The organism is Neisseria maigaei, from assembly GCF_958267405.1.
In the GTDB taxonomy this organism is placed as follows: Bacteria; Pseudomonadota; Gammaproteobacteria; order Burkholderiales; family Neisseriaceae; genus Neisseria; species Neisseria bergeri.
Map to the genome: position 1 here is coordinate 1 of NZ_CATQFT010000045.1, position 57,671 is coordinate 57,671.

Annotated in this window: 49 protein-coding genes and 2 pseudogenes; 33 read left to right on the forward strand and 18 right to left on the reverse strand. The window is 51.2% G+C overall.

Features of this window, described 5'->3' with window-relative positions:
- Positions 1–161: 161 nt before the first annotated feature.
- Entirely contained in the window at positions 162–374 is a 213-nt protein-coding gene (locus Q3O06_RS08425) for a heavy-metal-associated domain-containing protein (protein ID WP_002232550.1), read from the reverse strand.
- Between the two features lie 146 nt (positions 375–520).
- Between Q3O06_RS08425 and Q3O06_RS08430 the strand changes: the two genes are divergently transcribed.
- The 5 genes from Q3O06_RS08430 (at position 521) to Q3O06_RS08450 (ending at position 6,429) form a co-directional block, all read left to right on the forward strand.
- A complete protein-coding gene (locus Q3O06_RS08430) occupies positions 521–1,678 on the forward strand; it encodes a sugar transporter (protein WP_301818412.1) in 1,158 nt (385 codons plus the stop codon).
- A 128-nt stretch (positions 1,679–1,806) separates the two neighbouring features.
- Complete coding sequence (locus Q3O06_RS08435) at positions 1,807–3,243, forward strand: MBOAT family O-acyltransferase (RefSeq protein ID WP_301818413.1); 1,437 nt, start codon at positions 1,807–1,809, stop codon at positions 3,241–3,243.
- A gap of 10 nt (positions 3,244–3,253) precedes the next feature.
- Positions 3,254–4,222 carry a peptidoglycan O-acetyltransferase PatB gene (gene patB, locus Q3O06_RS08440; protein WP_301818414.1) on the forward strand — a complete coding sequence of 323 codons (969 nt, stop codon included), beginning with the start codon at positions 3,254–3,256 and terminating at the stop codon, positions 4,220–4,222.
- Positions 4,219–5,412 carry an SGNH/GDSL hydrolase family protein gene (locus tag Q3O06_RS08445; RefSeq protein WP_301818415.1) on the forward strand — a complete coding sequence of 398 codons (1,194 nt, stop codon included), beginning with the start codon at positions 4,219–4,221 and terminating at the stop codon, positions 5,410–5,412. The genes patB and Q3O06_RS08445 overlap by 4 nt, the downstream gene beginning before the upstream one ends.
- Before the next feature lie 78 nt (positions 5,413–5,490).
- Positions 5,491–6,429, forward strand: a complete 939-nt coding sequence (locus Q3O06_RS08450) for a nuclease-related domain-containing protein (RefSeq protein ID WP_107818936.1) — start codon at positions 5,491–5,493, stop codon at positions 6,427–6,429.
- Between the two features lie 4 nt (positions 6,430–6,433).
- Here Q3O06_RS08450 and Q3O06_RS08455 read toward each other — a convergent pair whose 3' ends face one another.
- Positions 6,434–6,562, reverse strand: a complete 129-nt coding sequence (locus tag Q3O06_RS08455; RefSeq protein ID WP_301818416.1) for a hypothetical protein — start codon at positions 6,560–6,562, stop codon at positions 6,434–6,436.
- A gap of 50 nt (positions 6,563–6,612) precedes the next feature.
- Between Q3O06_RS08455 and Q3O06_RS08460 the strand changes: the two genes are divergently transcribed.
- Positions 6,613–8,166, forward strand: coding sequence for a fatty acid--CoA ligase (locus Q3O06_RS08460; RefSeq protein WP_301818417.1), 1,554 nt, complete (start codon positions 6,613–6,615; stop codon positions 8,164–8,166).
- Between the two features lie 90 nt (positions 8,167–8,256).
- Here the strand turns inward: Q3O06_RS08460 and Q3O06_RS08465 are convergent, their stop codons facing one another.
- Positions 8,257–10,284, reverse strand: a complete 2,028-nt coding sequence (locus Q3O06_RS08465) for a BCCT family transporter (protein ID WP_301818418.1) — start codon at positions 10,282–10,284, stop codon at positions 8,257–8,259.
- A 297-nt stretch (positions 10,285–10,581) separates the two neighbouring features.
- Between Q3O06_RS08465 and Q3O06_RS08470 the strand changes: the two genes are divergently transcribed.
- Positions 10,582–12,579, forward strand: coding sequence for a site-specific recombinase (locus Q3O06_RS08470; protein WP_502572642.1), 1,998 nt, complete (start codon positions 10,582–10,584; stop codon positions 12,577–12,579).
- Positions 12,580–12,804: 225 nt separating this feature from the next.
- Here Q3O06_RS08470 and mltB read toward each other — a convergent pair whose 3' ends face one another.
- Together mltB and Q3O06_RS08485 are read right to left on the reverse strand one after the other, a co-directional pair.
- A complete protein-coding gene (gene mltB / locus Q3O06_RS08480; protein ID WP_301818420.1) occupies positions 12,805–13,896 on the reverse strand; it encodes a lytic murein transglycosylase B in 1,092 nt (363 codons plus the stop codon).
- 205 nt (positions 13,897–14,101) lie between these two features.
- On the reverse strand, positions 14,102–15,529 hold the full coding sequence (locus Q3O06_RS08485; protein ID WP_301818421.1) for an acyl-CoA dehydrogenase family protein: 1,428 nt from the start codon (positions 15,527–15,529) through the stop codon (positions 14,102–14,104).
- Positions 15,530–15,815: 286 nt separating this feature from the next.
- On the opposite strand from Q3O06_RS08485, the gene yhhA reads away from it, so the two are divergent.
- The 10 genes from yhhA to ftsB all read left to right on the forward strand — a co-directional run bounded on the left by yhhA (position 15,816) and on the right by ftsB (position 25,567).
- The gene (gene yhhA, locus Q3O06_RS08490; RefSeq protein ID WP_167435377.1) at positions 15,816–15,965 is read left to right on the forward strand and encodes a YhhA family cyclophane-containing RiPP; all 150 of its coding nucleotides are present in this window, start codon (positions 15,816–15,818) and stop codon (positions 15,963–15,965) included.
- A 9-nt stretch (positions 15,966–15,974) separates the two neighbouring features.
- The gene (gene yhhB / locus Q3O06_RS08495) at positions 15,975–17,084 is read left to right on the forward strand and encodes a cyclophane-forming radical SAM/SPASM peptide maturase YhhB (protein WP_301818422.1); all 1,110 of its coding nucleotides are present in this window, start codon (positions 15,975–15,977) and stop codon (positions 17,082–17,084) included.
- Complete coding sequence (yhhC, locus tag Q3O06_RS08500) at positions 17,081–17,668, forward strand: cyclophane-containing peptide 2OG-Fe(II) oxygenase YhhC (protein WP_301818423.1); 588 nt, start codon at positions 17,081–17,083, stop codon at positions 17,666–17,668. Before yhhB ends, yhhC begins: the two co-directional genes overlap by 4 nt.
- A gap of 471 nt (positions 17,669–18,139) precedes the next feature.
- Positions 18,140–21,550, forward strand: coding sequence for a transcription-repair coupling factor (mfd, locus tag Q3O06_RS08505; RefSeq protein WP_301818424.1), 3,411 nt, complete (start codon positions 18,140–18,142; stop codon positions 21,548–21,550).
- Positions 21,551–21,622: 72 nt separating this feature from the next.
- Positions 21,623–22,078, forward strand: a complete 456-nt coding sequence (locus Q3O06_RS08510; protein ID WP_301818425.1) for a DUF2004 domain-containing protein — start codon at positions 21,623–21,625, stop codon at positions 22,076–22,078.
- 161 nt (positions 22,079–22,239) lie between these two features.
- Positions 22,240–22,623, forward strand: coding sequence for an aspartate 1-decarboxylase (panD, locus tag Q3O06_RS08515; protein WP_301818426.1), 384 nt, complete (start codon positions 22,240–22,242; stop codon positions 22,621–22,623).
- A 20-nt stretch (positions 22,624–22,643) separates the two neighbouring features.
- A complete protein-coding gene (gene kdsA / locus Q3O06_RS08520; protein ID WP_301818427.1) occupies positions 22,644–23,486 on the forward strand; it encodes a 3-deoxy-8-phosphooctulonate synthase in 843 nt (280 codons plus the stop codon).
- A gap of 14 nt (positions 23,487–23,500) precedes the next feature.
- Positions 23,501–23,941 (forward strand): DUF4149 domain-containing protein, encoded by a 441-nt coding sequence (locus Q3O06_RS08525; RefSeq protein WP_301818428.1) that lies wholly within the window; start codon positions 23,501–23,503, stop codon positions 23,939–23,941.
- 46 nt (positions 23,942–23,987) lie between these two features.
- A complete protein-coding gene (eno, locus tag Q3O06_RS08530; RefSeq protein ID WP_301818429.1) occupies positions 23,988–25,274 on the forward strand; it encodes a phosphopyruvate hydratase in 1,287 nt (428 codons plus the stop codon).
- A gap of 14 nt (positions 25,275–25,288) precedes the next feature.
- The gene (ftsB, locus tag Q3O06_RS08535; RefSeq protein ID WP_107818950.1) at positions 25,289–25,567 is read left to right on the forward strand and encodes a cell division protein FtsB; all 279 of its coding nucleotides are present in this window, start codon (positions 25,289–25,291) and stop codon (positions 25,565–25,567) included.
- A gap of 40 nt (positions 25,568–25,607) precedes the next feature.
- On the opposite strand, the gene yfaE is transcribed toward ftsB, so the two are convergent.
- The 5 genes and pseudogenes from yfaE to nrdA all read right to left on the reverse strand — a co-directional run bounded on the left by yfaE (position 25,608) and on the right by nrdA (position 30,472).
- Positions 25,608–25,898 carry a class I ribonucleotide reductase maintenance protein YfaE gene (gene yfaE / locus Q3O06_RS08540; RefSeq protein WP_301818430.1) on the reverse strand — a complete coding sequence of 97 codons (291 nt, stop codon included), beginning with the start codon at positions 25,896–25,898 and terminating at the stop codon, positions 25,608–25,610.
- Positions 25,899–25,914: 16 nt separating this feature from the next.
- Positions 25,915–26,022: pseudogene (locus Q3O06_RS08545) on the reverse strand (IS5/IS1182 family transposase); the annotation flags it as partial.
- 103 nt (positions 26,023–26,125) lie between these two features.
- A complete protein-coding gene (gene nrdB, locus Q3O06_RS08550; RefSeq protein ID WP_118818960.1) occupies positions 26,126–27,259 on the reverse strand; it encodes a class Ia ribonucleoside-diphosphate reductase subunit beta in 1,134 nt (377 codons plus the stop codon).
- Between the two features lie 132 nt (positions 27,260–27,391).
- Positions 27,392–27,877, reverse strand: coding sequence for a hypothetical protein (locus Q3O06_RS08555; protein WP_301818431.1), 486 nt, complete (start codon positions 27,875–27,877; stop codon positions 27,392–27,394).
- A 315-nt stretch (positions 27,878–28,192) separates the two neighbouring features.
- On the reverse strand, positions 28,193–30,472 hold the full coding sequence (nrdA, locus tag Q3O06_RS08560) for a class 1a ribonucleoside-diphosphate reductase subunit alpha (RefSeq protein WP_301818432.1): 2,280 nt from the start codon (positions 30,470–30,472) through the stop codon (positions 28,193–28,195).
- 528 nt (positions 30,473–31,000) lie between these two features.
- Here nrdA and Q3O06_RS08565 point away from each other — a divergent pair.
- Entirely contained in the window at positions 31,001–31,312 is a 312-nt protein-coding gene (locus Q3O06_RS08565; protein WP_301818465.1) for a stress response protein, read from the forward strand.
- 311 nt (positions 31,313–31,623) lie between these two features.
- Here Q3O06_RS08565 and Q3O06_RS08570 read toward each other — a convergent pair whose 3' ends face one another.
- The 3 genes from Q3O06_RS08570 to Q3O06_RS08580 form a co-directional block, all read right to left on the reverse strand.
- Positions 31,624–32,391 carry a 1-acyl-sn-glycerol-3-phosphate acyltransferase gene (locus tag Q3O06_RS08570; protein ID WP_301818433.1) on the reverse strand — a complete coding sequence of 256 codons (768 nt, stop codon included), beginning with the start codon at positions 32,389–32,391 and terminating at the stop codon, positions 31,624–31,626.
- Positions 32,392–32,478: 87 nt separating this feature from the next.
- Entirely contained in the window at positions 32,479–33,306 is an 828-nt protein-coding gene (gene mutM, locus Q3O06_RS08575; RefSeq protein ID WP_301818434.1) for a DNA-formamidopyrimidine glycosylase, read from the reverse strand.
- A gap of 51 nt (positions 33,307–33,357) precedes the next feature.
- Positions 33,358–34,023, reverse strand: a complete 666-nt coding sequence (locus Q3O06_RS08580; RefSeq protein ID WP_301818435.1) for a class I SAM-dependent methyltransferase — start codon at positions 34,021–34,023, stop codon at positions 33,358–33,360.
- 177 nt (positions 34,024–34,200) lie between these two features.
- Here Q3O06_RS08580 and Q3O06_RS08585 point away from each other — a divergent pair, with 177 nt between their 5' ends.
- From Q3O06_RS08585 to Q3O06_RS08610, 6 genes are all read left to right on the forward strand, one after another.
- Entirely contained in the window at positions 34,201–36,174 is a 1,974-nt protein-coding gene (locus Q3O06_RS08585) for a lytic transglycosylase (protein WP_301818436.1), read from the forward strand.
- A gap of 67 nt (positions 36,175–36,241) precedes the next feature.
- Positions 36,242–36,934, forward strand: a complete 693-nt coding sequence (locus tag Q3O06_RS08590) for a 16S rRNA pseudouridine(516) synthase (protein WP_118792344.1) — start codon at positions 36,242–36,244, stop codon at positions 36,932–36,934.
- A 468-nt stretch (positions 36,935–37,402) separates the two neighbouring features.
- Entirely contained in the window at positions 37,403–38,773 is a 1,371-nt protein-coding gene (locus tag Q3O06_RS08595) for a sodium-dependent transporter (protein WP_301818437.1), read from the forward strand.
- A 244-nt stretch (positions 38,774–39,017) separates the two neighbouring features.
- Complete coding sequence (cmk, locus tag Q3O06_RS08600) at positions 39,018–39,674, forward strand: (d)CMP kinase (RefSeq protein ID WP_301818438.1); 657 nt, start codon at positions 39,018–39,020, stop codon at positions 39,672–39,674.
- A gap of 154 nt (positions 39,675–39,828) precedes the next feature.
- Complete coding sequence (gene rpsA, locus Q3O06_RS08605; RefSeq protein WP_301818439.1) at positions 39,829–41,514, forward strand: 30S ribosomal protein S1; 1,686 nt, start codon at positions 39,829–39,831, stop codon at positions 41,512–41,514.
- Positions 41,515–41,524: 10 nt separating this feature from the next.
- Positions 41,525–41,839 carry an integration host factor subunit beta gene (locus Q3O06_RS08610; RefSeq protein WP_107818963.1) on the forward strand — a complete coding sequence of 105 codons (315 nt, stop codon included), beginning with the start codon at positions 41,525–41,527 and terminating at the stop codon, positions 41,837–41,839.
- Positions 41,840–42,031: 192 nt separating this feature from the next.
- Here the strand turns inward: Q3O06_RS08610 and Q3O06_RS08615 are convergent, their stop codons facing one another.
- Positions 42,032–42,439, reverse strand: coding sequence for a MerR family transcriptional regulator (locus Q3O06_RS08615; protein WP_118799468.1), 408 nt, complete (start codon positions 42,437–42,439; stop codon positions 42,032–42,034).
- Positions 42,440–42,559: 120 nt separating this feature from the next.
- Between Q3O06_RS08615 and Q3O06_RS08620 the strand changes: the two genes are divergently transcribed.
- From Q3O06_RS08620 to ispG, 7 genes are all read left to right on the forward strand, one after another.
- Positions 42,560–43,696 carry an S-(hydroxymethyl)glutathione dehydrogenase/class III alcohol dehydrogenase gene (locus Q3O06_RS08620; RefSeq protein ID WP_441338292.1) on the forward strand — a complete coding sequence of 379 codons (1,137 nt, stop codon included), beginning with the start codon at positions 42,560–42,562 and terminating at the stop codon, positions 43,694–43,696.
- Between the two features lie 8 nt (positions 43,697–43,704).
- Positions 43,705–44,532: an S-formylglutathione hydrolase gene (fghA, locus tag Q3O06_RS08625; protein ID WP_301818440.1), complete on the forward strand. Its 828-nt coding sequence runs from the start codon at positions 43,705–43,707 to the stop codon at positions 44,530–44,532.
- 528 nt (positions 44,533–45,060) lie between these two features.
- The gene (gene zapE, locus Q3O06_RS08630; RefSeq protein ID WP_301818441.1) at positions 45,061–46,212 is read left to right on the forward strand and encodes a cell division protein ZapE; all 1,152 of its coding nucleotides are present in this window, start codon (positions 45,061–45,063) and stop codon (positions 46,210–46,212) included.
- A gap of 57 nt (positions 46,213–46,269) precedes the next feature.
- Positions 46,270–46,695 carry a nucleoside-diphosphate kinase gene (ndk, locus tag Q3O06_RS08635; RefSeq protein ID WP_014573969.1) on the forward strand — a complete coding sequence of 142 codons (426 nt, stop codon included), beginning with the start codon at positions 46,270–46,272 and terminating at the stop codon, positions 46,693–46,695.
- Between the two features lie 143 nt (positions 46,696–46,838).
- On the forward strand, positions 46,839–47,933 hold the full coding sequence (gene rlmN, locus Q3O06_RS08640; RefSeq protein WP_301668898.1) for a dual-specificity RNA methyltransferase RlmN: 1,095 nt from the start codon (positions 46,839–46,841) through the stop codon (positions 47,931–47,933).
- A gap of 2 nt (positions 47,934–47,935) precedes the next feature.
- Positions 47,936–48,697, forward strand: a complete 762-nt coding sequence (gene pilW, locus Q3O06_RS08645; protein WP_301818442.1) for a type IV pilus biogenesis/stability protein PilW — start codon at positions 47,936–47,938, stop codon at positions 48,695–48,697.
- A gap of 15 nt (positions 48,698–48,712) precedes the next feature.
- Positions 48,713–49,978 (forward strand): flavodoxin-dependent (E)-4-hydroxy-3-methylbut-2-enyl-diphosphate synthase, encoded by a 1,266-nt coding sequence (gene ispG / locus Q3O06_RS08650; protein ID WP_301818443.1) that lies wholly within the window; start codon positions 48,713–48,715, stop codon positions 49,976–49,978.
- 52 nt (positions 49,979–50,030) lie between these two features.
- Here ispG and clpP read toward each other — a convergent pair whose 3' ends face one another.
- From clpP to Q3O06_RS08665, 3 genes are all read right to left on the reverse strand, one after another.
- Positions 50,031–50,651, reverse strand: a complete 621-nt coding sequence (gene clpP / locus Q3O06_RS08655; RefSeq protein WP_301818444.1) for an ATP-dependent Clp endopeptidase proteolytic subunit ClpP — start codon at positions 50,649–50,651, stop codon at positions 50,031–50,033.
- Between the two features lie 87 nt (positions 50,652–50,738).
- Positions 50,739–52,049, reverse strand: a complete 1,311-nt coding sequence (tig, locus tag Q3O06_RS08660) for a trigger factor (protein WP_301818467.1) — start codon at positions 52,047–52,049, stop codon at positions 50,739–50,741.
- A gap of 205 nt (positions 52,050–52,254) precedes the next feature.
- On the reverse strand, positions 52,255–54,693 hold the full coding sequence (locus Q3O06_RS08665; protein WP_301818445.1) for a DNA translocase FtsK: 2,439 nt from the start codon (positions 54,691–54,693) through the stop codon (positions 52,255–52,257).
- A 222-nt stretch (positions 54,694–54,915) separates the two neighbouring features.
- Between Q3O06_RS08665 and Q3O06_RS08670 the strand changes: the two genes are divergently transcribed.
- A complete protein-coding gene (locus Q3O06_RS08670) occupies positions 54,916–56,127 on the forward strand; it encodes a uracil-xanthine permease family protein (RefSeq protein WP_301818446.1) in 1,212 nt (403 codons plus the stop codon).
- Positions 56,128–56,178: 51 nt separating this feature from the next.
- On the opposite strand, the gene Q3O06_RS08675 is transcribed toward Q3O06_RS08670, so the two are convergent.
- Positions 56,179–56,661, reverse strand: coding sequence for a DUF4189 domain-containing protein (locus tag Q3O06_RS08675; RefSeq protein WP_118997908.1), 483 nt, complete (start codon positions 56,659–56,661; stop codon positions 56,179–56,181).
- A 211-nt stretch (positions 56,662–56,872) separates the two neighbouring features.
- Here Q3O06_RS08675 and Q3O06_RS08680 point away from each other — a divergent pair.
- Positions 56,873–57,469: pseudogene (locus Q3O06_RS08680) on the forward strand (pirin family protein); the annotation flags it as partial.
- Between the last annotated feature and the right edge of the window lie 202 nt (positions 57,470–57,671).

Below are 57,671 nucleotides of genomic sequence, written 5' to 3' on the forward strand. Positions count from 1 at the left end.
TGATTATTGATTTTTGGCGAAACCATTTGATCATATGACAAGATGTGTATCTACCTTAACTTAATGATTTTGATAAAAATCATTAGGGGATTCATCAGTGCGGAGCGTGCTTCAGACGGCATCGGGGAAACGCAAAGGCTTCAGACGGCATTTTTGCCGCTTTATTTCAACGCGGCATCATAGCCGCCGTCTTCTACGGCTTCAATCAACGCCCCTGCATCGGTTTGCGCGGGGTCGTAGCCGACGGTCGCACTTTTGTTTTCAAGGCTGACTTCGACGCTAGCCACGCCTTTGACGCTTTCCAGTATCCGGGTAACGCTTTTGACGCAGCCGCCGCAGCTCATGCCACCGATGTCGAGGATAAGGGTTTCCATCATTTTTCCTTTCGTTGGTACTGCAATCTAACGGGCGTTATTGTAAGTCGGAGCGTGAACTTGGGCAAACGCGGAAACGGTGCGGCGGTTTGAAAAAATACGGACGCTTGCGCATAATGGCGGCAATTCCCATCAGGACAACAACAATGAACGCTTCACAAAAACCCTGGTTGAGCATCATTGCCTTGGCAATCGGCGCATTTATTTTCAACACGACCGAATACATCCCCATCGCGCTTTTGAGCGACATCGGACGAAGCTTCGGCATGGCGGCGACCGAAACGGGTGTGATGATTACGGTTTATGCGTGGATTGTCGCACTGACTTCGCTGCCGCTCATGCTGCTGACGCGCCATATGGAACGGCGCGGCCTGCTGCTGGTTCTGTTTGCGCTGTTTACCGTCAGCCATATCCTGTCGTTTGCCTCGTGGCGGTTTGAAATCCTGCTTGCCAGCCGCGTGGGGATTGCGCTGACGCACGCGGTGTTCTGGTCCATTACGGCTTCGCTGGCGGTACGCATCGCCCCTGTCGGAAAAGGGAATCAGGCATTGGGACTGCTCAGCACGGGGACGGTGATGGCGATGGTGGCGGGGATTCCGCTCGGGCGTATGGTCGGACAATATTTGGGCTGGCAGGCGAGTTTTCTGCTGATCGGCCTGTGTGCGGCGGCGGTTATGTCGGTCCTTGCCAAAAGCCTGCCGCCCCTGCCGAGTGTGAATACAGGTTCTTTAAGCAGCCTGCCCCTGCTTTTGAAACGGAAAAAACTGATGTTGCTGTATGCGATGACGGTACTGGTCATCACGGCGCACTTTACCGCATACAGCTACATCGAGCCCTTCGTCATCCAAATCGGCGGTTTCTCCGCGCGGCAGGTTACGGTGGTTCTGAGCCTGTACGGCCTGGCGGGTTTTGCCGCTTCGTACCTCTTCGGCAAATGGTTTGCCAAACATCCGCGCGCATTTTTGGCGGGCGCGGTATCGCTTATCGCCCTCTCTTCGGGGCTTTTGCTGCCTTTGGCGCATTTTCCTGCCGCCATTTACGCGCTGGTGTTCGTATGGGGGACGGCGATTGTGGTCGTCAGTCTGGGGATGGTTTCCAAAGTTTTGGATTTCGCCTCCGATGCCGCAGACCTTGCCAACTCGATTTACTCGGGGCTTTACAACGTCGGTATCGGCGGCGGCGCGCTGCTGGGGCATTGGGCTACGCAATACTCGGGCATTTCCTGCATCGGCATCGCCGGTATGTTTACGGCGGCGGCAGGTTTATGGGTATGCCTGAACCTGAACCGCCATATCCGAACCTGACTGCGCGATGCCGTCTGAAGCCCCTCCCGCCCTTCAGACGGCATTTTGATTGAAGAAATATCCGCCCCTGCTTAAAATAACGAGCTTTGCCGTGTTTTAACGCCTATTTTTTGTTCCAAGGATGGTTTATGCCGCTGCTGTCTGTCGAATTCGCACTGTTTTTTCTCGCCTTCCTGCCGCTTTACTGGGGCTTGGCGAAATACCCGTCCGTCCAAAACCTGCTGCTTCTGGCTGCCGGTATGGGCTGGCTCTACCATATCGGCCCCGTATTTGCGGCAATCATCGTCCTTTATTCCTCCTGCGTGTACCTTTTGGGCGAACTGCTCCGTTCCGATCGCGAAAGTACGCGCCGTTTCTGGCTGGGGTGCGGCATTGCCGCCTCGCTGACCGTCTTGGGCTTTTTCAAATATTTCGATTTTTTCCGCCCGCTGATTGCACAATATGCCGGACAAGGCGGCGCAATCGACATCCTGATGCCGCTGGGGCTTTCGTATTACACCTTCCAGTCGATCGCCTATCTGGTTTACTGCTTCCGTGCGCCGCACGCCGCGCGTTTCGGGTGGCACGAGCTGCTGCTGCACCTGAGTTTCTTTCCCACCGTTACCTCCGGCCCGATTATCCGCGCCGCCGCATTCAAAAGCGCGGACGGCGAACAGGCGGGCGCACTGGCGCAAATCCGCACCCGCCAACCGCGCTCACCCGTCCGCCCCGCACTCGCCGTTTCCCTGATTCTGCTGGGTATTGCCAAAAAATGGTGGCTGGCGGGGATGCTGGCGGAAAACTGGGTGTCGCCCGTATTTGAAAACCCCGCCCAATTCGACGGCTGGGGCGTATTGGCGGGCGTGTACGGCTATACCTTCCAACTCTTTTTAGACTTTTCCGGATATTCCGACTTGGTTATCGGCATGGCAATGCTGCTGGGCTTTAGGCTGCCCAAAAACTTCTCCGCACCGCTTCGTGCTTTAAACATCCGCGCATTTTGGGACAAATGGCACATCAGCCTTTCCACCTGGATACGCGACTACATCTACATCCCCTTGGGCGGCAGCAAAAAAGGCTTTTTACGGACACAGCTCAACCTGATGGCGGCAATGGTGCTCTCGGGCATCTGGCACGGCTACGGCTGGAACTTCCTCATTTGGGGCGCGCTGCACGGCACGGCACTGGTGCTGCTCAACACGGGCGACCGCTATTTCGGACGCGACGCACTATGCCGTCTGAAATACCTTGCGCCGCTCTCGTGGCTCATTACCTTCCATTTTGTCTGCCTGACCTTCGTCGTCTTCAATACCGCAAACCCCGACGATGCCGGCGCGGTTTTCAGTGCCCTCTTTGCTAATGCCAACGGCTGGAATGCGCCGCAACAGGCAAACATGCTGCTGCTTGCCTCGTTTGCATCCGTCATGCTGCTCTACCCTTACCTGCAACGCGCTTTCGACGGTGTGGTCAAAGGTTTGGAAAAAATCCCGATGTGGCTGTGGTTTATCCCCGTTTCCGCCGTCCTGCTGCTGATTATCGTATTCGCCCCTTCGGGGATACCCGGCTTTATTTATGCCAATTTTTAAGGGTTTGGACATGAAACACTTTCTTTCCCTTTTCGCCTCCATACTGATGTCTGCCCTGATTGCCGCGTGGTTTGCCCAAAACCCCATCAACGCCTACTGGCAGCAGACCTACCACCGCAACAGCCCGCTCGAACCGCTTGCCGCCTACGGATGGTGGCAAACCGGTGCGGCGTTGCAAGAAAACGCCTACGCCTTTTCAGACGGCATCAAAGCCTTCCTGTCCGGCGAAACGCCGTCGACGGCTCAAGGCGGCGGTTCGACAGATATGCCGTCTGAAGCCGCCGCATCCGAAGCCGTCCCTCAAACCGGTGAAACAGAATGGAAACAAGACACCGAAGCCGCCGCCGTCCGCAGCGGCGACAAAGTCTTTTTTGCCGGCGATTCGCTGATGCAGGGTGTTGCACCCTTCGTGCAAAAAAGCCTGAAACAGCAATACGGCATCGAATCCGTCAACCTCAGCAAACAAAGCACAGGGCTGTCCTACCCCTCATTCTTCGACTGGCCGAAAACGATTGAAGAAACCCTGCAAAAACATCCCGAAATCAGCGTGCTCGCCGTCTTCCTCGGTCCGAACGACCCGTGGGATTTTCCCGTCGGCAAACGCTACCTCAAATTCGCTTCCGACGAATGGGCGCAAGAATACCTGAAACGCGTCGACCGCATCCTTGAAGCCGCACACACGCACCACGTCCAAGTCGTCTGGCTCGGCATCCCCTACATGAAAAAAGCCAAGCTAGACGGGCAGATGCGCTACCTCGACAAACTGCTTTCGGAACATTTGGAAGGCAAAATCATCCTGATTCCCACCGCGCACACCCTGAGCGGCGGAGAAGACCGCTACACCGACTCCGTCAACATCGACGGCAAATCCGTCCGCTACCGCAGTAAAGACGGCATACACTTTACCGCCGAAGGACAAAAACTGCTGGCGGAAAAAATAATGGAAAAACTCACTTTTACACCAGGCCGACAACCATGAACCTCAGACACTTCATCACATTTTCCGCCCTGTTCGCCGCAACCCAGGCAAACGCCCTGCCCGTTGCCTCCGTCAGCCTCGACACCGTTACCGTTTCCCCGTCCGCGCCCTACACCGGCGAAGACGGCCTCTTGACCGATTACAGCAACGCCGCCGCCTCGCCTTGGATGAAAAAACTCCAATCCGTCGCACAAGGCAGCGGCGAAACCTTCCGCATCCTGCAAATCGGCGACTCGCATACCGCCGGCGACTTCTTTACTGACACCCTGCGCAAACGCCTGCAAAAAACATGGGGCGACGGCGGCATAGGCTGGGTTTACCCCGCCAACGTCAAAGGGCAGCGTATGGCGGCCGTCCGTTACAGCGGCAACTGGCAAAGCCTCAACAGCCGAAGTGCCGCAGCAGACTTCCCCCTCGGCGGCATCCTCGCCCAAACCGGCAGCGGCGGCAGTATGACCCTGACCGCATCGGACGGCACGGCAGGCAGGCAGCGCGTTTCCCTGTTTGCCAAGCCCCTGCTCGCCGAACAAACCCTGACCGTCAACGGCAACGCCGTCCCCGCCAACGGCGGCGGCTGGCAGGTACTGGACACCCGCGCGGCACTGCCCCTGACCATACACACCGAAATGCCGTGGGACATCGGCTTCATCAATATCGAAAACCCAGCCGGCGGCGTTACCGTTTCTGCGATGGGCATCAACGGCGCACAATTGACCCAATGGTCGAAATGGCGTACCGGCCGGATGGGCGACCTTGCCCAAACCGGCGCCGACCTGGTCATCCTCGCCTATGGTACCAACGAAGCCTTCGGCGACAACATCGACATTGCCGATACCGAACAAAAATGGCTGGATACCGTCCGCCAAATCCGCGACAGCCTGCCCGCCGCCGGCATCCTCATCATCGGCGCACCCGAATCCCTGAAAAACACGCTCGGCGTATGCGGCACACGCCCCGTCCGCCTGACCGAAGTCCAACAGATGCAGCGGCGCGTCGCCCGTCAGGGGCAGACGATGTTTTGGTCTTGGCAAAACGCGATGGGCGGCGTTTGCAGTATGAAAAACTGGCTCAACCAAGGATGGGCCGCCAAAGACGGCGTACACTTCTCCGCCAAAGGCTACCGGCGCGCGGCGGAAATGCTCGCCGACAGCCTCGAAGAACTCGTCCGCTCCGCACACGCAAAACCGTAAACCCAAGACTTTCAGACGACATGAAAAATACAGATGCCTTCTGAAAATACTGTAAATAGAAAACATCAAGGAAACAATATGATTATTAAAGATTCTGATAATCGGGAAAATGATTTGTCGGAATTAAACCGGCTGCTTGAGTTGCCACAGCTGTCCCAAGAGCAGAAAAATCAGATTCAGAGAGAAATCCGCAACATCCAGTCTGGATTAAAAGGTGAAAAAGAAGCTGCTTATCAAATCAACTTCCTCTATGGAAACAACAAAAATTGGGCAGTCATTCATGATTTACGCTTAGAGTTGGAAGGACATTCCGCGCAGATTGATCACTTATTAATCAACCGTTTCTTAGAAATCTATGTTTGCGAAAGCAAACGGTTTGGCGAAGGTATTGCCATTAATGAATATGGGGAATTTTCGGCATTTTACCAAGGTAAACCCTATGGCATCGCTTCACCTATCGAACAAAACAACCGTCACCAGTTGTTTTTGTCCAGACTGTTCAGAAGCGACGAAATCGAACTGCCCGTCAGAATGGGGTTGAAAATGAAGCCCTCCCTGCACAGTCTTATTTTGGTTGCAAATTCTGCCATTATCCATCGGCCCAAGAACAGTCAAAATCCGAAAGAGTTGGAAAGAATTATTAAGAATGAGCAGTTGAAAAAACGGATTGACAAAGATATTGATGAAATCAGCCCATCTGCCTTTCTGCATCAAATGGCTTCCATGTCAAAAATTGTATCCGCAGACACGGTTATGGACTTAGCTCAAAAACTGGTCAAACTTCATAAACCGTTACAAATTGATTGGAAGGCGCGCTTTGGTATTGCGGAGCCAGAAAACACCCCTGAAACAAACCCTAAAGATAAAACACAGCCCATACCCGCTCGACGTTTGTTCTGCTGCTCATGCCATAAAACCGTTTCCGAGAATGTGGCTAAGTTTTGCTGGCAGAATAAAGTAAAATTCAACGGCAAAGTCTATTGTTTCACTTGCCAGAAAACTGTCGGACAAAAATAGTGTTTCAGACGGCATTCGCCTCAGGCATCGGAAGGACGGGGGCGAACCTCCGGCATACGGCGCAAAGGCGGCGTTTGATATGCCGTCTGAAGGCAAAGATGATAAACTGCCGCTTTCCGTTTTCAGACGGCATATTGTTTTCAAATGAGGGCGTTCGCCGTCCGCAACCATAAAGGAAGTTTCATGAACCGGACTTATGCCAATTTCTACGAAATGCTGACCGCCGCCTGCCGCAAAAACGGCAACGGCACGGCAGTGTTCGACGGCAAGGAAAAAACCGCCTACCGCGCGCTCAAGCAGGAAGCCGAAGCCGTTGCGGCGTATCTGCAAAATATCGGCGTGAAGTTCGGCGACACAGTCGCGCTGGCGGTTTCCAATTCCACAGAATTTATTACCGCCTATTTCGCCGTCTCCGCCATCGGCGCGGTCGCCGTGCCGATGAACACATTTTTGAAAAACAGCGAATACGCGTATATCCTGAACGACTGCAAGGCGCGCTTCCTGTTCGCCTCGGCCGGCCTGTCCAAAGAATTGGCGGGCTTGAAGGTGCAAACGCCCGTCGAAAAAATCATTTGGACGGGCCAAAGCCGGCCGGCCGGCGAAACGGCGGAAGGCGATGCCTTTTTTGAAGACGTGCGCCGCTTCCCCGAGAAACCCGACTTGGGCCGACAACCCCGGATAAATGATTTGGCACATATCATCTATACCTCCGGCACGACGGGGCATCCCAAAGGCGCGCTAATCAGCTACGCCAACCTGTTCGCCAACCTGAACGGCATCGAACGCATCTTTAAAATTTCCAAACGCGACCGCTTTATCGTTTTCCTGCCGATGTTCCACAGCTTCACGCTGACGGCTATGGTGCTGCTGCCGATTTATATGGCGTGTTCGATTATTTTGGTCAAATCCGTTTTCCCGTTTTCCAACGTTTTGAAACAGGCACTGCTCAAACGCGCGACCGTGTTTTTGGGCGTGCCCGCGATTTACACCGCGATGAGCAAGGCGAAAATCCCTTGGTATTTCAGATGGTTCAACCGCATCCGCCTGTTTATCAGCGGCGGCGCGCCTTTGGCGGAACAAACCATCCTCGATTTCAAAGCCAAGTTCCCCCGCGCCAAATTGCTGGAAGGCTACGGACTGAGCGAAGCCTCGCCCGTCGTCGCCGTCAATACGCCCGAGAGGCAAAAAGCCCGCAGCGTCGGCATCCCCCTTCCCGGTTTGGAAGTCAAAGCCGTCGATGAAGAATTGGTCGAAGTGCCGCGCGGCGAAGTGGGCGAACTGATCGTCAGAGGCGGTTCGGTGATGCGGGGCTACCTCAATATGCCTGCCGCCACCGATGAAACCATCGTCAACGGCTGGTTGAAAACGGGCGATTTCGTTACCATAGACGAAGACGGCTTCATCTTTATCGTCGACCGCAAAAAAGATTTGATTATTTCCAAAGGTCAAAATGTCTATCCGCGCGAGATCGAAGAGGAAATCTACAAACTCGATGCCGTCGAAGCCGCCGCCGTCATCGGCGTGAAAGACCGTTATGCCGACGAGGAAATCGTCGCCTTCGTCCAATTGAAGGAAGGTATGAATCTGGGCGAGGACGAAATCCGCCGCCACCTGCGTACCGTGCTGGCAAATTTCAAAATCCCCAAACAGATCCACTTTAAAGACGCGCTGCCGCGCAACGCTACGGGCAAAGTATTGAAACGGGTGCTGAAGGAGCAGTTTGAAGGAAACAAATGAACGCCGTGCCGTCTGAAGCCCCGTCCGGCAAAAAAATGCGGTGAATCAGATTCACCGCATTTTTTTTGGCAAACGCCGGAGAAAAGGCATTTACTCTGCCAATTCCACCTGCTCGTGCGCCATCAGTTCCTGACCGACATCATCCAACAACATCAAATAACGTTCGTAATTTTTCAAAATGTCGGCAATCAGCTCGTCCTTGTTCATATACTGCACATCGTACCCGACGCGCCCGTCGAAAAAATAAGCATAGGGTTTGTAAGTTGTCTGGTGCCGGATATGCGGCAGGTTGCCGTCGTTAATCAACTGGTCGGATACATCCTGCCCGACAGACTTAATCCCGTACATAAAATCGCGCATCGTCTCTTTCCGAATGACGAACTCGATTGCGGGCTCGTCCTGATGAAACATCTTATCGACCCGGACGCTCAAGCCGTATTCTTCCGAAAGCTCCCGTTGCAACTCGTGCATAGCGGGCGATGCGGTATGTTTGAGGAATTTTAAAATATCCTGCTCCTGCGTCTGGCTCATTATCCGCACCAGCCGTTCTTTCCACTTGCCGCCCGTCCAAAATACACTGGTAGGGTTAACCCGGGTCTCAAAATATTTCTTATCCGCACTCAAGCCTTTCCACAGGCTGAAACACATTATCAGCATCAGCAGGGCAAACGGCAGGGAAACAATCAGGGTCATAGACTGCAGGTTGCCTAACCCGCCCGAGCGCATCAGCAAAACGGCAACGGCAGACATCAGCACGCCCCACATAACCGCCTGCCACCGTGGCGCGCTCAAGCCTTTGTCCCGAGAGGTAATATTGTTCAGGACATAAATCCCGGAATCGGCAGAAGTTACAAAAAACAGGGAAATGACCAGCAGGCTGACGATGCTCGTCAATTCAGGCAGGGGGAGGTAATTAAAGAATTTAAAAAGCAGCGTTTCCGGAGAGGAGGTCATCTTTTCGAGCATTCCCCCCGCAACCCCGTCATTCAGCCAAATCGCCGTATTGCCGAAGACGGTAAACCACAAAACGCCGAACAGGCCGGGGATGAGCAAAACCCCGAAGACAAACTCGCGGATGGTGCGCCCCTTTGAAATACGCGCGATAAACAAACCCACAAACGGCGCCCAAGAACACCACCACGCCCAATAAAGCACCGTCCAAGACTCAAACCACGGCTTGTGTTCCCGTTCGTACGCATAAGTTTTAAAACTGAGGCGCACCAGATTTCCGAGGTAGTTCCCTATGTTGTCGCCGAATGCCGACAACAGGTAAACGGTGGGTCCCGCCGCCAAAACAAAAAACAGCAGCAAAAACGCAAGGCCCAGGTTCAACTCGCTCAACACCTTCACGCCCTTCCCCACGCCGGATATTGCCGAAACGACGGCGAGGGACATGACGGCGGCGATAATCAAAACCTGCACGCTGAAGCTGTTTTCGGCAATCCAGCCCATTTCCTGCAATCCGGCGCCCAGTTGCGAAGCCCCGAACCCCAATGTGGTGATGATGCCGAAAAAAGTAGCAAGCAACGCCATAATATCAATGGCATCGCCGAACCTTCCGGAAATTTTTTCTTTCAACAGGGGGTAAAAACAAGAACGCAGGGCAAGCGGCAGCTTGTAGCGGAAACCGAAATAAGCCAAAGCCAATGCAATCGTACCGTACACCGACCAAGCGTGAACGCCCCAATGGAACACCGTGTACAGCAATGCCTGCTGCTGCCTGTGTTCCGGCGTACCGGCCGTAATGTCCGAAAAATAATGCATCAACGGCTCTGCCACGCCGAAAAACATCAGACCCACGCCCATCCCGGCCGCAAACAGCATCGCCAGCCACGACAGGAAGCCGAATTCCGGCACATCTTCATCCCGTCCGAGCCTGATGTTTCCCAAACTGCTGACCGAGAGTATCAGCAGGAAACCTAGAAAAATGGAAAACGTTAAAACATAAAACCAGCTGAACTCGGTAAAAATGACTTCTTTTGCCCGGTCGAGCCACATCTGCACCTGATCCGGCACGGTTAAAACCAATACCACCAAAACACACACGAAAAACAAAGTCGTCAAAATAACCATCGGATTAAATGACGTTCGGCTTTCTATAAATTCAGACAGGGACAAACCTTCTCACTCCTTTGTTAAAAACAGACAAACCCGGTCATCGGGCAAAGCGGTCAAAACCTGCCGGCAAAATACCGGCTTCCGGATGACGAAATGCACAAACCGGCCGAAATTGTTATAATCGAAAAAATTAAAAATCAATACAGATTATTCTATCAGATTGATTTATCGATATTTATTATATCATTAATATAGTTTGATTTCAAACCGGCGGAAAATGCGCCGCCTTCCGCAGGCGCGCCCTCCCCGCCATCGGGGCGTTTAACGCCGGATTGCCGATGCGGTACAATGGCTGATATGAAGAAAATTACCCCTCAAAACCTGCGCCCCCTGCTTTCGGAAAGCTTGGGACATACCGATTTTGTCAACGTCCTCAACGCATTGATTAAATTTTTGCGCCGTGGCGGCAAAAAATGCGCGGGGGAGCGTTTCGACCTGATTATCGACACATTCAAACAAGACAGGGAATTGCTGTCCCGCTTCAGCCGGTGTTTTTACATCTGGCTCGCGCAAATACACATTTATCCGGCACTCATCAAACTCGGCATCTTCTCGCGCCACAGCTTTGCCCGGGAAATGGGCATACGTATATACGAACGCTTCAGCCCGTCATATAAAGATTTTGCCAACTTGGGCGAAGTCTTCCTTTATCTTTTTCATTCCGAAAACGACGACAAATGGCTGCAAACGCTCAATATCCGCCAATGGCTGGTTTTATACGAACTCATCCGGAGCCACGCCGAGCCGTCCAAATTGCAGACGGCGGGCATCCGCCTTGCCGATGCGCGTTTGCGCGCCATCGAAATGCTGTCTGTCTGGACGGCATCCGAAGCCATCGAACCCGACCTCATCCGCATCGCCCCGCGCCTGCTGGAAGCCGATTCTTCCTTCGTCGCCCTCCAACGCGAAACCGCCAAACTGGTCGAACACTACCGCAACGGCACCACGCCTTACGACACCGCCCACCTCGAAGTGATGTTCGACCAATGTTTCAGCCAGATTGACTATTTGCGCCGCAAAGGGACGGGCGCCGGCTCCGGTTCGTCGGTCAAAGTCGCCCACCTGCTCGAACGGCTCCGGCAGACCGTAGACCGTCTGAAGCTGCTTACCGACATCCAAACCGGTATCGGCAACAGCAACCGCCTGACCATCGCGCTGATGAACTCCCTCATCTACGCGGCAGTCGAACAATACAGCACCCGCCACCTGCGCCGCAGCAGCATCCGTATGCTCGCCCGCAGCATTACCGAAAACAAAAGCCACCACGGCGAACACTACATTACCCGCAACCGCAAAGAATATTTCAAAATGTTCTACTCGGCGGCAGGCGGCGGCATCATCATCGCCCTGATGGCGCTGCTCAAAATCCGCATCGGCACACTCGGCCTCAGCCCCTTCCTCACTTCCTTGTCGGCGGGGTTCAACTACGGCATCGGCTTTATGATTATCCATATGCTGCACTGCACCGTCGCCACCAAACAGCCCGCGATGACTGCCGCCAGCTTTGCCGAACAGGTCGATCTCAACGAAGGCGGCAAAGCGGTGGACAACAAACTCGCCAAGCTCCTCATCGACGTATGCCGTTCCCAAAGCGTCGCCGTCTTCGGCAACGTTTCCATCGCCATCCTTTTGGCGTGCGCCATATCGTTCGGCTATGCCCATCTGTACCGGCTACCCATACTCGATGCCCACACCGCCGCCTACCAGTTCAAATCCATAGACATCATCAATCATCCGACCCTATGGTATGCCGCCATTGCAGGCCTGTGGCTGTTCTGCTCCGGCATCATCGCAGGTTTTTTCGACAACCGCGCCGACTACCTCAACCTGCGCCAACGCCTGCCCTTCAATCCCTTGTTGCGCAAAATCATGCGCCCCAAACCCCGCCGCGTCCTCGCCGCCTACATTCACAAACACTACGGCTCGCTGGTCGGCAACTTCATCTTCGGTATGCTCTTGGGCATGACCGGCTACTTCGGACACCTCCTCGGTCTGCCGCTGGACATCCGCCATGTCGCCTTCTCCTCTGCCAACCTCGGCTACGCCGCCGTCAGCGGCAACGTCGGCTTGGGCACATTCCTGCTCGGCATTTGCAGCGTCCTCGCCATCGGCCTGGTCAACCTATGCGTCAGCTTCAGCCTCGCCCTCTTCGTCGCCCTGCGCTCGCGCGGCACGAAAATCGGCAGCATCCGCAACCTGATCAAAAGTTTTTGGAATCAGATTAAAAGCAATCCCTGCATACTTTTCCTCCCGCCCGCCAAAGGACAGGGACACCCTCCTTCGGACAAGCCTTAACCGGCAATGCCGTCTGAAGCGGGCTTCGCCCCGAATACCACCCTGATGCGGAAATCCCCATAAAAGGATGCAAAAATGCCGTCCGAACCGAAACTTGGTTCAGACGGCATTTTATAGTGGATTAACAAAAATCAGGACAAGGCGACGAAGCCGCAGACAGTACAAATAGTACGGCAAGGCGAGGCAACGCCGTACTGGTTTAAAGTTAATCCACTATAAAAAACATTACAATCCCGGGCCGCCAAGCGAATTGGCAATGTCCCTGACCGCCGTTACATACATCCGGCTGTGGTTGTACTGCCATACCGTATAAAAATTGTTCAAGCCCAAATAATATTCAAACACACCGGGTGCGGTTTCCAGTTTGAACAAAACCGCCTTTTCATCATCTGCAAGCTCTTCGCCGGGGATGATGCCGTACGCCTTCAAATCCGCCACCGTCCGCGTCAGGGCGGTTTTTTCGCCAATGATTGCCTGGACATCCGCACCCGGGGCCAACGTCGCCGGCACCAGCATTTTGCCGCCCGTGCGCCAACCGTGCTGCTTCATATAATTGGCAACCGATGCCGCAACATCGCCGACGTTGCCCCATATGTCCCGATGTCCGTCCCCGTCATAATCCACCGCCCATTTCCGGTAGCTCGAAGGCATAAATTGCGGCATCCCCATCGCGCCCGCATAGCTGCCTTTAAAGGCGAAAACATCGCCGCCCTCTTCTTTTGCCAGCTTTAAAAGCTCGACCAATTCGTTTTGGAAGAACCCGGCGCGGCGGGGGTAATCGAAGCCTAAAGTCGCCAATGCGTCCGCCACCCGGAAACTGCCCGTATTTTTGCCGTAATTCGTTTCAATCCCGATAACCGCCACGATAAGCTCGGCAGGCACGCCGTATTTTTGTGCCACATCATCGACAACCGCGCGGTTTTCCGCATAAAACCGGCGCGCGCCGTGAAATTTCGCCCTGCCCGAATTTCCCGTGCGGAACTCATACCACGGACGCGATGTGGAAGGACGGTGCATAATATTGATGATGCCGGCCTTGTAAGCCGCTTTGTCAAAAAAATCCTGCCATTCCGCCCGGGAAAAATCCCCTTTCCCGACCTCATCGTCCACAAAACGGCGGACATTTGCATTGGCGGCAAACCCGCCCTCGGCGACCGGTACGGCTGCCGCGTCAAACGCGGGGCGGCTTTCTTTTTTCATTTCATCCGCGCGTGGGGCTTGGGCTTCATTTGCCCGAGACGGGCGGGCCTCCATCGCCGTACAGGCAGACAAAGCCGCCAAACAAATTGCCAACGGCAGTATTTTTCTCTTTTTCATCAATACGTTCCGAACAAATAAGGTAAGTGGGAAATGTAGCAAAACAAGGGCGTGGCGCGAAATGCGGCATCCGGCGTAATCGGCGGCTTTGCGGAATGCCGCGCGTTGCCTTTTGCACCGCCCGAAATCCGTGTGCCACCGCCAGAAATGCCGTCTGAAGGCACGTTCCCCCTTCAGACGGCATTGCCTGCTCCGTATTTGCCCGCTATCCGCAATATCGGCAGTCTAAGATGTCTTTGCGGATGTCGTTTGACAAGAAGGCTGCGGTGTCTTCGTGTTCCGCCTGTACGAAGGCGAAAAGTCGGGCGATAATTTTGCCGATGAAGACTTTTTGCAGGGCGCAGGCATCGGTCAGGGTGTGTTCCTGCAGGAAGCTGCGGATGTCTTCGGGTAAGGTGTAATCACGGGCGACGGCGGCAAAGCGGGCATCGGTTTGCAGGCGGTCGAGCAGGGTTTGGTTTTTGTCCAACCTGATGCCCGCTTCTTTTTCTTCGGCGGTGGCGCGGACGAACTGGTCGTAAATTTCGGCATAAAGCATATCGTTCGGGCCTTCAAAAATCGTGAAGGGGCGGATGTCGATAGCGATATTGCCGGCGGTGTGTCCGCGTTCAAAACCCTTCGCACCCAAGAGTTTTTGCAACATTTGCGCGGCGGCGTAAGTGTATTCCGTGGCGAGGGTTTTGATGATGTTCGCCTCCATCAGCTGATGGGCGACAGGCGCGACGGGCGAAACGGAATGGCAGACGTAGCGGTAAAGAATCTCGGAAACCTGATGGCGGCGTTGGATTTCGCGACGTTCGTAATCGACGAATCTGATGTCGTGGCGGACGTATCGGTTCAGGTTTTCAAGGATGTATTCCATAATGCCGTGCGTCATGCCGATCAGTTGCAGGCGGCTGCGGATAAAGATGTTTTGGAACGCGCGCAAACCGGCGGCGTCGCCCTGAGAGAGTTTCATCACGGCAGTTGCAGGCATTTCGGCATCGATGCGGTTGACGGCGTAACGGACGGCGCGCAGGCCTTCGGATGCGAGGGTTTCGCAGCGGATATATGTTTTGGGGACGAGCAGCAGGTCGATGACTTTGGCGAGTTTGCCGTTTTTGCGCTCTTTGGCGGCAACGAGGAGGAAGTCGCTTTGCGAGTTGCCCTGCCAGTATTTCGCGGCGTTGACGTAAATGGTTTTATCGTCGGTATATTCGTAGTAGGACTGCATTTCGCGGGCAATCGCCGCGCCAGAGGTTTCGGGTTCGGTAATGCCCAAACCGCCGCCCTCGCCTTTGAAAATCATCTCCAAACCTTGCGCGACTTGCGCTTCGCCGCCGAACTCTTGCAGAGGCTGCAACACCAGCGCGCCTTCGATGCCGGTACGCAGCGTAACGGGCACGCCGTAATGCCCCGCAATCCTCAAGACTTCTTGGATTTCAAACTGGCTGCCCTTGCGGCCGCCGTGTTTTTTGTCGAGGAAGGGCAACAGCAAACCCGCCTGCTTCAAGGCAAGCCATTTGTCTTCAGGCAGGTATTGCATGAGGTTAATGCCGTCTGAAAAAATGCGGCAGAATGCGGATTCGATGTGCTTTAAAAAAGCAGCCGTGTCCATAGTTGACGGCTGCGCGCTCGGTTCGGTGTGTATCATCGGCTTCCTCTGTCGGTTCCCATTAATCGGCGGCCGGTCAAACCGCCTGCCACAGTTTAGAGTTAATTTTCTAAACTTTATACCACAAACTTACCTAGGCAACAATGATTATCGGACAGCTTGAATAACTCACAACGCAGCAGCTGCAGCCGTTTCCAAATTTAATTATAAAATATTAAAAATAACATATTGATTTTTAATAAAAACTAATTGTTTACATTATATATATATAATGGCAACCGTACTGCTTTATTAAATCTTCCCAACCATTATGATGGAGGCTTAAATGCTGAATAAAAATCACTTAATTAACCCAAAAATGCCGATTAACCACCCATTACTTTCTCGATTAATTAAAGAAGTTGAGAATGAGCAGAAAACAGCGATGATGCTCAAATATGACCGCACGCACAACCGCCATAACCGTGGTCAGTAATATTAAGTTATGATTGATACTGTTTTATTGAAGGTCGCCAGTAGGTGTAATCTAAATTGCACCTACTGTTATGTGTACCATTTAGGTGATGACGGTTGGAAAGACAATCCCAAACTGCTTAGTGAAAAAGTTATTGATGATATTGAGGAATCTTTGTTTAATTTATACTCTTTTCAAGGAAAAAGTTTTGCGATTGTTCTTCATGGCGGCGAACCTTTTTTATTGCCAAAACATCGACTTGAATATTTATTGAAAAAATTGCGGCATAGATTGCCTGAATACACTACTGTTTCAATTCAAACTAATGGGCTTCTTCTTACAGAAGAATTGATTACACTTTGTTATACATATAACGTAACTATTTCTATCAGCTTGGATGGTCCGCAAAACATCAATGATGAAATGAGGCTGGATCATTTAGGACGTGGTTCATTTTACCGCATTATGGATAGTCTTCGCCTAATAAAAAATCATCCATTTTCAAATCAAGTTTTTACTGGTTGCTTGGCTGTTATTAACCCTTTAAGCAACCCTAAAGAGGTTTATAATTTTTTTAAAAAATTAAATATTCCAAGTGTTAATTTCTTAATGAGAGACGGCAATCATGACCGGTATCCCTTTGGGAAATCAAGTTTTGAATCATTAGAATATGGAAAATGGTTAGAATCTTTATGGAATTTATATTTCTATGACCCCAATCCTATCCCTATAGCATTTTTTGACAACTACATTAAACTGCTGATTGGAGGGTTTAGTTCGAAAGAGGGAACAGGAACTGAAACTTCAGGCATTTTGATTATTGACACAAATGGAGATATTACCAAGAACGATACCCTAAAAAGCACAAAGAATCGGGCAGACAGATTCGAGTGTTCGTGGAATGTATCCAAGAATAATTTAATAGAACTAATCCAATCTGATGAATTTAAGGATTACTTGGAACTTCAAAATCCAACATCAAAAAAATGTAAAAATTGTCGCTATTTGTCAATCTGTGGCGGTGGGATGCCCCTATATCGTTGGAGTGATAAAAACGGATTTGATAATCCATCCGTATTCTGCCAAGACCACATATATATCATTGAAACCATATCAAACACATTAGAAAAATATCTATGAAGATAAATACAAATAATATTCAATGCAATAAAATACCTTTTCCTCATGCTTTTTCTAAAAATCTTTTAGATGAGCAACAAGCAAAAGATATTTTAGAATGGTTGAAAATTGCCCCTTGGCATTTAACTATTACAGATTTCTACAGCCAGTACGAATTTTTACTTGATATACAGAATGTACCAAAAAACCTACAATTCTTGATTAGCGATGAAACAAAGCAAAGATTAAAGAATTTAATGGAGAATTTATTTTCATGTCAATTAAAGGATACTGTCGAGATAGTTGCCCATCGCTTATTAGACAATCAAATCATCAAAATTCACAATGATTACATTGAAGAAGCTGATTTTGAAACTGAATCGCATCGCCTGCTTATTCAACTAAACCACGGCTGGCCTGCTGATAATGGCGGATACTTAATGATTTTTAACAGCGAAGATCCACAGGATATAGCTAATATAATTTTACCGGAGCATCGAAGTATGTTCGCATTTGAAATATCAAGGGAATCTCATCACGCCGTTAGCAAAATTTATGCCGGTTGCCGCTACACCCTGATTTTTAATTTCTACAGAAATAAATAAATCTTATTTGATAAAACATGTTTCAACAAACAGGACGGCACATAAAAGCGTCGCCCTGTGTGCCGTCCTGAATGGGGGGGGCACTTTCACATCCGATTAGATTCTATTGCCATAAGTGGCAAGGCTTCAACCCAAAGCACTCCTTCCGATGAGGCGTAATATATAAGGAGTTGAGATAAAGATTATCTTCCCCCTTGATACTAATAATGCCGACATATTTTATATTTTCGTTTCTTAACCTCACTTTGCCTTGCCATTTGAAAAGCTGAAACTTACTATCCGGTAGCAAAGGTAGCGTTTTACACATCCTTTTTTCCCATAAAATCAAGTTTTCTTTGAGATACAAAAGCCGTTTAAAAAACCAGGCAAGTATCCTGTTCTTAATCTGTTAAAATTCCATCTATACAGCCTGACTAACCCTGAAGCGGCTCGAAATTTTTTCCGGCTGCCGCAAGCCATTATCCCTACGCCATGACCTACCCCATCCCCAAACCCCGTGAAAAATCCCGTTGGCTCAATCTGTCTCAAGGCTCGCTGCCGCTGGCTTTGGCGCGTTATCTGCCGCATAAGCAGCTCAAAGTCGTGCTGACCCAAGATGCGGAACAGGCGTTGCGCCTTCAGACGGCGTGGCGGTTTTTCCGCCCGCACGACACGGCGGTGTTCCTGCCGGACTGGGAAACGCTGCCTTACGAGCGTTTTTCGCCGCATCAGGATTTGGTGTCGGAACGGCTGTCGGCGTTGTGGCAAATTAAAAGCGGCGCGGCGGATGTGTTGTTTGTGCCGGTTGCCACGGCGATGCAGAAGCTGCCGCCCGTGCCGTTTTTGGCGGGGCGCACGTTTTGGCTGAAAACAGGGCAGACTTTGGATATAGGCCGTCTGAAAAGTGATTTGACAGATGCAGGTTATAACCATGTTTCCCATGTTGTCGCGGCGGGCGAATTTGCCGTGCGCGGCGGCATTGTCGATTTGTTCCCGATGGGCAGCGAAATGCCCTACCGCATCGATTTGTTTGACGATGAAATCGACAGCATCAAAACTTTTGACACCGAAACGCAGCGCACCATTTCCCCCGTTTCCGAAATCCGCCTGCTGCCGGCGCACGAGTTCCCCACCGACAGCAAGGCGCAAAAAATCTTCCGCAGCCGCTTCCGCGAGGAAGTCGATGGCAATCCGAACGATGCCGCCGTGTACAAAGCCGTCAGCAACGGCCACTTCGGCGCGGGCGTGGAATATTATCTGCCGCTGTTTTTTGAAAACGAGTTGGAAACGCTGTTTGACTATATCGGCGAGGATGCGCTGTTTGTCGCTTTGGGCGACGTTCACGCCGAGGCAAACCGCTTTTGGGGCGATGTCAAATCGCGTTACGCCATGGCGCAGGGCGACGAAACCTATCCGCCTTTGCTTCCACAGCATTTGTATCTCTCTGCCGATGTGTTCGCAGGTCGTCTGAAAAACTACGGACAAGTGCTGCCCGATGTTTCCAGCAAGGAACACACCCTGCCCGACCTTGCCGTCAACCGCCAATCCGACGAACCTTTGCAGGCATTGAAGGATTTTCAGACGGCGTTTGACGGGCGGATTTTGCTGTGCGCCGAAAGCTTGGGACGGCGCGAAACCATGCTCGGCTTCTTGCAGCAAAACGGTTTGAAAGCCAAACCTGTGTCCGACTGGCAGGGCTTTTTATCAGCGCACGAGCCGCTGATGATTACAGTCGCGCCATTGGCATACGGGTTTAAATTAGAAGATCAAAACATCGCGGTCATCACCGAATCTGACCTCTACCAATACGTTGCCCGTTCGCGCAAACATCATCGCAAGAAACACGCCGCCGTTTCAGACGGCCTGTTACGCGACCTTGCCGAAATCAACATCGGCGACCCCGTCGTACACGAAGAACACGGCATCGGGCGGTATATGGGCTTGGTAACGATGGACTTGGGCGGCGAAACCAACGAAATGATGTTGCTCGAATACGCGGGCGAAGCGCAGCTTTATGTGCCTGTTTCTCAACTGCATTTGATCAGCCGCTACTCCGGGCAGGCGCATGAAAATGTCGCCCTGCACAAGCTCGGCAGCGGCGCATGGAACAAGGCGAAGCGCAAGGCCGCCGAAAAAGCGCGCGATACCGCCGCCGAGTTGCTCAACCTCTACGCCCAGCGCGCCGCCCAATCGGGACACAAGTTTGAAATCAACGAGTTGGACTATCAGGCGTTTGCCGACGGCTTCGGCTACGAAGAAACCGAAGACCAGGCCGCCGCTATCGCCGCGGTGATTAAAGACCTGACGCAGGCGAAGCCGATGGACCGCCTTGTGTGCGGCGATGTCGGTTTCGGCAAAACCGAAGTCGCCCTGCGCGCCGCGTTTGTAGCGGTGATGGGCGGCAAACAGGTTGCCGTACTCGCCCCGACCACGCTTCTGGTCGAGCAGCACGCGCAAAATTTCGCCGACCGCTTCGCCGATTTCCCCGTGAAAGTCGCCAGCCTTTCGCGTTTCAACAACAGCAAAGCCACCAAAGCCGCGCTGGAAGGCATGGCGGACGGCACGGTCGACATCGTTATCGGCACGCACAAACTGGTACAGAACGATATAAAATTCAAAAATTTAGGCTTAGTGATTATCGATGAAGAACACCGCTTCGGCGTGCGCCAGAAAGAGCAGCTCAAACGCCTGCGTGCCAATGTCGACATCCTTACCATGACCGCCACGCCGATTCCGCGCACCCTCAGCATGGCGCTCGAAGGCCTGCGCGACTTTTCGCTGATTACCACCGCGCCCAGCCGCCGCCTCGCGGTCAAAACCTTTGTCAAACCCTTCAGCGAAGGCAGCGTGCGCGAAGCCGTGTTGCGCGAACTCAAACGCGGCGGACAAGTGTTTTTCCTGCACAATGAAGTGGATACCATCGAAAACATGCGTGAGCGGCTGGAAACCCTGCTGCCCGAAGCCCGCATCGGCGTGGCGCACGGACAACTGCGCGAGCGCGAGTTGGAACAAGTCATGCGCGACTTTTTGCAGCAAAGATTCAACGTCTTGCTCTGTTCCACCATCATCGAAACCGGCATCGACATCCCCAACGCCAATACCATCATCATCAACCGTGCCGACAAATTCGGGCTGGCGCAGCTGCACCAACTTCGCGGGCGCGTCGGCCGCAGCCACCACCAAGCCTATGCCTACCTGCTCACGCCCGAATACATCACCAAAGACGCAGAAAAACGCCTCGACGCCATCGCGGCGGCAGACGAACTCGGCGCAGGTTTCACCCTCGCCATGCAGGATTTGGAAATCCGCGGCGCAGGAGAAATCCTCGGCGAAGGACAATCCGGTGAAATGATACAGGTCGGCTTCACGCTCTACACCGAAATGCTCAAACAAGCCGTGCGCGACCTCAAAAAAGGCCGCCAGCCCGACCTCGACGCACCGCTGGGCATCACCACCGAAATCAAACTGCACAGCCCCGCCCTGCTGCCCGAAAGCTACTGCCCCGACATCCACGAACGGCTCGTCCTCTACAAACGCCTCGCTGTCTGCGAAACCGTGCAGCAAATCAACGCCATACACGAAGAACTCGTCGACCGCTTCGGTCTGCCCGAACAAGCCGTCAAAACCCTCATCGAAAGCCACCACTTACGGCTTGCTGCAAAAGAACTGGGCATCGATGCCATCGATGCTACAGGCGAAGCCGTAACCGTTACCTTCGGCAAACACCACTGTATCGACCCGACGGAGATTATCCTGCTGATTCAGACGGATAAAAAATACCGGCTGGCAGGGGCAGACAAATTGAGGTTTGCAGCGGAAATGGAAAACATCGAAGTCAGGATCAATACCGTCAAAAGCGTGCTAAAAATCCTGCAAAGCAAACGCCTGCCCAAAGGAAATTGATGTAACGATGCCGTCTGAAGAACACCGTTCAGACGGCATACAATCCCCCAATCCTCACCAAAAGGAACAATCATGTCGATTTTTCACCCCTATTTCCGACAACTGTCCACCGAAGGTTTTGACGGAGAAGAAGATGTCCTCTGGGAAGACGAGCTGACCGTCAAAGGCAATCTTGTCGAGGTATCCCTGTGGGCAGAAAATGAAAACCGCCTGCCAACCGAAACATTGGATGCATTTGCCGCCTTCCTGTCCGAATTGGAAAAAGCCGACGACGCTGCACGCGCCGCACTGACGGAATATTTGAAACGGGACAGCCGCTATATCGACTTTCACACCGAAGATACCCAAACAAGCCGCGATGCGGCAAAGTTTGTCCGCACAATGCAGTTGACCTATATCAGCCTATGGGCAGAAAGTCCGGCTTTTGCCGTTATGGATTATATGCCCGCCAATATGGAAAGCGACGGAATCCTTGCCGTCAAACTGCATTTGGACGGCAGCATTTTCTCAATCGATTGGGAGAGTTGAGCCGGATTGCCAATCGGCAAAAATAAAATGCCGTCTGAAAACAGCTTCCCTGCCCGAAGCCTTGCCATTATGAATTTGAAGGAAACTCCACTATAATACGGCATTCAGATTTTCAGACGGCATCCTGTCCGTCAGACCGCACACAAACCAAAAGGAAATACATGTTCCGTACTATGCTTGGCGGAAAAATCCACCGCGCCACCGTAACCGAAGCCGATTTGAACTACGTCGGCAGCATTACCGTCGATCAAGACCTGTTGGACGCGGCAGGCATCTATCCCAACGAAAAAGTCGCCATCGTCAACAACAACAACGGCGAACGTTTTGAAACCTATACCATTTCAGGCAAACGCGGCAGCGGCGTGGTCTGCCTGAACGGGGCGGCGGCAAGGCTGGTACAGAAAGGCGACATCGTCATCATTATGTCTTATATCCAACTTTCCGAACCGGAAATCGCCGTACACGAACCCAAAGTCGTCCTGGTGGACGGAAACAACAAAATCCGCGACATCATCTCCTATGAGCCGCCGCACACCGTACTGTAATCCCGCAACGGACATCGATTATGGATATTAAAATCAACGACATCACCCTCGGCAACAACTTGCCCTTCGTCCTATTCGGCGGCATCAACGTTTTGGAAGGCTTGGATTCCACCCTCCAAACCTGCGCGCATTATGTCGAAGTAACCCGAAAACTGGGCATTCCCTATATCTTTAAAGCCTCTTTCGACAAGGCAAACCGCTCCTCCATCCATTCTTATCGCGGCGTAGGCTTGGAAGAAGGCTTAAAGATTTTCGAAAAAGTCAAAGCAGAATTCGGCATCCCCGTCATTACCGACGTACACGAACCCTATCAGTGCCAACCCGTTGCCGAAGTGTGCGATGTCATCCAGCTTCCCGCATTCCTTGCGCGGCAGACCGATTTAGTAGTTGCCATGGCAAAAACCGACAACGTCGTCAACATCAAAAAACCCCAGTTCCTCAGCCCCTCTCAAATGAAAAACATTGTGGAAAAATTCCGCGAAGCCGGCAACGGGAAACTGATTTTATGCGAACGCGGCAGCAGCTTCGGCTACGACAACCTCGTTGTCGATATGCTCGGTTTCGGCGTGATGAAACAAACCTGCGGCAACCTGCCGGTTATTTTCGACGTTACCCATTCCCTGCAAACCCGCGATGCCGGTTCTGCCGCATCCGGCGGCCGTCGCGCACAGGCTTTGGATTTGGCACTTGCAGGCATGGCAACCCGCCTTGCCGGCCTGTTCCTCGAATCGCACCCCGATCCGAAACTGGCAAAATGCGACGGCCCCAGCGCGCTGCCGCTACACCTTTTAGAAGATTTTTTAATCCGCATCAAAGCATTGGACAATTTAATCAAATCACAACCGATTTTAACAATCGAATAACACGGTTTCGCCTTATGATGCAGACTTTCCGAAAAATCAGCCTGTATGCCGCAACCTTGTGGCTCGGTATGCAGATTATGACGGGTTATATCGCCGCGCCGGTGCTGTTCAAAATGCTGCCAAAAATGCAGGCGGGCGAAATTGCCGGCGTATTGTTCGACATCCTCTCTTGGAGCGGGCTTGCCGTTTGGGGCGCAGTACTGGCTGCCGCCTTTGCCGCCCTAACCCGGCGGCAAACCGCCCTGCTGCTTTTTTTATTGTCCGCCCTTGCCGCCAACCAATTTTTGGTTACCCCCGTTATCGAGGCGTTGAAATACGGGCATGAAAATTGGCTGTTGTCGGTTGTAGGCGGATCTTTCGGAATGTGGCACGGCATTTCCAGCATGATTTTCATGGCAGCCGCCCTACTTTCAGCAGTTTTAAGTTGGCGGCTTTCCGGCAAAAAGGCCGTCTGAAGCCCTCCCATTTTTTACCTCCCTTCACTTCACTTGGAGAACATTCATGAGCGCAATTGTTGATATTTTCGCCCGCGAAATTTTGGACTCACGCGGCAACCCCACAGTCGAGTGTGATGTATTGCTCGAATCCGGCGTAATGGGACGCGCAGCCGTACCGAGCGGCGCATCCACCGGTCAAAAAGAAGCTTTGGAACTGCGCGACGGCGACAAATCCCGCTATTCCGGCAAGGGCGTATTGAAGGCGGTCGAACACGTCAACAACCAAATCGCCCAAGCCCTCATCGGTATCGATGCCAACGAGCAATCTTATATCGATCAAATTATGATTGAATTGGACGGTACTGAAAACAAAGGCAATTTGGGTGCGAATGCGACTTTGGCGGTCTCTATGGCGGTTGCACGCGCCGCTGCCGAAGACTCAGGCCTGCCGCTTTACCGCTACTTGGGCGGCGCAGGCCCGATGTCCCTGCCCGTACCGATGATGAACGTCATCAACGGCGGCGAACACGCCAACAACAGCCTGAACATCCAAGAGTTTATGATTATGCCCGTCGGCGCAAAATCCTTCCGCGAAGCGTTGCGCTGCGGTGCGGAAATCTTCCACGCTCTAAAAAAACTGTGCGACAGCAAAGGCTTCCCGACTACAGTCGGCGACGAAGGCGGTTTCGCCCCCAACCTGAACAGCCACAAAGAAGCCCTGCAACTGATGGTTGAAGCGACCGAAGCCGCAGGCTACAAAGCAGGCGAGGACGTATTGTTCGCCCTGGACTGCGCATCCAGCGAGTTCTACAAAGACAGCAAATACCACTTGGAAGCCGAAGGCCGCTCCTACACCAACGCGGAATTTGCCGAATACTTGGAAGGCTTGGTTAACGAATTCCCGATTATCTCCATCGAAGACGGGATGGATGAAAACGACTGGGAAGGCTGGAAACTGCTGACCGAAAAATTGGGCAAAAAAGTTCAATTGGTCGGCGACGACTTGTTCGTAACCAATCCGAAAATCCTTGCCGAAGGCATCGAAAAAGGCGTGGCAAACGCACTATTGGTCAAAGTCAACCAAATCGGTACTTTGAGCGAAACCCTGAAAGCCGTCGATTTGGCAAAACGCAACCGCTACGCCAGCGTAATGAGCCACCGCTCCGGCGAAACCGAAGACAGCACCATTGCCGACTTGGCAGTCGCCACCAACTGTATGCAGATCAAAACCGGATCTTTGAGCCGTTCCGACCGCATGGCAAAATACAACCAACTGCTGCGTATCGAGGAAGAATTGGCGGAAGCCGCCTACTACCCTGGCAAAGCCGCATTCTACCAACTGGGCAAATAAGAAAAGGTTAAGGTATGAAGTGGGTAACTGTCGTTTTATCCTTCGCACTTGTCTGTTGCCAATACAGCCTGTGGTTCAGCAAAGGCAGCATCGGACGCAACAGCAGTCTGAGAGAACAGATTGCCGTTCAAGAAGAAAAAAACCAGACGCTCGCCCTACGCAATCATTCCCTTGCCGCCGAAGTCTATGATTTGGAAAACGGTCAAGAAGCCATTTCGGAAATCGCCCGGGTAGAACTGGGTTATATCCAAGACGGCGAAACCTTTTACCGACTCATCAGGCATAACCGGTAATACCGTCAAAAAGCCGTCCGAACCAATGTTCGGACGGCTTTTATTTCAGCAAACTGTCAGACAGCGCCTCATCCTCCCCCGCCAAACCGCAATCCAGCCTGACATCCCCCTCGACGTAACAGCAGCACGGCAGTATCTCGTCCCGCCCCAAAAAAGCCAAAGGCGGCTCCCGATAAGTAACGCTTCCCTCCAAAATCTTTACCCGGCACGATCCGCAATATCCGCTTCGGCACTGATATTCCACCATATGCCCCGTCCGTTCCAAGCCTTCCAACAAGGTCTCACCCTCCAAGAGCTCAAAAAGACCCTTATTCGTACCAATGTGCGCCATTTCCAACCAATCAAAAATATAGTGGATTAAATTTAAACCAGTACGGCGTTGCCTCGCCTTGCCGTACTATCTGTACTGTCTGCGGCTTCGTCGCCTTGTCCTGATTTAAATTTAATCCACTATAAAAGGAACAATAACCGATCCTACCCGCTGTTTTTCCCATCATACAACATACAAATGCCGTCTGAAACATCCGGCTTCAGACGGCATTTTTTTCAAAAAAACGTTTACAACTCAAAATCGCCCAAATCATCCGTATTCACTTCAGAATCAATCTGACCGATCAAGTAAGAAGATATTTCCACTTCCTGCGGCGCGACCTGTACGTTGTCGGATGACAGCCACGCATTAATCCACGGAATCGGGTTTTGATTTGCGCCTTCAAATCCGGCCGGCAAACCCACCGCCTGCATACGCAGATTGGTAATATATTCGACGTATTGGGATAAGATTTCTTTGTTTAAACCAATCATCGAACCGTCTTTAAACAAATATGCCGCCCATTCTTTTTCCTGTTCCGCCGCCTTTTTGAAGAGTCGGAAACATTCGTCCTGCAACTCGGCGGCAATCTCCGCCATTTCAGGATCATCGACACCCGAACGCATCAGATTAAGCATATGCTGCGTGCCGGTCAGGTGCAGGGCTTCGTCGCGGGCAATCAGTTTGATGATTTTGGCGTTGCCTTCCATCAACTCGCGCTCGGCAAAAGCAAACGAGCAGGCAAATGAAACGTAGAAACGGATGGCTTCCAACACGTTGACGCACATCAGGCAGAGATAGAGTTTTTTCTTCAACCCGCGCAAAGACACGGTAACGGGTTTGCCGCCGACATTGTGCACCCCTTCGCCCAACAGGTTGTAATACTGGGTGTATTCGATTAAGTCATCGTAATAGCAGGCAATGTCTTCGGCGCGGGCGGTAATATATTCGTTTTCGACAATATCATCAAACACGACCGACGGGTCATTCACAATATTGCGGATGATGTGGGTATAGCTGCGCGAATGGATGGTTTCGCTGAAGCTCCACGTTTCAATCCACGTTTCCAGCTCGGGAATCGAAACCAAAGGCAGCAAGGCAACATTCGGACTGCGCCCTTGGATGGAATCGAGCAGTGTTTGGTATTTCAGATTGCTGATGAAAATATGTTTTTCGTGTTCGGGCAGGTTCGCGTAGTCGATACGGTCGCGCGACACGTCGATTTCTTCCGGCCGCCAAAAAAACGACAGTTGTTTTTCAATCAGTTTTTCAAATACCTCGTATTTCTGCTGGTCATAACGGGCAACATTCACCGGCTGACCAAAAAACATCGGCTCTTTCAGCGCATCGTTTTTGGTTTTGGGGAAAGTACTGTATGACATGACTAGGTGTTCACAGGACACAGTTGAACCTCTCTATTTTGGTTTGTTTGGTTTTGGGCTGGAACGGTTTTCAGATGCCTTTATGGTATTTTTATAGTGTGGGTTAAAAATCAGAAAATTAATATAAAAATATTACTGTATACATTTTTTAAGGTATCCTGTAGAATATTCATATTCAATTTTCCATACATTATTATCATTTACCAAATTGAATGCCCTATGGCGAGGACCACTCAAACTATAACTATCATATCTATCATAACTATAACTTATGTCATAACCACCACTTGAATTTGATTTACCAGATCTTGAGTAATTAACATATAAATCCATATCAATACAATAACTAATTTTTGATTTTTTTAAATATTTTATAGATAAGATATGGCAATCAGCAAAATCAACATGTGTACCTATATTGTTATAGAAATTATATTCTTGGCAAATTTTATCTAAACTTTTCTTAGCTGCTTCAATAACATCTTGTGGTGGGTTATCTTCATAAAGTATATTCTCGCGTAAATTATCATAAATTTTTCCTAATGAATTATTAGAGGCGCTGTTAAAAGAAAAGAGAAAAACAATTACATATAATATTGTTTTTATTCTATCACTCATTAGTTACCTCTTATCAAAAATTATTCCATATATTTATTCTATTATGTTTAATTGAAATATAATCACTTAATATAATAGATCCAAATATTTGTTAAATTATGAAACAATTTAATTTCTATTTCGGAATTATATGTTAATTTATTTTTCATCACTGGAATTATCAAATTTGTCTTTGAAATGGGTTTTAGCTGCGTTTTCAGACGATCTTTTTCAGGTGGCCTGTGAGACCGTCTGAAAGGCTACCTGCAAATTATCGGGTGTCGGATACGAATATTCGAACTAAGGGGCTGGGTTAAAACCCAGCCTACACGGCGGTTAAATCTTACAAGCCCCACCGGCACAACCGTCATCCTGAATATCAGCCTGCGTATCGTCCGCGCCGTCGCGGGTGTTGTGGTAGTACAGGGTTTTGACACCGTATTTGTAGGCGGTCAGCAGGTCTTTGAGCATTTGTTTCATGGAAACTTTGTTGCCCTCAAATTTGCCCGGGTCGTAGGCGGTATTGGCGGAAATTGCCTGATCAACGAATTTTTGCATCACGCCGACAAGTTTCAGGTAGCCTTCGTTGCCGGGAAGCTGCCACAGGGTTTCGTAGGCATTCTTCAGGGTTTCAAACTCCGGCACGACTTGTTTCAAAATGCCGTCTTTCGATGCTTTGACCGTTACCAATCCGCGCGGCGGCTCGATGCCGTTGGTGGCGTTGGCGATTTGCGAACTGGTTTCAGACGGCATGAGTGCGGTTAGAGTAGAGTTACGCAGGCCGTATTTGACAATGTCGGCACGCAGGCTTTCCCAGTCGTAGTGCAAAGGCTCGTTACACACGGCATCCAAGTCTTTTTTGTAGGTGTCAATAGGTAGTTTACCTTGAGAATAAACGGTTTGGTTGAAGAGCAGACACGCGCCGTATTCTTTGGCAAGGTTTACCGATGCTTTGAGCAGGTAATACTGCATGGCTTCAAAGGTACGGTGGGTCAGGCCGAGCGCGGAGCCGTCGCTGTAGCGGACGCCGTTTTTCGCCAAATAATATGCATAGTTGATCACGCCGATACCGAGCGAACGGCGACCCATAGTGGAGGTACGCGCGGCCTCTACCGGATAACCCTGATAATCTAAAAGTGCATCGAGTGCGCGCACGGTCAAATCGGCAAGCCCTTCCAATTCGTCCAAGCTGTTCAATGCGCCCAAGTTGAAGGCGGACAGGGTACACAGGGCGATTTCGCCGTCAGGGTCGTTGATGTTGTCCAGAGGTTTGGTCGGCAGCGCGATTTCCATACACAGGTTGGACTGGTGCACGGGGGCGACGCGCGGATCGAACGGGCTGTGCGTATTGCAGTGATCGACGTTTTGGATGTAGATGCGCCCGGTTCCGGCACGCTCCTGCATCAGCGTGGAAAACAGGTCGGCAGCCGGAATGATACGCTTGCGGATGTTCGGGTCTTGCTCGTATTTCGTATAGAGCCGCTCAAATTCGTCTTGGTCGGCAAAAAACGCTTCGTACAACCCCGGAACCTCGTTGGGCGAAAACAGCGTAATATTGCCGCCCTTAATCAGGCGGGTATAGAGCAGGCGGTTGATTTGCACGCCGTAGTCCAATTGACGGATACGGTTGTCTTCCACACCGCGATTGTTTTTCAACACCAGCAGGCTTTCGGCTTCGATGTGCCACAAGGGGTAGAACAAGGTTGCCGCGCCGCCGCGCACGCCGCCTTGCGAACAGGATTTGACCGCCGCCTGAAACATTTTGAAAAACGGAATGCAGCCGGTATGCCGGGCTTCGCCGCCCCGTATTTCGCTGTCCAAACCGCGGATACGTCCGGCATTGATGCCGATACCCGCGCGTTGGGAAACGTATTTCACAATCGCGCTGGTAGTGGCGTTGATGGAATCCAGGCTGTCGTCGCATTCAATCAGCACACAGCTTGAGAACTGGCGCGTAGGCGTACGCACGCCGCTCATAATCGGCGTGGGCAGCGATACTTTAAATGTGGAAACGGCATCGTAAAAACGTTTGACGTAACCCAAGCGTGCCTCTTTCGGGTATTTGCTGAAAAGGCACATCGCCACCAAAACATATAAGAACTGCGGCGTTTCGTAAATCTGGCGGGTAACGCGGTTCTGTACCAGATATTTGCCTTCGAGCTGTTTGACGGCGGCATAGGAAAAGGACATATCGCGTTCGTGGTCGATATAGGCGTTCAGTTCGTCAAATTCTTCGCGGCTGTAATCCTCAAGGATATGCCTGTCGTATTTTCCGGCATCGGTAAGTTTTTTAACGTGGTCGTAAAGGTGCGGCGGCTCGTATTCGCCGTAGGCTATTTTACGCAGATGGAAAATCGCCAAACGTGCTGCAAGGTATTGGTAGTCCGGGGTATCTTCCGAAATTAAATCGGCAGCGGCTTTGATGATGGTTTCGTGGATGTCGTCGGTGCGGATACCGTTGTAGAACTGGATGTGCGATTTCAACTCGACCTGCGACACGGAAACATTTTCCAATCCTTCCGCCGCCCAAGTAACGACACGGTGAATCTTATCCAAATCAATGGCTTCCAATCTTCCGTCTCGTTTGGTTACTTTCAAATCAGTCGGTGTATTCATCGCTTCCTCTTCCACTCTTGATATTCAAGACACGGTCTTTTCAAATAAATTAAGGCAGACAATATAGTGGATTTTTGGCATTTTCTCCAGTCTTGACAACGGTTGTATTTTTCAGTTTCAGGCAATGCGCGATAAAACTCGCCTGTCGTATTTTTCCTATAATATTTGTTTTATCTGATAATTCTTTACCGATAAAAAACGGGTAAATTTTTTGCCTTTTGACCGGCTCCGGCTACAAGGCGATGAAATAAGGATTTTCCGACGAAAAAGGAAAGCTTCCGGTTTTCTGCCCCTGCAAATTGTTAAATTTTGCAAAGTATGATTTTGCCGCGCCGCCGCCGAAAAATTCCATTTTCTTACCGATTGGAATTTATTATTGAGATTAATGTGTTATTTGAATCTGCATATCAATCGGCAAGTTTTGTCGGCTGAATGAGTCTGAAACTGCCGACAATTTGCCCGTTCCATCCTTCCATCCTATACTGGAAAGAATTACAAACTGAAAGGATCGTCATGTCTGTCAAAAAGATGCTTGCCATACTGTTGTCTGCAATATTGGGACTGGTATCGACAACTGCCGCTGCCGGTACGTCAGAATCCGCCCACCGACATACTAAACATATCCGCAAGGCAAACAAGCAGATGCTGCACCCCGAATGCAGGAAATATTTGGAACGCCGTGCCGCGTGGTACCGATCGCAAGGCAACGTGCAGGAATTGCGCGAAAACAAAAAGGCGCGCAAAGCATTCCGCTCCCTGCCTTATAAGGAACAGAAAACCCAATGCCGGGCGGCTTATGAGGCTTTCGATGATTTCGACGGCGGCAGGTTCCGCCGTTAATCCCATATAAAATATGCCGTCTGAACACAGGTTCAGACGGCATTTTCCATAGATACAACAAACTATCCTTACGCCATTTCGTTTGAGGTGCTCCCGTTGCCGCAGCCTTAATATAGTGGATTAACAAAAATCAGGACAAGGCGACGAAGCCGCAGACAATACAAATAGTACGGAACCGATTCACTTGGTGCTTCAGCACCTTAGAGAATCGTTCTCTTTGAGCTAAGGCGAGGCAACGCTGTACTGGTTTAAATTTAATCCACTATACATCCGCAAAAGCGAATCATACTGCCACATTCCGGCAACCGGTTTCAGACGGCAACATCCGCATCGCCGGCGACAACGGCACGGATGCTTTCTTCGATTTTATCCTTTAAAGTATAACGGTCTTCGCTTTCCGCCGCGTCCGCCACGCAAACGAAATCGACTTTGATGGTCAGTTTTTTCATGGACACGATGCGCCACAGGCAGGTCGGCAAACCGACATCGGCATACGACGGACGGGCCGTCCTTTTTCCCGTTTCGTCATAATAACGCAGCGCGACCGCCAAAACCTTTGCCCCCGCGTCGATGGCAGATTGGAACAGCGCGGCTTTAAACGGCAGAAGCCCCAAGCCCGAAGAAGTCCGCGCCTCAGGGAAAAAACTGACGTTTTGACCGTGTTGCAAGGTTTCGCAGACGGCGCGGTTAATCGGTTCGATGTCGCGCCGCGAATTGCGGTTGATGAACACCGTTCCCGCATTCTGCCCCATCTTGCCCAATACCGGCCAGCTTTTGATTTCCTGCTTGGCGATAAAGCTGCTCGGATAAACCGCACTCATCGCGAAAATATCCAGCCAAGACACGTGGTTGGCGGCAACCAAGACACCGTTCGGATGTTCGGGTGCGGGCCTGCCCACCTCCAATCCGATATCCAAAGCCGACAAAGCCCCCCTGCCCAATTCGATTACCGCCCGATTGCGCGACTCTGGACAGCCGCCGTCAATACCGCGCAGGTTTTTGCCGGTTTTGAACAGCCAGACCGTCAAGCGGCACAAGCGACGCAAACGTGTAAAAAATGAAGCTTTATTTGAAGACATGAGCAATTCTTTCCCGATAATCGGTGTTTGTTGTTGAAACGTTCGGACGGCATACCGATAAAATGCCGTCTGAAACCGTGTTCCGCCCTATTTCTGACAGTTCGGGCAATAAAACGTGCCGCGCTGCCCCAAAGTTTCTTTCACAATCAAGCCGCCGCACCGGGGGCACGGCTGATTGTGCCGCCCATACACCGTATATTCCTGTTGGAAGTAGCCGCTTTTGCCGTCGCTGTCCACAAAATCCCTCAAGGTGCTGCCGCCCGTTTCAATGGCGCGCCGCAACACCGCTTTGACGGTTTCAACCAAAAGCGCGAACTCTTTCTTTTTCAGGCGGTTGGCAGGACGGCGGGGCGAAATGCCCGCCCTAAACAGGCTCTCGTTGGCATAAATATTGCCCACGCCGACCACGACGGCATTGTCCATCAGGGCAAGTTTGACCGCGCGTTTCTGCGCCTTCAGCCCCGCATACAGATAATCCGTGCAAAATGCCTCCGACAAAGGCTCCGGCCCCAGTTTTTCCAACAGCGGATGATGTTCTTCGATTCCCTCATACCAAAGTATCGCGCCGAACTTTCTCGGATCGCGGTAACGCATGACCGTGCCGTCTGAAAACACAATATCGACGTGATCGTGCCTGTCCGGCCTGCCGATACGTCCGTCCGACGGCGTAAAAATCCGCAAACTGCCCGACATCCCCAAGTGAATCAGCAGTACGCCCGTTTGAAAGCGGATAAGCAGGTATTTCGCCCTCCTGCCGCAGGACAAAACCTGCCGGCCGGACAAAATCTCCCCCAAATCGGGATTGACCTGCCAGCGCAGCTTCGATTGGCGCAATATCACGGCTTCCACCGTTTTCCCTTCAATATGCGGCGCGATGCCGCGCAACGTCGTTTCCACTTCCGGCAATTCCGGCATAACCCCTCCCGACATTTTTTCTGACAGATGCCGTCTGAGAGACGGCTGTCCCTAATCCGCAACCCTTGCCGCACCCGCCGCAAGGGCTTTGCCGCCCAAATACCCGTCCCACGCGGGCAGGGGCATTACGCCCGCCGCCCTTTTGACCAAAACCAAGCCGTACACTGCGGCACATTGCGGCCACCAGCGGTCGCCCGCCTTTTCCATAAACTGCCAAAAATGTATTTGCCCGGGCGACGAAACCGGCGGCAGATACACCATAAATTTCCCAAGTTCGATATCAAAACCGGTGTCGGCAAGCTGTCTTTTCAGCCCGCGAAGCGTCAGGCAGAAGCGTTTTTCCGACAGGCGTTCGCCGTCAAACCAACGGCTGAATCCCCAAAGCGAATGCGGATTAAAACCCGTCAGCATCACACGCCCGGACGGTTTCAATATCCGGTGCGCCTCGGACAAGATTTGCGAAGGTGCGCCGCATTCCAGCGTATGCGGAAAAAGCAGCATATCCGCAGAAACATCCGCCAAAGCCATATTCTCCGCCGACATCGACATATCTCGCGGCACACAGACAACATCTTCAGACGGCATCAGCCACCTGCCGCCCACCTGAACCGCACACATTCCCGAAAAACGGTATGAATCCAGATACCGCCCGAAGAAGTCCTGTTCCAATTTTGCAACATACCGCCCCATCGCCGTATCTTCAAACCATGCATCCATATTGCGTCCGTTTCAAACAGATTGCCTACCGATATTCTATTCCAAACAGAATTTCTGTCAAAAAACACATCGGCCGCCCACTTCCGAATCCGCATAAAGTTCCTGTAAAACTTGACGCTTTTTCAGTCAAACAGTACCATCGGACGATAAAATATGTTTATCCTCCCGATATAGATTATGTCCAAACTCAAAACCATCGTACTGACCGCTTCGGGTCTGTCCGTTTGTCCGGGTTTCCTATACGCCCAAAACACCTCATCACACCAAATCGGTTTGGCGATTATGCGCTTAAACTCTTCAATACTCGACCTGTCTCCGACAAAACAATATTTCCAATCCGGCAGCCTGTGGGGCGAGCTGCGCCAAGGCTTCCGGATGGGCGAAGTCAATCCCGAACTGGTACGCCGCCACGAAAGCAAATTCATCGCAAGCCGCAGCTATTTCGACAGGGTCGTCAACCGGAGCCGACCCTATATGTACCATATTGCCAACGAAGTCAAAAAACGCAATATGCCTGCCGAAGCCGCCCTGCTTCCCTTCATCGAAAGCGCGTTCGTTACCAAAGCCAAATCACACGTCGGCGCATCGGGATTATGGCAGTTTATGCCCGCTACCGGCAGGCATTACGGCTTGGAAAAAACACCGGTTTACGACGGCAGGCACGACGTTTACGCCGCCACCGATGCCGCACTCAACTACCTGCAATACCTCTATGGACTGTTCGGCGACTGGCCGCTCGCCTTTGCCGCCTACAACTGGGGTGAAGGCAACGTCGGACGCGCCATCAACCGCGCCCGCGCCCAAGGGCTCGAACCGACCTACGAAAACCTGCGTATGCCCAACGAAACGCGCAACTATGTTCCCAAGCTGCTCGCCGTGCGCAACATCATTGCCGCCCCCCAATCTTTCGGCATGAATATCAGCGACATAGACAACAAACCCTATTTTCAGGCAGTCGAACCGGACCGTCCGCTCGACAACGAAGCCATCGCCCGGCTTGCCGGCATCACGCAAAGCGAGCTGCTCGCCCTAAACCCCGCATTCAACGTCCCCGCGTTCATCCCCAAAAGCAAACGCAAACTGCTGCTTCCTGTCGCGTCCGTACAAACCTTCCAAAGCAACTACCTCAACGCCGCACCCGACAGCCTGTTTTCATGGGAAGTCTATACGCCTGCCGCCAAAACCAGCTTGTCCGACATCTCGACGGCAACCGGCATGAGCATTGCCGACATCAAACGCCTCAACAACCTGAACGGCAACCTTGTCAACGCAGGACGCAGCATCCTTGTCGCCAAGAACGGCAAGACCCTTCAGACGGCATCGGAATCCGTCGTTTCCATCGACATCGACAATACGCCCGACACCTACCGTTCCAATATGCCGGCAGGCACGGTGAACGTCGGCATTGCCCGAATCCGACCCGCCGCCGCACAGACAGCGGACATTACCGTCGCACCTTTGCCGCAGGAAACCGTCCGTACGGAACCCGATCCCCTTGTCCGCATTGCCGAACCTGCCCTTGCGACAGCCGCAGCGCAACCTCAAACCGAAAAACAGACCGCCATGCCGTCTGAAACCCAAACCGCAACACTCGCGCAGATCGTCCCCCAAAACGACATGCAGGCGGCAGACGAACTCATGCAGCTTGTTGCCCGAAACAACCTGCGCCGACAGGCTGAAGAAACCATCTCTGCCGTCATCGGCACGCCTGACACAGTTGTCGAACATAAAATTTCCGCATCTCCGCAACATACCGCTGCCGCCGACGGCAAACGCCGGGCACGTCTGGAAACGCGCGTAGCCAAAGCTGCCGACGGCGGAACAGACCCCGCCGCCCGCACCGGAATCCACCGTGTTGTAGAAGGCGACACCCTGTTCAACATTGCCAAACGCTACAACGTCAGCGTAGCCGACCTGATTGTCGCCAACAACATCAAAGGCAACACCATCCAAAAAGGACAGGTACTCCGCCTAGCGCAGGCAGCCCCCGCCCAAACCCGTATTGAAAAAGTATCCTACACCGCACGCAAAGGCGACACCTTCAAAAGTATCGCCGCGCGCTTCAATATCCATATCGACGACATCCGCCGCCTCAATCCCAACCTGAACACCATCAATCCGGGACAGAGGGTCAAACTGATTGGAAGCTGATTCGGATACGGCACATGACAGGACTTTCTCAGTCCTGTCTTTTTCATCCCACATTTCCCATACCATCATGAAACTCATCAAATACCTGCAATATCAAGGCATAGGAAGCCGCAAGCAGTGCCAATGGCTGATTAGGGGCGGCTACGTCTCCATCAACGGAACCTGCATGGACGACACCGATGCAGACATCGATTCCTCATCCGTCGAAACGTTGGACATTGACGGCGAAGCGGTTACCGTCGTTCCCGAACCCTATTTCTATATCCTGCTCAACAAGCCTGAAGATTACGAAACTTCGCACAAACCGAAACACTACCGCAGCGTATTCAGCCTGTTCCCCGACAATATGCGGAACATCGATATGCAGGCGGTCGGCAGGCTGGATGCGGATACGACCGGCGTATTGCTGATTACCAACGACGGCAAACTGAACCACAACCTGACTTCTCCGAGCAGAAAAATTCCCAAACTGTACGAAGTAACGCTCAAACACCCTACAGGCGAAACACTCTGCGAAACCTTGAAAAACGGCGTGCTGCTCCACGACGAAAACGAAGCCGTTTGTGCCGCCGATGCCGTTTTGGAAAACCCGACCACCCTGCTGCTGACCATTACCGAGGGAAAATACCACCAAGTCAAACGCATGATCGCCGCCGCCGGCAACCGCGTGCAGCACCTTCACCGCCGGCAATTCGCACATTTGGAAACAGGAAACCTCAAACCCGGGGAATGGAAATTTATCGGATGCCCCAAATTCTGAAACAAAATCCATTATTTCCTTATATTCAAATACATACCTTTAAAATGAATAATTTAACCGAAATTAACTCAAAAACAGCCGGTTTGCGATATAATCCCCCTGTCTGAGCAATGCCTGTGCAAGCAGGCTTATGAGTAAGACGTTTTCCCCGTAATGTGTTTGGCCATCTATACTTCCCGGTATAGATGGTTTTTTTATTTCAAACTCCCTTTCCTCCATCACCATTAAAATACTATCGTTAATATAATCAAAAAAATTTCACTTCCGTACACCGATGCAGAAGAATAACAAATTAATCTGTTCATAAACTTCGATTCTTCCTTATCAGTTTATACTTATCAGAAATACTCACTGAAATATATGCCTTTTTCAGGAAAAATCACTAGACAGTTGAAAAACATTCAGTCAATTTCTGTTAAGAATCACGTGTAAAATTTCCGCTTTATCTCAATCGGACACGGTTTCAATATGTCTTCCCCTTCAAATACCAACCGTCAAACCTGGTCCAGCCGTTTGACTTATATCCTTACCGTTGCCGGCGCGACTGTCGGTTTCGGCGCGACGTGGCGTTTCCCGTATTTGGTCGGCGAAAACGGCGGCGGCGCGTATGTGTTTTTATTCTGTATCGCGATGCTGGTTATCGGCATCCCGATGATTTTGGTGGAAAACGTCATCGGACGGCGCAAAGGCGTGAACGCGCTGGATGCGTTCGGCGGCTCGATGAACGGCAAACCCATTGCCAAAATTTGGAAACTGGTCGGCTGGATGGGGCTGCTCGGCGCGTTCGGCATCATGGCTTATTACATGGTGCTCGGAGGCTGGGTCATCAGCTATATCGTTAATATTATTAGTGGAAATCTGAATATTTCCAGCCCCGTCAGCGGCGAAATAACGAAAAGCTTTTTTACCGAACACATCGAAAACAGCCCTTGGGAAATTGCGTTTTATACACTGCTTTTTGTCGCCGTGAACCAATGGATTTTGGTCAAAGGCGTTATCGGCGGCATTGAAAAAGCGGCGAAATACCTGATGCCGCTGCTGTTTTTATTCCTGATTGCCATGGTCGTCCGCAACGTTACCCTTCCGGGCGCGATGGAAGGGGTTGCTTTCTATCTGAAACCTGATTTCAGCAAGATTACCACCGAACTTTTCGTCTTCGTTTTGGGACAAGTATTTTTCGCCTTGAGCTTGGGTTTCGGCGTGATGATTACCTTATCCAGCTATCTGGATAAAAACGAAAATCTGGTTCAAACGGCAGTTATCACGGCAATTACCAATACCATCATCGCCGTACTTGCGGGCTTTATGATTTTCCCGTCGCTCTTCAGCTTCGGCGTTGCCCCCGATTCCGGCCCGACTTTGGTATTCCAAAGCCTCCCGATTGTGTTTTCGCATATGTGGGCGGGACCTGTGTTTGCCGTGATTTTCTTCTCGCTGCTTCTGATTGCCGCATTGACGACTTCGCTGACCATTTATGAAGTGTTGATTACGACCATTCAGGAAAAAACCAAAATCCGCCGTACCGCCGCGATTACGATTGTACTGGCTGCTATCTTCATTTTCGGCAACATCCCGTCCATTCTGAGCTATGGCCCGTGGAAAGACGTTTCCGTGTTCGGCAAAAATATTTTTGATGCCTTTGACTACATCAGCGGCAACATCTTGTTTATGCTGACCGCTCTCGGTTCCGCGCTGTTTGTCGGTTTCGTGATGAAGGACGAAGCGAAGGACGAATTGCTTTATAAAGGCAACCATACGACGGTCAATATTTGGTTTGCCTATGTGAAATACCTTGTGCCGCTGGTGATTCTGCTGATTTTCGTCAGCAACCTGTTCTAATCCGCAGCAATCGATGCCGTCTGAAGGCCATACCTCTTTCAGACGGCATTGCATTGATGTCCGCCACAATACCCGCAACGCCGGAATCCGAACCGGCTTGCCGGCTTCTGTCGGACGCTTTCCGGGCAGGCGGCGTTTCGTCTGCTTAGACAATCGTCCTTTAAAACAGGTAGAATCCGCCCCAACGGGAAACACACCCTTCAGACGGCAAAACCCATACCCCAAACCATCAGGAATCCCCCTTATGAACAGACAAAAAGTCATCGCCATCGACGGCCCGGGCGCATCGGGCAAAGGCACGGTCGCCGCCCGCGTCGCCGCCGCATTGGGATACGATTATCTCGACACCGGCGCGCTCTACCGCCTGACCGCCCTATATGCACAAAAACAAGGCGTGGAATGGCACGATGAAGAAAACGTTTCCGCACTTGCCGAAAAACTGCCCGCCGTATTTTCAGGCAGCCGCATCCTGCTCGGTGGCGAAGACGTTTCAGACGACATCCGGACAGAAGCCATCGGCATGGGCGCATCCGCAGTCGCACAGTTGCCTAAAGTCCGCGCCGCCCTGCTGCAACGCCAACGCGATTTCCTGACCGAAAAAGGACTGGTCGCCGACGGACGGGATACCGGATCGGTCGTCTTCCCCCAAGCCGAACTTAAAATCTTCCTGACGGCAGAGTCCAAAATCAGGGCGGAACGCCGCGCCAAACAAATCGGCATCCCCTGCGAAGGTTTCGCATTCGAGCGCATCCTGTCCGACATCGAAGCCAGAGACGAGGCAGACCGAAACCGCAAGGTTGCCCCCCTGAAACAACAGCCCGATGCCCTGCTTTTGGATACGAGCCTCCTAACCATAGAAGAAACTGTAAAAAAAGTGCTTGATTGGTATCGTAAAGTTTAAATTTTCAGGTATAATTGCCCACATTACGTTTCAGACGGCATAAAAACACACGAATGCCGTCTGAAACCTTATTGACCCGCCTGCCGCGCCAAGGGCGGCAGGCATCCACCAACCTACCCCGCACCCCTTGGCGGTGTACCGAAAAGAGTTATATATGTCTATGGAAAATTTTGCCCAACTGTTAGAAGAAAGCTTTACCCTGCAAGAAATGAACCCGGGTGAGGTGATTACCGCTGAAGTAGTGGCAATCGACCAAAACTTCGTTACCGTAAACGCAGGTCTGAAATCAGAATCCCTGATCGATGTAGCTGAATTCAAAAACGCTCAAGGCGAAATTGAAGTTAAAGTCGGCGACTTCGTTACCGTTACCATCGAATCCGTCGAAAACGGCTTCGGCGAAACCAAACTGTCCCGCGAAAAAGCCAAACGCGCAGCCGATTGGATTGCCCTGGAAGAAGCCATGGAAAACGGCGACATCCTGTCCGGCATCATCAACGGCAAAGTCAAAGGCGGCCTAACCGTTATGATCAACAGCATCCGCGCATTCCTGCCGGGTTCTTTGGTCGACGTACGTCCCGTTAAAGACACTTCCCACTTTGAAGGCAAAGAGATCGAATTCAAAGTGATCAAACTGGACAAAAAACGCAACAACGTCGTTGTTTCCCGCCGCGCCGTTCTGGAAGCCACTTTGGGTGAAGAACGCAAAGCCCTGCTGGAAAACCTGCAAGAAGGCTCCGTCATCAAAGGCATCGTCAAAAACATCACCGACTACGGCGCATTCGTTGACCTGGGCGGTATCGACGGTCTGCTGCACATCACCGATCTGGCATGGCGTCGCGTAAAACACCCGAGCGAAGTCTTGGAAGTCGGTCAGGAAGTTGAAGCCAAAGTATTGAAATTCGACCAAGAAAAACAACGCGTTTCCTTGGGTATGAAACAACTGGGCGAAGATCCTTGGAGCGGTCTGACCCGTCGTTACCCGCAAGGTACCCGCCTGTTCGGTAAAGTATCCAACCTGACCGACTACGGCGCATTCGTCGAAATCGAACAAGGCATCGAAGGTTTGGTACACGTCTCCGAAATGGACTGGACCAACAAAAACGTACACCCGAGCAAAGTCGTACAACTGGGCGACGAAGTCGAAGTCATGATTTTGGAAATCGACGAGGGCCGCCGCCGTATCTCTTTGGGTATGAAACAATGCCAGGCCAATCCTTGGGAAGAATTTGCCGCCAACCACAACAAAGGCGACAAAATCTCCGGTGCGGTTAAATCCATTACCGATTTCGGCGTATTCGTCGGCCTGCCCGGCGGCATCGACGGTCTGGTTCACCTGTCCGACCTGTCCTGGACCGAATCCGGCGAAGAAGCCGTACGCAAATACAAAAAAGGCGAAGAAGTCGAAGCCGTCGTATTGGCAATCGACGTGGAAAAAGAACGCATCTCCTTGGGTATCAAACAACTGGAAGGCGATCCTTTCGGCAACTTCATCAGCGTGAACGACAAAGGTTCTTTGGTTAAAGGTTCCGTGAAATCTGTTGATGCCAAAGGTGCTGTTGTTGCTCTGTCTGACGAAGTAGAAGGCTACCTGCCCGCTTCTGAATTCGCCGCCGACCGTGTTGAAGACTTGACCACCAAACTGAAAGAAGGCGACGAAGTTGAAGCCGTCATCATTACCGTTGACCGCAAAAACCGCAGCATCAAACTTTCTGTTAAAGCCAAAGACGCCAAAGAAAGCCGCGAAGCACTGAACTCCGTCAACGCAGCCGCTACTGCAAATGCCGGCACCACCAGCTTGGGCGACCTGCTGAAAGCCAAACTCTCCGGCGAGCAAGAATAAGGTTGCAGACATGACAAAGTCTGAGTTAATGGCTCGCTTGGCAGAAGTATTTGCCGCCAAAAACGGCACGCATCTTCAGGCAAAAGACGTAGAGTACAGCGTAAAAGTCCTGGTTGACACCATGACCCGATCGCTTGCCCGAGGTCAACGCATCGAAATCCGCGGTTTCGGCAGCTTCGATTTGAACCATCGTCCTGCCCGCATCGGTCGCAATCCCAAAACCGGCGAGCGTGTGGAAGTACCTGAAAAACATGTACCCCACTTCAAGCCCGGTAAAGAATTGCGCGAGCGGGTCGACTTGGCTTTAAAAGAAAATGCCAATTAAACCTTAGCATCAAAACGCCGCTTCCAAGCGGCGTTTTTTCTATGGCTTAACTTCATCCGCTGCTTCAATACCTTGAGCCAGGCAAGCAACGGATTAAAGCGTGGATTTTTTTATCATTGCTTACAATCCGTAAACAACAAATTGTTGATTTCTATTACGAACAGGACAAAAATCCTGCTTGTTGCACTAAAACTAAGCCGTTTCAGGAATTTGCGGCAAATTTACGGCTTTTACCGAACCTAATGCTTTCGCTTTTTGGTAAAACGCCAATTTGTATTCAAGCAAATCTAAATAGCGTTTTAATTCGGCAATTTGACACTTCACATTTTCTATTTGATTTTCAAACAAGAAAAGGCGTTCTTCAATAGTATCGTCGCCAATGACGGTACATTCTGCAAAGCGTTTGATGTCTTTTAAGCTCATTCCCGTATTTTTCAAGCATTGCAATAAGCCCAACCATTGCAAATCGTTATCGGTAAAACAGCGGTTACCGTATTCATCACGTCCGATATTAGGCAACAAGCCTTCTTTGTCGTAAAAGCGTAAAGTGTGGGCGGAGATGCCTATTTTTTCGGCAGCTTTGGCAGTGGTATAAGTCATTTTCCCTCCCTCTAAACAAAAACGGTAAAAAATACTTGCCTTAGAGTGAACTCTAAAGTGTAAACTGTTGCTATGTTGCTCAGGCAAGGCTGTTTTGTCAATGAATTAAGAGGAAAGACAATGGAAACGAAACAAACCAATTCAACCATCAAATCGCGTGCGGCGGTGGCATTCGCTCCAAATCAACCCTTACAAATTGTAGAAATCGACGTAGAAATGCCGCGCAAAGGCGAGGTGTTAATTCGTAACACTCACACTGGCGTGTGCCATACTGATGCGTTTACGTTATCAGGAAGCGATCCTGAGGGCGTATTCCCTGTGGTGCTTGGGCATGAAGGTGCGGGTGTGGTCATTGCTGTGGGTGAAGGTGTGTCAAGCGTAAAACCGGGTGATCACGTTATTCCGCTTTACACCGCTGAATGTGGCGAATGTGAGTTTTGCCGTTCAGGTAAAACCAACTTATGCGTCTCAGTGCGTGATACGCAAGGTAAAGGTTTAATGCCGGACGGCACGACGCGTTTTTCTTATCAAGGTCAGCCGATCTATCACTATATGGGCTGTTCGACTTTCAGTGAATATTCTGTTGTTGCCGAAGTTTCACTGGCGAAAATCAACCCCGAAGCCAACCACGAACAAGTATGTTTGCTCGGCTGCGGCGTGACCACAGGTATTGGTGCGGTACATAACACAGCAAAAGTGCAAGAAGGCGACTCTGTTGCCGTGTTTGGCTTGGGCGCGATTGGTTTAGCTGTGGTGCAAGGTGCACGTCAAGCCAAAGCCGGTCGTATTATTGCTATTGATACCAATCCTGCAAAATTCGAGTTGGCAAAACAGTTTGGTGCAACGGATTGTTTGAACCCGAACGATTACGATAAACCGATTAAAGATGTGTTGTTAGACATCAATAAATGGGGCATTGACCATACCTTTGAATGTATTGGCAATGTAAATGTAATGCGTCAGGCATTAGAAAGCGCACACCGCGGTTGGGGACAATCCATTATCATCGGTGTAGCGGGTGCTGGCCAAGAAATTTCAACGCGTCCGTTCCAGTTGGTAACAGGTCGTGTTTGGAGAGGCACGGCATTTGGCGGCGTGAAAGGCCGCTCTGAACTGCCGAAAATGGTGGAAGACTCAATGAAAGGCGACATCCAGTTAGAACCGTTTGTAACCCACACAATGACACTCGATGAAATCAATGAAGCCTTTGAGTTAATGCACGAAGGTAAATCGATCCGCGCTGTTATTCATTACTAAGGTACGCGATGAAACTGATTGAACAACATCAAATTTTTGACGGTTCGCAACAAGTTTGGGCACACCATGCCCAAACGCTTCAATGCGAAATGAAATTTGCCGTCTATTTGCCAAATAATCCGGAAAATCGACCACTTGGTGTGATTTATTGGCTTTCCGGCTTAACGTGTACGGAACAAAATTTCATTACCAAATCAGGCTTTCAGCGTTACGCGGCAGAACATCAAGTGATTGTTGTTGCGCCTGATACCAGCCCTCGCGGAGAGCAAGTGCCGAATGATGCTGCTTACGATTTAGGGCAAGGTGCGGGCTTTTATTTGAATGCGACCGAGCAGCCTTGGGCGGCGAATTATCAAATGTATGATTATATTTTGAACGAGCTGCCCCGTCTGATTGAGAAACATTTTCCTACCAACGGCAAACGTTCCATTATGGGGCATTCGATGGGCGGACACGGCGCATTGGTATTGGCACTACGGAATCGGGAACATTATCAAAGTGTTTCTGCCTTTTCGCCTATTTTATCGCCAAGCCTCGTACCGTGGGGAGAAAAAGCCTTTACTGCTTATTTAGGAAAAGATCGCGAAAAATGGCAGCAATATGATGCGAACTCACTCATCCAACAAGGCTATAAAGTGCAAGGTATGCGTATCGATCAAGGCTTGGAAGATGAGTTTTTGCCAATACAATTGCGTACCGAAGATTTTATCAAAACCTGTCGTGCGGCAAATCAAACGGTCGATGTACGCTTCCATAAAGGATACGATCACAGCTATTACTTCATCGCCAGTTTTATTGGCGAGCATATTGCTTATCACGCCGCATTTTTGAAGTAAACCGAAGAGCGTTCAGTATTCAAAGCAGTTTGGGATAGCCGGCACGAGGGCGGTAAGAAGTGCCGGCATAAACGTATGCCGTCTGAACCTGAAGGAGCCGGCCCTACGGATTACCAAACCCTGCCCTTGATTTGATCAGTATCATTTTTGAGCTTAAAACCTGATTGGTCAAACATTAAAATCGCCCGTATTTCCTACTTCACTTCCAGGCTTCGCATTATTCGTTGCCGAATTTGCATAAGCAGCCTGTTCCTGTTGTGTTTTCGCCTCCTCTAAGCTGACGGGGCGTAACAGCCTTGCGATTCACCATCTGTTTCATTTATCCTCCTTTAATATTAAAACGCAGCCTGAAATAAAAGGCATTTGGGCTCATATCTGCACCATATTGAAACCCCGCCTTTGCTTATACCTCCCTTGTGCGCGTCATTATTCTTTTCCACTGAAAACGCCAAGTTTGAAGGAAATCATTTATAATACCGACGGTAAGCATTTTCTTTCTCCGCCGCAAGAAGTATAACAAGGTTAAATATGAGTAATAGAGACCAACTTTTTAAAGCCCCGCCGTTTGAAAACCACAGCCCGCTGACTTGGTATCAAGCCGCCTCACAACTGCCCAACTTTATCCGCGACGACGCACAGGCTGCCGCCATCGAACATCTCGATCGGCTTTGGACCGAATTGATGATGTTCAAACGCAAAAGAAACCGTTTTTTAGGCAGGAGTTTGCGTTCCCCGCAAGTCCCCAAAGGGCTTTATTTCTATGGCGGGGTCGGACGCGGCAAAAGCTTTCTGATGGACGCTTTTTTCGGATGTCTGCCTTACCGCCGCAAACGCCGCGTCCACTTTCATGCCTTTATGGCAGAAATCCACCGGCGGCTGAAAGCCCTGAAAAGCGAAAGCAACCCGTTGAAATCCGTTGCCGCCGAGATTGCCAAAGAAACCCGCGTATTGTGTTTTGACGAATTTCATGTCAGCGATATTGCGGATGCAATGATTTTAGGCCGTCTGCTGGAAAACCTGCTTAACGAGGGCGTTGTTTTGGTGGCGACTTCAAACTACGCGCCTTCCGAACTCTACCCCCAAGGTCAAAACCGGAGCAGTTTTCTTCCCACAATCGCGCTCATCGAATCCAGCCTGACCGTCTTAAACGTTGACGGCGGGGAAGACTACCGGCTGCGTACCCTCCGCCCCGCCGAGATTTTCTTTACGCCTGCCAATGAAGAAAATGAGGCAAAACTGGCAAAACTGTTCAAAGAAATGACAGGCATTACCGATTTGAACCCCGGCATCAGCACCATCCACGGTCGGGAAATTCCCCACAAAGCCGAGTCCGGCCGTGCCATATGGTTTGATTTCCGCTCACTGTGCTTCGGCCCGCGCTCGCAGTCCGACTATCTGTATTTGGCCGAACACTATGAAATGGTTTTTGTTTCAGGTTTGGAACAACTCTCACCGCAAGAAAAGGCGGAGGCGCGGCGGCTGACTTGGCTGATTGACGTGCTCTACGATTTCCGAGTCAAACTGTGTGCCACCGGCGCGGTAGATGTCAACCATATCTACACGGAAGGCGATTTTGCCGAAGAATTTACCCGCACCGCCAGCCGGATGGTCGAAATGCAGTCCGAAGTTTATTTGGAACAGCCGCACCTGACCCTGTCTCCCAAGGCTTCAGGCGGATAAGTTATTTTTTGGTAGAATACCGATTTGATTCTTCTTAAGTAAAAATAAGGATATAGCATGGCGATTGAACGCACCATCTCCATCATCAAACCCGATGCCGTCGGCAAAAACGTTATCGGCAAAATATACAGCCGCTTTGAGGAGAACGGTCTGAAAATCGTTGCCGCCAAAATGAAGCAGCTTACCCTCAAAGAGGCGCAAGAATTTTATGCGGTTCATAAAGACCGCCCCTTCTATGCCGGATTGGTTGAGTTTATGACCGGCGGCCCGGTTATGATTCAAGTACTGGAAGGCGAAAACGCCGTCCTGAAAAACCGCGAACTGATGGGGGCGACCAATCCCGCCGAAGCCGCCGAAGGCACGATACGCGCGGACTTTGCCACATCGGTCAGTATCAATGCCGTACACGGTTCCGACAGCGTGGAAAATGCTGCTTTGGAAATTGCCTACTTTTTCAGCCAAACCGAAATCTGCCCCCGTTGATACAATACACCGCACAACTCCTCTTCAGACGGCATAAAATATATCCATGCCGTCTGAAAACCCTGTTGCAAAAGACTTCAAATCAAACTTGCCTGCCCTGCAATTTTTTATTTGAAGCCTTAATTTAAGAAAAACACAAACACATGAAAACCAATCTGCTCAACTACGACCTTCAAGGGCTGACCCGACATTTTGCCGATATGGGCGAAAAACCTTTCCGTGCCAAACAGGTTATGCGTTGGATGCACCAATCCGGCGCGCAAAATTTTGACGAAATGACCGATTTGGCAAAATCCCTGCGCCATAAACTGAACGAACAGGCAAGCATCGAAATTCCCAAGCTGATGATGTCTCAAGAATCTTCAGACGGCACTCGAAAATGGCTTTTGGATGTCGGGACGGGCAACGGCGTGGAAACCGTCTTCATCCCCGAATCGGATCGCGGCACGCTCTGCATTTCCTCGCAAGTCGGCTGCGCTTTGGAATGTACATTTTGCTCGACCGGCCGGCAGGGCTTCAACCGCAATTTGACCGCTGCCGAAATTATCGGGCAATTGTGGTGGGCAAACAAAGCGATGGGCGTTACACCGAAAAACGAACGCGTAATTTCCAATGTAGTAATGATGGGTATGGGCGAGCCGATGGCGAACTTCGACAATGTCGTTACCGCCTTGAGCATCATGCTGGACGACCACGGATACGGTTTGAGCCGCCGCCGCGTAACGGTTTCCACTTCGGGTATGGTTCCCCAAATGGACAGGTTGCGCGATGTCATGCCGGTGGCTTTGGCGGTTTCCCTCCATGCTTCCAATGACGAAGTCCGCAACCAAATCGTACCGTTGAACAAAAAATATCCCTTGAAAGAACTGATGGCGGCCTGCCAACGCTATCTGGTCAAAGCACCCAGGGATTTCATCACTTTCGAATACGTCATGTTGGACGGAATAAACGATAAGGCGCAACATGCGCGCGAACTGATCGAACTGGTCAAAGATGTTCCCTGCAAGTTCAATCTGATTCCGTTCAATCCCTTCCCAAACTCCGGATACGAACGCTCCAGCAATGAGAACATCCGTGTGTTCCGCGATATTTTGCAGCAGGCAGGATTTGTCGTTACCGTACGAAAAACGCGCGGCGACGACATCGATGCCGCCTGCGGACAGTTGGCAGGTCAGGTTCGGGATAAAACGCGCCGCCAACAAAAATGGCAGCAGATTTTAATCGGACAACAGGGGTAATTATGCCTTTTAAGCCATCCAAACGAATCTCTTTATTACTTGTCCTTGCCTTGGGCGCGTGCAGCACTTCCTACCGCCCCTCGCGGGCAGAAAAAGCCAATCAGGTTTCCAATATCAAAACCCAGTTGGCAATGGAATATATGCGCGGTCAGGACTACCGTCAGGCGACGGCAAGTATTGAAGATGCCTTGAAATCGGACCCTAAAAACGAGCTTGCCTGGCTGGTTCGTGCCGAAATCTATCAATACCTGAAAGTTAACGACAAGGCGCAGGAAAGTTTCCGGCAAGCCCTATCCATCAAACCCGACAGTGCCGAAATCAACAACAACTACGGCTGGTTCCTGTGCAGCAGGCTCAACCGCCCTGCCGAATCTATGGCATATTTCGATAAAGCCCTGGCCGACCCCACCTACCCGACCCCTTATATTGCCAACCTGAATAAAGGCATATGCAGTGCCAAACAGGGGCAATTCGGATTGGCGGAAGCCTATTTGGAACGCTCGCTCGCCTCGCAGCCGCAGTTCCCCCCCGCATTTAAAGAACTGGCGCGCACCAAAATGCTGGCCGGGCAGTTGGGCGATGCCGATTACTACTTTAAAAAATACCAAAGCAGGGTAGAAGTCCTTCAGGCCGATGATTTGCTGCTTGGCTGGAAAATTGCCAAAGCCCTCGGCAACGCGCAGGCGGCATACGAATATGAAGCACAATTGCAGGCAAATTTCCCCTACTCGGAAGAATTGCAAACCGTCCTCACCGGTCAATAAACAGATTCAAACCATATGAACACACTCCAACGCCGCAGGACGCATCAAGTCCGCATCGATCATATTACCGTCGGTTCAGAAGCACCCGTCGTTATCCAATCTATGACCAACACCGACACTGCCGATGCAAAAGCCACCGCATTGCAGATTAAGGAATTGAGCGATGCCGGCTCGGAAATGGTGCGAATCACTGTCAACAGCCCCGAAGCCGCGTCCAAAGTTGCCGAAATCCGCTGCCGCTTGGACGATATGGGCTATGCCACACCACTGATTGGCGACTTCCACTTCAATGGCGAACGCCTGTTGGCGGAATTTCCCGAGTGTGCAAAAGCCCTGTCCAAATACCGCATCAATCCCGGCAATGTCGGCAAAGGTGCAAAAGGCGATGAAAAATTTGCCTTTATGATTCGGACTGCTGCCGAAAACAATAAAGCCGTCCGCATCGGCGTAAACTGGGGTTCTTTGGATCAGAGCCTCGCCAAACGTATGATGGATGCCAACCTCGCTTCTTCCGCGCCGAAACCGCCCGAAGAAGTGATGAAGGAAGCACTGATTGTCTCCGCTTTGGAATCTGCCGAAAAAGCCGTTCTATTGGGACTGCCCGAAGACAAAATTATCCTGTCGTGCAAAGTCAGCGCGGTTCAAGACCTGATTCAGGTTTACCGCGAACTGGGCAGCCGTTGCGCCTATCCGCTGCATTTGGGTTTGACCGAAGCCGGTATGGGCAGCAAAGGTATTGTCGCATCAACAGCGGCATTATCCGTCTTGCTTCAAGAAGGAATCGGCGACACCATCCGCATTTCACTCACTCCGGAACCGGGTAGCCCGCGTACTCAGGAGGTCGTCGTCGGGCAAGAGATTTTACAGACTATGGGTTTACGCTCGTTTACGCCGATGGTTACCGCCTGCCCGGGATGCGGACGCACCACCAGTACCGTTTTTCAAGAACTGGCTCAAGATGTGCAAAACTACCTGCGCCAAAAAATGACCGTATGGCGTACTGCTTATCCCGGCGTGGAATCCTTGAATGTCGCCGTGATGGGCTGTGTCGTCAACGGCCCCGGAGAAAGCAAACTGGCTGACATCGGCATCAGCCTGCCCGGTACGGGGGAAACACCCGTTGCGCCTGTTTATGTAGATGGTGAACGCAAAGTAACGCTGAAAGGCGACAACATTGCAACGGAATTTCTGGCTATTGTTGAAGAGTATGTCAAAACCAACTACGGCGAAAACGGCTCCAAACGCAACCAGAACAAAATCATCCCGATACAGTCCCTATAAGACAAATGCCGTCTGAACTGTTTTCAGACGGCATTTGTCTACTTCACAAGGTTTAAAGCTGCAAAGAAGCGCGGTTTTCCAAAACTTGGTCAATCAAACCATATTCTTTTGCCTCTTCGACAGACATGAAATTATCACGGTCGGTGTCGCGCTCCAAATCTGCCAAATCGCGGCCGCAATGTTTCGCCATCAGGCGGTTGAGTTTTTCTTTGATTTTCAACAACTCGCGTGCGTGAATTTCAATGTCGGATGCCTGACCGCCCAAGCCTCCGCTGATTAAAGGCTGGTGAATCATAATACGGCTGTTGGGCAGTGCGAAACGTTTGCCTTTTTCGCCTGCCGACAATAAGAACGCCCCCATACTTGCCGCCTGCCCCAAGCACAAAGTCGATACATCGGGCTTGATGAAATTCATCGTGTCGTAAATCGACATACCGGCCGTTACCGAACCGCCTGGGGAGTTGATGTAGAAGAAAATATCTTTGTCCGGATTTTCACTTTCCAAAAACAACAGTTGGGCAACCACCAAATTGGCGGACTCGTCGGTTACCGGGCCGACTAAAAATACGATGCGCTCTTTCAAAAGGCGCGAGTAAATATCAAATGCACGCTCGCCCCGGCCGCTTTGTTCAATCACGGTAGGAACGAGGTAATTATTGAAATCGAAGGACATTTTTGTCTCCTGTCAATGTTGCGAAAGCACCAAAGAGGTGCTTTGGTGCTTTCAAGTTGTCTGTTTCAGACGACCTTTTGAAGATGATTAGGCTTGTGCGCCCATCACTTCGTCAAAAGACAAAGCTTTTTCGGTTACTTTGGCTTTGCCCAAAACGAAATCAACGACGTTGCTTTCTACTGCCAAAGAAGTCGGACCTTGCAGGCGGGAAGGCTCTGCGTAGTACCAGTCGATCACTTCTTGAGGATCTTCGTAGCTTTCTGCGAAGTTGGCAACAACGGCCTTGATTTGTTCTTCAGTTGGCTCGAGTTTGTTTTCGTCAACCAGTTTGGCCAAAATCAGACCCAAAGACACGCGGCGTTCGGCTTGCTCTTTGAACATATCCAAAGGCAAATCCAAGTTCGCGGCATCGGCCATACCTTGGTTGACGAAGTTTTGTTTCATTTCGTTTGCCAAGCGGGCGGCTTCTTCATTGACCAAAGCAACCGGAACTTTCAACTCTACGGCTTTAATCAGCGCGTTCATTACAGATTCTTTGGTTTGTTCGTTTACGCGGCGTTCCACTTCGCGGCTTACGTTTTTCTTCACTTCTTCGCGCATTTTGGCAACGTCGCCATCGGCAATACCCAATGCTTTGGCGAAGTCGGCATCCACTTCGGGCAGGATGGGTTCGGATACATTGTTCAATGTAATGGCAAAAACAGCGGATTTACCGGCAACGTCTTTACCGTGGTAGTCTTCAGGGAAGTTGACGGTAACGTCTTTGCCCTCGCCTGCCTTCATGCCGACTACGCCGGCTTCAAATTCAGGCAACATTTGACCTGCGCCCAATACGAAGGCGTAGTTTTTGGATGCACCGCCGGCAAAAGGTTCGCCGTCGATTTTACCTTCAAAGTCGATGATGACGCGGTCGCCGTTTCGGGCTTCGCGTTCGACATGGTTGAAGCGGGTGCGTTGTTTTCGCAGGATTTCTACGGTTTGATCCACTTCGGCATCGCCGACGGAAGCGGTTACTTTTTCGACCTCTTGTGCAGACAAATCGCCGATCACGACTTCGGGGAACACTTCAAAAATGGCGGCAACTTTGAAAGACTCTTTATCGTCTTGTTCTTCAACGCCTTCAAAACGGGGAAAGCCTGCCACTTTCAACTCTTGGGCAACGGCAACATCGTAGAAGCGGCGTTGCACCAGCTCGTTGATCACGTCGTTTTGCGCGCTCGCACCGTACATTTGGGCAATCATTTTTAAAGGTGCTTTACCCGGACGGAAACCGTCGATTTTTGCACGGCGTTGGGTTTGTTTCAGTTTTTTATCGGTTTCTGCATTGATTTCGGACCAAGGCAGGGACAACACTACTTTGCGTTCCAGATTTTCTAAAGTTTCAACAGTTACGCTCATCATAAGCCCTTAAATTTGTTGTGTTGATAAAATGACACCCCTTCCCGGCAACGGAAAGCCGGCGCGCGGCGGATACTGGGATTTGAACCGCATTGCCGCAAAGGGAAAATTTTAGCTGGCAAGTATATCACAATGTTCCTCCTGAAACATAATATGCCGTCTGAAACGCCAATTCCGCCGTTCAGACGGCATTTTGCGACACGGGCTACAAATGATCCTTACGCGCCAAAATTTTACGGCTGCCGTTCAAATCGGCCGGCGAAACCACACCTGCATTTTCCAGTGCCTCCATCAGGTTTGCCGCGCGGTTATAGCCGATACGCAACTGCCGCTGCAAAGACGAAATGGAAGTTTTTTTGCTTTCCAAAACATAGGCGACTGCCTGATCGAACAATTCGTCGCTGTCTGCATTGGGGCTGACGATATTTGCCGTTTCCTGTGCCGCTTCGCCTGTAAGCAGCCCTTCTACATAATTTGCCGGTGCCTGCTCCTTGACGAAAGCGACGACGCGGTGGACTTCATCATCGGAAACGAACGCGCCTTGCAGGCGGGTCGGTTCGGCACTGCCGGGCTGGAGGAACAGGGAGTCGCCGTATTTCAGCAGTTCGTCCGCGCCTATTTGATCGAGGATGGTTCGGCTGTCGATTTTGCTTTGCACGGTAAACGCCATACGGGTCGGGATGTTGGCTTTAATCAGGCCGGTAACGACATCGACACTGGGACGTTGGGTGGCGACAATCATATGTATGCCGGCGGCGCGCGCTTTTTGGGCGAGGCGTGCGATTTGTTGCTCGACGGCTTTGCGTTCGGTCATCATCAGGTCTGCCAACTCGTCGATAACAACCACAATCATTGGCAGTTTTTCCAGAGGTTCGGGTTCGTCGGGGGTCAGGCTGAACGGATTGAGCAGCGGCTTTCCTACCGTTTTGGCTTGTTCGACTTTTTGGTTGAAGCCTTCCAAGTTGCGTACACCCGCATGTGAGAGCAGGCGGTAGCGTTTTTCCATTTCGGCGACGCACCAGTTCAACGCCTGTCCCGCTTCGCGCATATCGGTTACAACCGGACAGAGCAAGTGCGGAATGCCGTCGTAAATGCTCAACTCAAGCATTTTCGGGTCGATCATGATAAAGCGGACTTCCTCGGGCGTAGCTTTGAAAAGCATAGACATAATCATGCCGTTCACGCCGACGGACTTGCCCGAACCGGTCATACCGGCAACCAAAAGGTGCGGCATTTTCGCCAAGTCGCCAACGACGGGCGTACCGGCGATGTCTTTGCCCAGCGCGACGGTCAGCTTGGATTTGGCTTCGGCAAACACGGGCGAGGACAAGATTTCGCTCAACATCACGTCTTGGCGTTTGTCGTTGGGCAACTCGATGCCCATCGTGTTTTTCCCGGCGATGGTTTCGACGATACGCACGGATTGCAGCGACATCGAGCGCGCCAAATCTTTCGACAAGGCGACAATTTGACTGCCTTTGACACCTTGCGCGGGTTCGATTTCGTAGCGCGTGATGACGGGACCGGATGTGGCGGATACGACTTGTACGCCGATGCCGAATTCTGCCAGTTTGGATTCGATCAGTTCGGCTGTATTTTCCAATTCGGCGGGATTGATGCTGACCGGCTCGCTGTCGGGAATCCGCAACAGGTTCAATGCAGGCTTGTGGTATTCGCCGTTCTGCTGTACTTCATTGTCTTCAAACAGCGAAGGTTGGATTTTAGGCGGCTGCACAACGGAAACGGAAACAGATTTTCGGTTGCTGCTGCTGCCTTCGAGGGGAATAACAGGTTTGGCCGTAATATTCTTGGCTTCTTTCACCATGCGCCGTGTGTTTTGGGTATCGACACCGTCTGTTTTGGTATTCGGCCGGCGTTTTCCCAAAGCCATGACCTTGCCGGATAAGGCACTCAGACGGTTTTGAACCGCCCTGCCCGTACCGTTCAAAAATTCCAGCCATGAAATCTGCACCAGCAGGGACAACGACAACAGCAGAACAACCAGGATAATCAGCAGGCTGCCCGATTTCCCCAGCAGCCACGCAAATACTGCGCCGACGCGTATGCCGACCATACCGCCGGCTCCGACAGGCAGGGAGTCGGCATATTTTCCGCCCAGCACAAAATACTCCAAGACGGGGCTGAAGACCGTCAGGACAAACAGCGCGGCGGCAGCGATTTTGTGGTTGTATGCCTCGTTTTCCGTCTGTTTTGCGTGCAGGCGGAAATTTTTATACAGCACGACGCAGGCAGCCGCTATCCACCACCAGAACGACCAGCCGAAAAGATAATAGCCGACATCGGCAACATACGCGCCGAACAGTCCGCCCCAATTGGCGGCATCTTCCACAACCGGAGAACTGTGCGACCAAGACGGATCGCCCATATCGAAACTGATCAGGGAAATCGCCAAATACAAGGTTGCCGCCAAACCCATCAGCCACAGTGCGTCGCCGATAAGGTTGACGACATGTTCGGGACGCGCCTTTTTGGTTTCGGTTTTCTGCAACTCTTTGACCGCCTTGAGCCGCTCGGAAACTTTATTGCCCCGTGCGCCGTTGTCGGCTTTCTTGTTGCGTGCGGACGTTAGGGACGGGCTTCCCGCCCTGCCTTTTGCTGTTTTTTTATGGGATTTTTCTGTCATGCCGTATTACCGGAAAATGCCGTCTGAAATAAGGAAGCCGGACGGCTTGCGGATTGAATATGGAAAGTGTCGGATTATACTCCATTTCTCCTGCTTTCATCCTGCAACAGACAGACATTGCCTTTCAGACGGCATATCTGTTGCCCGCCATATGTATTTTTACGCAGACCCTCGGCAAACCAGTATAATCCGTGCCGTTTGAACCGATTGAAAGAAGATGGTATGAACCAACTGAAACTTGCCGTTTCCGGCGCACAGATTTTATTTGTGGCATTCGGCGCAATGGTGCTGGTTCCCCTGCTGACCGGTCTGAATCCGGCTCTTGCACTTTTGGGCGCAGGCTTGGGAACGCTGCTGTTCCAAATTACAACCAAACGTAAAGTGCCGATTTTTCTCGGTTCTTCGTTTGCCTTTATCGCACCGATCATCTACTCCGTCGGCGAATGGGGGCTGCCTTCCACTATGTTCGGACTGTTTGCCGCCGGCTTTATGTATTTTGTGTTTGCTGCGCTGATCCGTTGGCGCGGACTGGCGGCGGTACACAAACTGCTGCCGCCGGTCGTCATCGGCCCCGTCATCATGGTCATCGGTCTGTCTGTTGCCGTGGCGGCAAGCAGCATGGCAATGGGTCAGGCGGACGGCAAACAGGTCATCGACTATACCGATTCGCTGATTCTTTCCGGCTTTACCTTTGCCGTTACCGCCATCGTATCGGTTTTCGGCAGCAGGATGATGAAGCTGATTCCCATCTTGATCGGTGTCGCTTCGGGTTATGTTTTGGCACTGCTGATGGGACTGGTGGACATGGCAAGCATTGTACACGCGCCTTGGTTTGCCGTCCCGCATTTTGAAACGCCGCAAGTCAACTGGCAGGCGGCACTGTTTATGCTTCCGGTCGCAATCGCCCCCGCCATCGAACACATCGGCGGCATTATGGCGATCGGCAATGTAACGGGGAAAGACTATACAAAAGACCCGGGCTTGGACAAAACCCTTGCCGGCGACGGCTTGGGCGTATGCGTTGCCGGCTTGATCGGCGGCCCGCCGGTTACGACCTACGGCGAAGTGACCGGCGCGGTGATGATTACCAAAAACAGCAACCCCGTCATTATGACTTGGGCGGCGGTTTTTGCCGTCTGCATGGCGTTTTTCGGCAAATTCAATGCGTTTTTGGCTTCCATCCCGATGCCTGTGATGGGCGGCATTATGCTGCTGCTGTTCGGCACGATTGCTTCTTTGGGCATCAAAACCCTGATTGATGCCAAAGTCGATTTGATGCAACCGAAAAACCTGGTCATCGTCAGCTCGGTACTGACGACGGGCATCGGTGGCATGACGCTCAAACTGGGCAGCTTTAGCTTTGCCGGCGTGGGCTTGTGCGCCGTACTTGCCATTGTGTTGAACAGCCTGCTGCCCGATCCGAAAGAATCCTGACCGCTGATATGGAAATGCCGTCTGAACATCTTTCAGACGGCATTTTCCGTTTTATTTGAGATTTTGAATCAAAGAGCGCACAGTTCCGCCGTAATAAGAAGAAGATGTGCAATACACTGTTTCCAAACCGCATTGTCCCTGTGCGCCGTATTTTTTGATGCACTGGTTGAGTGCGACCTGATGAACGCTCGTAAAACGCGGAGAAGTAATCACGACGGCGTTTTCAACGCGCATTGCGCCCAAGGCTTTCGGGTATGCCAGCGCGACACAGGTATTGTTCAGCGACACGACCGACCGGCATCCGGTCGGCTCATCTTCGGCAATGCCCGCAAGCGTGTCCTGACCTTTGCAGAAGGCTTCCAACTCGGCAAACGCTTCGCCTTTCGTCGAATCTTCTTTTGTGGTTTTAACCTGCAAAACATCGTCCGCATTCTGCGGATTCTGCCAAACGGCGAGATAGCCGTAAGTATCGGCAGCCCGTGCCGCCGCAGTCATCAGGCATAGTGCCGATACTGCCAGTATCTTTTTCATCATGATAAATTCCCGACGGTTCGTCCAAATTCTGTTGCATTATAAACAAAAAGACAGAATACATCCCTGCTTTGCCGGTTTAGCCTTCCAAAACGGATTGCCGTTTCCGGCAGGCATCCGCATACTGCACGCCCCATGTATACCCCATAATAACACTTCAAATGCCGTCTGAAAAAGCGTTCAAGACGGCATAACACTAAAAAAGGAATACATCATGAGAAATGTCAGACAAATCTACCGTACCGACAGGCAACACCGGGTAGGCGACGGCTTCCCTGTCCGGTCTCTGTTTTCCCACATGGGCGACGACAGGGGAACGAATCCGTTTTTAATGCTCGACTATGCCGTACCTTATGAATTTGCACCCAATCCGAACCGCACCCCCGAGGTGTCTCCCCCCCCACACACAAAGATTTTGAAACCGTAACCATCGCCTATCGCGGCGAAGCCGCACACCGCGACTCAAGCAGAGGAGGCGGCGTGCAATGGATGACTGCCGGTTCAGGCGTCATCCATGAAGAATTCCATTCCGAACGCTTCAACAAAACAGGCGGGCTTTTTGAAATGGTACAGCTTGAGTCAATCTGCCCCCCGATACAAGAACACTCCGCCCCGCTACCTACACCTTGCCAAAGCCGCCATTCCCGTTGCGGCGCTTCCCGAAGGTGCAGGAAGTTTGCGGCTGATTGCCGGAAAATACGAGGAAGAAAAAGGAACAGCCAAAACCTTTACGGAAATGAACGTTTGGGACATCGCCATTCATGCAAATAAGGAAACCGCTTTGACCGTTCCCGAAACGCACAACCTGTCTCAAGATTGCCAAGTTTCGGATTCAGCGAAATTTCGATATGGTCTGCCTTCTCTTCGACACGGATGTTGCCTCTGCCGTCTGAAGCCACCTTAACCGATTTTCCGGGTGAACCGTCCTGACCGGATTCACCTTTATCGCCCTTATCACCTTTTTTCACCCTTCAATGCAGCAGCAAAATCGGCTTCGGTTTTGCCGGTATTGC

Coding starts and splice junctions, on each gene's coding strand:
- fghA (WP_301818440.1), top strand. CDS start 43,705: ATGAAACTGATTGAACAACATCAAATTTTTGACGGTTCGCAACAAGTT.
- yhhA (WP_167435377.1), top strand. CDS start 15,816: ATGCTGAATAAAAATCACTTAATTAACCCAAAAATGCCGATTAACCAC.
- Q3O06_RS08430 (WP_301818412.1), top strand. CDS start 521: ATGAACGCTTCACAAAAACCCTGGTTGAGCATCATTGCCTTGGCAATC.
- Q3O06_RS08435 (WP_301818413.1), top strand. CDS start 1,807: ATGCCGCTGCTGTCTGTCGAATTCGCACTGTTTTTTCTCGCCTTCCTG.
- kdsA (WP_301818427.1), top strand. CDS start 22,644: ATGGATATTAAAATCAACGACATCACCCTCGGCAACAACTTGCCCTTC.
- Q3O06_RS08665 (WP_301818445.1), bottom strand. CDS start 54,693: ATGACAGAAAAATCCCATAAAAAAACAGCAAAAGGCAGGGCGGGAAGC.
- zapE (WP_301818441.1), top strand. CDS start 45,061: ATGAGTAATAGAGACCAACTTTTTAAAGCCCCGCCGTTTGAAAACCAC.
- Q3O06_RS08570 (WP_301818433.1), bottom strand. CDS start 32,391: ATGTCTTCAAATAAAGCTTCATTTTTTACACGTTTGCGTCGCTTGTGC.
- Q3O06_RS08460 (WP_301818417.1), top strand. CDS start 6,613: ATGAACCGGACTTATGCCAATTTCTACGAAATGCTGACCGCCGCCTGC.
- nrdA (WP_301818432.1), bottom strand. CDS start 30,472: ATGAATACACCGACTGATTTGAAAGTAACCAAACGAGACGGAAGATTG.
- clpP (WP_301818444.1), bottom strand. CDS start 50,651: ATGTCCTTCGATTTCAATAATTACCTCGTTCCTACCGTGATTGAACAA.
- Q3O06_RS08615 (WP_118799468.1), bottom strand. CDS start 42,439: ATGACTTATACCACTGCCAAAGCTGCCGAAAAAATAGGCATCTCCGCC.
- Q3O06_RS08425 (WP_002232550.1), bottom strand. CDS start 374: ATGGAAACCCTTATCCTCGACATCGGTGGCATGAGCTGCGGCGGCTGC.
- eno (WP_301818429.1), top strand. CDS start 23,988: ATGAGCGCAATTGTTGATATTTTCGCCCGCGAAATTTTGGACTCACGC.
- Q3O06_RS08595 (WP_301818437.1), top strand. CDS start 37,403: ATGTCTTCCCCTTCAAATACCAACCGTCAAACCTGGTCCAGCCGTTTG.
- Q3O06_RS08585 (WP_301818436.1), top strand. CDS start 34,201: ATGTCCAAACTCAAAACCATCGTACTGACCGCTTCGGGTCTGTCCGTT.
- tig (WP_301818467.1), bottom strand. CDS start 52,049: ATGAGCGTAACTGTTGAAACTTTAGAAAATCTGGAACGCAAAGTAGTG.
- Q3O06_RS08555 (WP_301818431.1), bottom strand. CDS start 27,877: ATGAGTGATAGAATAAAAACAATATTATATGTAATTGTTTTTCTCTTT.
- pilW (WP_301818442.1), top strand. CDS start 47,936: ATGCCTTTTAAGCCATCCAAACGAATCTCTTTATTACTTGTCCTTGCC.
- mutM (WP_301818434.1), bottom strand. CDS start 33,306: ATGCCGGAATTGCCGGAAGTGGAAACGACGTTGCGCGGCATCGCGCCG.
- Q3O06_RS08675 (WP_118997908.1), bottom strand. CDS start 56,661: ATGATGAAAAAGATACTGGCAGTATCGGCACTATGCCTGATGACTGCG.
- ftsB (WP_107818950.1), top strand. CDS start 25,289: ATGAAGTGGGTAACTGTCGTTTTATCCTTCGCACTTGTCTGTTGCCAA.
- ispG (WP_301818443.1), top strand. CDS start 48,713: ATGAACACACTCCAACGCCGCAGGACGCATCAAGTCCGCATCGATCAT.
- cmk (WP_301818438.1), top strand. CDS start 39,018: ATGAACAGACAAAAAGTCATCGCCATCGACGGCCCGGGCGCATCGGGC.
- Q3O06_RS08510 (WP_301818425.1), top strand. CDS start 21,623: ATGTCGATTTTTCACCCCTATTTCCGACAACTGTCCACCGAAGGTTTT.
- Q3O06_RS08590 (WP_118792344.1), top strand. CDS start 36,242: ATGAAACTCATCAAATACCTGCAATATCAAGGCATAGGAAGCCGCAAG.
- mfd (WP_301818424.1), top strand. CDS start 18,140: ATGACCTACCCCATCCCCAAACCCCGTGAAAAATCCCGTTGGCTCAAT.
- yfaE (WP_301818430.1), bottom strand. CDS start 25,898: ATGGCGCACATTGGTACGAATAAGGGTCTTTTTGAGCTCTTGGAGGGT.
- Q3O06_RS08565 (WP_301818465.1), top strand. CDS start 31,001: ATGCTTGCCATACTGTTGTCTGCAATATTGGGACTGGTATCGACAACT.
- rpsA (WP_301818439.1), top strand. CDS start 39,829: ATGTCTATGGAAAATTTTGCCCAACTGTTAGAAGAAAGCTTTACCCTG.
- mltB (WP_301818420.1), bottom strand. CDS start 13,896: ATGAAAAAGAGAAAAATACTGCCGTTGGCAATTTGTTTGGCGGCTTTG.
- yhhB (WP_301818422.1), top strand. CDS start 15,975: ATGATTGATACTGTTTTATTGAAGGTCGCCAGTAGGTGTAATCTAAAT.
- yhhC (WP_301818423.1), top strand. CDS start 17,081: ATGAAGATAAATACAAATAATATTCAATGCAATAAAATACCTTTTCCT.
- ndk (WP_014573969.1), top strand. CDS start 46,270: ATGGCGATTGAACGCACCATCTCCATCATCAAACCCGATGCCGTCGGC.
- Q3O06_RS08445 (WP_301818415.1), top strand. CDS start 4,219: ATGAACCTCAGACACTTCATCACATTTTCCGCCCTGTTCGCCGCAACC.
- panD (WP_301818426.1), top strand. CDS start 22,240: ATGTTCCGTACTATGCTTGGCGGAAAAATCCACCGCGCCACCGTAACC.
- Q3O06_RS08610 (WP_107818963.1), top strand. CDS start 41,525: ATGACAAAGTCTGAGTTAATGGCTCGCTTGGCAGAAGTATTTGCCGCC.
- rlmN (WP_301668898.1), top strand. CDS start 46,839: ATGAAAACCAATCTGCTCAACTACGACCTTCAAGGGCTGACCCGACAT.
- Q3O06_RS08670 (WP_301818446.1), top strand. CDS start 54,916: ATGAACCAACTGAAACTTGCCGTTTCCGGCGCACAGATTTTATTTGTG.
- Q3O06_RS08525 (WP_301818428.1), top strand. CDS start 23,501: ATGATGCAGACTTTCCGAAAAATCAGCCTGTATGCCGCAACCTTGTGG.
- Q3O06_RS08580 (WP_301818435.1), bottom strand. CDS start 34,023: ATGGATGCATGGTTTGAAGATACGGCGATGGGGCGGTATGTTGCAAAA.
- Q3O06_RS08450 (WP_107818936.1), top strand. CDS start 5,491: ATGATTATTAAAGATTCTGATAATCGGGAAAATGATTTGTCGGAATTA.
- Q3O06_RS08485 (WP_301818421.1), bottom strand. CDS start 15,529: ATGATACACACCGAACCGAGCGCGCAGCCGTCAACTATGGACACGGCT.
- Q3O06_RS08620 (WP_441338292.1), top strand. CDS start 42,560: ATGGAAACGAAACAAACCAATTCAACCATCAAATCGCGTGCGGCGGTG.
- Q3O06_RS08470 (WP_502572642.1), top strand. CDS start 10,582: ATGAAGAAAATTACCCCTCAAAACCTGCGCCCCCTGCTTTCGGAAAGC.
- nrdB (WP_118818960.1), bottom strand. CDS start 27,259: ATGTCATACAGTACTTTCCCCAAAACCAAAAACGATGCGCTGAAAGAG.
- Q3O06_RS08455 (WP_301818416.1), bottom strand. CDS start 6,562: ATGCCGTCTGAAAACGGAAAGCGGCAGTTTATCATCTTTGCCTTCAGA.
- patB (WP_301818414.1), top strand. CDS start 3,254: ATGAAACACTTTCTTTCCCTTTTCGCCTCCATACTGATGTCTGCCCTG.